The 57,671-nt window shown below is 47.5% G+C and carries 25 protein-coding genes and 5 tRNA genes (1 of these 30 cut by a window edge); 19 read left to right on the top strand and 11 right to left on the bottom strand.

Annotated features, from left to right (window positions below):
• Window positions 1–1,210, bottom strand: the 5' portion of a protein-coding gene (locus tag MED92_RS08610) for a TonB-dependent receptor plug domain-containing protein (RefSeq protein WP_007021140.1). 869 nt of this gene lie to the left of the window's left edge; the window shows 1,210 of its 2,079 coding nt (coding positions 1–1,210); the start codon lies at window positions 1,208–1,210; its stop codon lies off the left edge, out of view.
• Between the two features lie 358 nt (window positions 1,211–1,568).
• Between MED92_RS08610 and MED92_RS08605 the strand changes: the two genes are divergently transcribed.
• Complete coding sequence (locus MED92_RS08605; protein WP_007021139.1) at window positions 1,569–1,844, top strand: hypothetical protein; 276 nt, start codon at window positions 1,569–1,571, stop codon at window positions 1,842–1,844.
• On the opposite strand, the gene MED92_RS18510 is transcribed toward MED92_RS08605, so the two are convergent.
• Together MED92_RS18510 and MED92_RS08595 are read right to left on the bottom strand one after the other, a co-directional pair.
• Window positions 1,841–3,976, bottom strand: a complete 2,136-nt coding sequence (locus MED92_RS18510) for a sensor domain-containing protein (protein WP_007021138.1) — start codon at window positions 3,974–3,976, stop codon at window positions 1,841–1,843. The two genes, MED92_RS08605 and MED92_RS18510, sit on opposite strands and share 4 nt — an antisense overlap.
• 297 nt (window positions 3,977–4,273) lie before the next feature.
• On the bottom strand, window positions 4,274–4,624 hold the full coding sequence (locus MED92_RS08595; RefSeq protein WP_007021137.1) for a DUF3127 domain-containing protein: 351 nt from the start codon (window positions 4,622–4,624) through the stop codon (window positions 4,274–4,276).
• A gap of 585 nt (window positions 4,625–5,209) precedes the next feature.
• On the opposite strand from MED92_RS08595, the gene nhaD reads away from it, so the two are divergent.
• Complete coding sequence (gene nhaD / locus MED92_RS08590; protein WP_007021136.1) at window positions 5,210–7,096, top strand: sodium:proton antiporter NhaD; 1,887 nt, start codon at window positions 5,210–5,212, stop codon at window positions 7,094–7,096.
• Window positions 7,097–7,192: 96 nt separating this feature from the next.
• On the opposite strand, the gene MED92_RS08585 is transcribed toward nhaD, so the two are convergent.
• Window positions 7,193–7,279 (bottom strand) — tRNA-Leu (locus tag MED92_RS08585).
• A 137-nt stretch (window positions 7,280–7,416) separates the two neighbouring features.
• Here MED92_RS08585 and queA point away from each other — a divergent pair.
• The 17 genes from queA (at window position 7,417) to serB (ending at window position 52,845) form a co-directional block, all read left to right on the top strand.
• Window positions 7,417–8,469, top strand: a complete 1,053-nt coding sequence (gene queA / locus MED92_RS08580) for a tRNA preQ1(34) S-adenosylmethionine ribosyltransferase-isomerase QueA (protein WP_007021135.1) — start codon at window positions 7,417–7,419, stop codon at window positions 8,467–8,469.
• Window positions 8,470–8,495: 26 nt separating this feature from the next.
• Window positions 8,496–9,617, top strand: a complete 1,122-nt coding sequence (tgt, locus tag MED92_RS08575; protein WP_007021134.1) for a tRNA guanosine(34) transglycosylase Tgt — start codon at window positions 8,496–8,498, stop codon at window positions 9,615–9,617.
• A 57-nt stretch (window positions 9,618–9,674) separates the two neighbouring features.
• Window positions 9,675–10,007 (top strand): preprotein translocase subunit YajC, encoded by a 333-nt coding sequence (gene yajC, locus MED92_RS08570; protein ID WP_007021133.1) that lies wholly within the window; start codon window positions 9,675–9,677, stop codon window positions 10,005–10,007.
• Window positions 10,008–10,069: 62 nt separating this feature from the next.
• Window positions 10,070–11,923: a protein translocase subunit SecD gene (secD, locus tag MED92_RS08565; RefSeq protein WP_007021132.1), complete on the top strand. Its 1,854-nt coding sequence runs from the start codon at window positions 10,070–10,072 to the stop codon at window positions 11,921–11,923.
• A gap of 10 nt (window positions 11,924–11,933) precedes the next feature.
• The gene (gene secF / locus MED92_RS08560; protein ID WP_007021131.1) at window positions 11,934–12,854 is read left to right on the top strand and encodes a protein translocase subunit SecF; all 921 of its coding nucleotides are present in this window, start codon (window positions 11,934–11,936) and stop codon (window positions 12,852–12,854) included.
• A 111-nt stretch (window positions 12,855–12,965) separates the two neighbouring features.
• Window positions 12,966–15,611, top strand: a complete 2,646-nt coding sequence (rnr, locus tag MED92_RS08555) for a ribonuclease R (RefSeq protein WP_007021130.1) — start codon at window positions 12,966–12,968, stop codon at window positions 15,609–15,611.
• A 287-nt stretch (window positions 15,612–15,898) separates the two neighbouring features.
• Window positions 15,899–17,314, top strand: a complete 1,416-nt coding sequence (locus MED92_RS08550; RefSeq protein ID WP_007021129.1) for a TolC family outer membrane protein — start codon at window positions 15,899–15,901, stop codon at window positions 17,312–17,314.
• Between the two features lie 8 nt (window positions 17,315–17,322).
• Window positions 17,323–18,096, top strand: a complete 774-nt coding sequence (locus MED92_RS08545; protein WP_007021128.1) for a hypothetical protein — start codon at window positions 17,323–17,325, stop codon at window positions 18,094–18,096.
• Complete coding sequence (locus MED92_RS08540) at window positions 18,093–18,974, top strand: hypothetical protein (protein ID WP_007021127.1); 882 nt, start codon at window positions 18,093–18,095, stop codon at window positions 18,972–18,974. Before MED92_RS08545 ends, MED92_RS08540 begins: the two co-directional genes overlap by 4 nt.
• The gene (locus MED92_RS08535; RefSeq protein ID WP_007021126.1) at window positions 18,974–19,888 is read left to right on the top strand and encodes a radical SAM protein; all 915 of its coding nucleotides are present in this window, start codon (window positions 18,974–18,976) and stop codon (window positions 19,886–19,888) included. Before MED92_RS08540 ends, MED92_RS08535 begins: the two co-directional genes overlap by 1 nt.
• Before the next feature lie 82 nt (window positions 19,889–19,970).
• Window positions 19,971–20,744 carry a SapC family protein gene (locus MED92_RS08530; RefSeq protein ID WP_007021125.1) on the top strand — a complete coding sequence of 258 codons (774 nt, stop codon included), beginning with the start codon at window positions 19,971–19,973 and terminating at the stop codon, window positions 20,742–20,744.
• A gap of 133 nt (window positions 20,745–20,877) precedes the next feature.
• Window positions 20,878–44,721: an LEPR-XLL domain-containing protein gene (locus MED92_RS08525; RefSeq protein WP_040661691.1), complete on the top strand. Its 23,844-nt coding sequence runs from the start codon at window positions 20,878–20,880 to the stop codon at window positions 44,719–44,721.
• Between the two features lie 81 nt (window positions 44,722–44,802).
• Entirely contained in the window at window positions 44,803–46,671 is a 1,869-nt protein-coding gene (locus MED92_RS08520) for a GAF domain-containing protein (protein ID WP_007021123.1), read from the top strand.
• An 11-nt stretch (window positions 46,672–46,682) separates the two neighbouring features.
• Window positions 46,683–48,824: an efflux RND transporter periplasmic adaptor subunit gene (locus MED92_RS08515; protein WP_040662467.1), complete on the top strand. Its 2,142-nt coding sequence runs from the start codon at window positions 46,683–46,685 to the stop codon at window positions 48,822–48,824.
• The gene (locus tag MED92_RS08510) at window positions 48,817–50,805 is read left to right on the top strand and encodes a preprotein translocase subunit SecA (protein WP_007021121.1); all 1,989 of its coding nucleotides are present in this window, start codon (window positions 48,817–48,819) and stop codon (window positions 50,803–50,805) included. Before MED92_RS08515 ends, MED92_RS08510 begins: the two co-directional genes overlap by 8 nt.
• 9 nt (window positions 50,806–50,814) lie before the next feature.
• Window positions 50,815–51,558: an efflux RND transporter periplasmic adaptor subunit gene (locus MED92_RS08505; protein WP_007021120.1), complete on the top strand. Its 744-nt coding sequence runs from the start codon at window positions 50,815–50,817 to the stop codon at window positions 51,556–51,558.
• 69 nt (window positions 51,559–51,627) lie between these two features.
• Window positions 51,628–52,845 carry a phosphoserine phosphatase SerB gene (gene serB, locus MED92_RS08500; protein WP_007021119.1) on the top strand — a complete coding sequence of 406 codons (1,218 nt, stop codon included), beginning with the start codon at window positions 51,628–51,630 and terminating at the stop codon, window positions 52,843–52,845.
• Window positions 52,846–52,899: 54 nt separating this feature from the next.
• Here serB and MED92_RS08495 read toward each other — a convergent pair whose 3' ends face one another.
• From MED92_RS08495 to pth, 7 genes are all read right to left on the bottom strand, one after another.
• Window positions 52,900–55,035 (bottom strand): EAL domain-containing protein, encoded by a 2,136-nt coding sequence (locus tag MED92_RS08495; protein WP_007021118.1) that lies wholly within the window; start codon window positions 55,033–55,035, stop codon window positions 52,900–52,902.
• 399 nt (window positions 55,036–55,434) lie between these two features.
• Window positions 55,435–55,509, bottom strand: a tRNA-Gln gene (locus tag MED92_RS08490).
• A 21-nt stretch (window positions 55,510–55,530) separates the two neighbouring features.
• Window positions 55,531–55,607: transfer RNA gene (locus MED92_RS08485), tRNA-Met, on the bottom strand.
• A 56-nt stretch (window positions 55,608–55,663) separates the two neighbouring features.
• Window positions 55,664–55,738 (bottom strand) — tRNA-Gln (locus tag MED92_RS08480).
• 15 nt (window positions 55,739–55,753) lie between these two features.
• A tRNA-Met gene (locus tag MED92_RS08475) sits at window positions 55,754–55,830 on the bottom strand.
• Between the two features lie 129 nt (window positions 55,831–55,959).
• Complete coding sequence (ychF, locus tag MED92_RS08470; RefSeq protein WP_007021117.1) at window positions 55,960–57,051, bottom strand: redox-regulated ATPase YchF; 1,092 nt, start codon at window positions 57,049–57,051, stop codon at window positions 55,960–55,962.
• Between the two features lie 21 nt (window positions 57,052–57,072).
• Complete coding sequence (pth, locus tag MED92_RS08465) at window positions 57,073–57,663, bottom strand: aminoacyl-tRNA hydrolase (protein ID WP_040661688.1); 591 nt, start codon at window positions 57,661–57,663, stop codon at window positions 57,073–57,075.
• Window positions 57,664–57,671: the final 8 nt, after the last annotated feature.

Below are 57,671 nucleotides of genomic sequence, written 5' to 3'. Positions count from 1 at the left end.
GGTCATCGAGTTTATATTCCCAGTTGCCGAATAGACGCCAGCGAGTTTCTTCTTGCCAATCCAAACTTTGGAAAAGGGCTTCGCTTTTGGTTCTTTGGAAACGGGTGCCGATTCCGAAAACTGCGTTCGAATTAGGGGAGAAGTGCTTTGTGGTAAGGAATGAAAGGTCATGAAGGTCCATCTCTCCATGTTCGCTATCTTTAAATATTCCTAAAGGGTTCAAGGCAATAGTTGCCGCCCCGTTGCCTCCAGTAAGAGCATCAAGTTCCGCCTCGGAGTATGTCGGAGAAACGAGGTTTAAATAATTATGATAATAGGTGAGTTTGTACTCTGTTTGAGCATCTGCCACTCTATTCCAGGTTACCATTTGATGGTTTGATGCGTGGGTTCTTCTAAGGAAGTTAGCATCAGATGCTGTAGCCTTATCACCGTCTCCCCTGGATGCATATCCATCGCTATATCCCAACTCAATATCAATATTGTCACTCAAATTTGGAGTAAATGAAGAGTTAAGATTTATATAACGAGTCATCCCATCATCGTTATAACGGGGGATACCATCATTACTCAGATGCCCCCCGGTTACAGCATATTGTGTGGTTTCTCCGCTGCCCGCATGTCTAAAAGAATAATTCCGGGTATTTAAAGAGCCATTGGTGGCTCTAACCTCTGATGTAGGGTCTTTTATGGCAGAGCGAGTCACAATATTAATCGCACCAAGGAAGGCGTTAGATCCCTGAGTTGGAACATTGGAACCACGGACAACTTCTATATAGTCCACGTCGTGGATAGAGATACCGATGGTTTCCCAGGCAACCGTTGCTAATAAAGGGAGATAAACTGAGCGGCCATTAATCATCACTTCCAGTTTATTAGGGAAATCATTGGTCATACCATGATAAGCAACACCGGCTTTATGGGTGTGAACATCATAAACTTGCATACCGGGTACCAGACGCAGCAAGTCCGGGATTTTTAGAGCACCCGAAGCCTTGATCATGTCCTGATCGATGATTGTTATCGAGGCAGGGGCTTCAGTGAGTTTTTGCGAAAGGTTAGTAGCAGAAACAACCTGGGGAATATCAATAAAGATATCCTCTTCAGTAAAGTCGGAAAGTTCATCATCGTTTGCCAGACTGGCGCTTGTAGTAACGCTGATGCCTGTTGCTAAAACGAAGATTTTACACAGAAAGGTCTTATCCCAACGCATATTTTGTTGCTCTATCAATTTACTGAAAAGGCAATCAAATCTTTCGGCCTACATAGATAATAACAGCCGCCATAACGATTGCTTCCAAAATGAATCCGTTATTTTCAAGTATCCAGTCCATGCGGGTCAAAATTCTACTTGAATGGGCTCTCTATAATAGCTTCAAGTCAAACGGGATTGAACCTGCTCGGCCTTTTAAAACAAAAGGTTGTGTAATTAATTGTAGTATTCCTGGCAGTCTTTTTCCTAATAAATAGAATTATTAAAAAATAGATACTACTTTAAGGGTAAACCCTTACTTATTTTATGGCTAGCCCTTTGAGATCTCTGTACTATTAGCGCAAGAAAAGGTTTGGCAATGAATAGGTTTAATATGTGGTCAATCGAGGGACGGGTTATCGTGCATCAATCAGGTTTATCTATTGAGGTAACTGATGGTAGTTTCAATAATCCAATGGACCTTTCTATTAAAGGTGACAAGGGCTTAACCGCTCCAGAGCTTGCGAGCATGATTCGCGAGGGAATTAACTATGCGGTTGAAAATGCCGTTGTCGCCCGAAAAAAATCTACAGTCTCTGCAGAAAAGAAAAGAAACCCTAAAAGACCAATTCTGAAATTAAAGAAGAACGCCTAATCGTTTAGAAACGCTTCAAAATCCTGCTCAGTGAGGGGCTTACTCAATAGATAGCCCTGAGCAAAATTGCAGCCTTTTCTGATCAGGTAATCCAACTGCTCCTGTTCTTCAACGCCCTCCGCTATGACTTCTACATCCAGTGCATGAGCCATCGCAATCGTCGCGTTAATCAGTGCTGGGGCAGATTTATCCAGAGCAAAATCTTGCATAAAGCTCCGATCGATTTTTAGGGTTTGGAACTTATATTCACGGAGGTAGTTTAGTGATGAGTAGCCGGTACCAAAGTCATCCATGGAGATCTGAATACCTGAATCAGATAGCTCCTGAAAGGCTTCCTGAACTTTGATCTGATTGCCTAATAGAACCCCTTCGGTAATTTCCAGACTTAAAGCATTACCCTCCAGCCTATGGCTGGCCAGCAGTTCTTTGATCTTAACTATCAGCTTTGGGTCTTTAAACTGTAAGGGGGATAGGTTAACGGCGATGGTGAACTCGTTGCTATAGGTGGTCGACCATTTCCTGGCAGCTTTAAGGGATTGTTCAAGTACGAAATAACCAATAGGTACGATCAGGCCTGTTTGTTCGGCGATCGGGATAAACTCTTCAGGTGAGATATTGCCTAGTACCGGGTTGTGCCAGCGGAGCAAGGCTTCAGCTCCTGCAATGCGGTTGTTCTTGAGATCCAATACAGGTTGGTATCTGAGGCTAAATTCGTTTCGACCTAGCGCACTGTGCATCTGCTCTTCAATTTGCAGTCGCCTCTGTACGCCTGCATTCATATCTTCTGTGAAAAAGTGATAGGCGTTTCTTCCCTGATTTTTAGAGTGGTACATGGCGGAGTCTGCATTACGTAAAAGCACGTTGGGCTCTTCACCATCATCAGGATAAATTGAGATGCCGATGCTGGTTGTAAGCAACAGCTCTCTGCTCTCTACTTTGAAAACATCCCTGAAATTATCTAAGAGTTTCTCTGCAATTGGCCTGACATCCAGAGCTTCATCCAGGTTGTTGATAATGACAATAAACTCATCGCCTCCTAACCTACCGATGGTATCGCTACTGCGGATAACCGACTTGAGCCGCTGTGAGGCCTGGATGAGAAGTTTGTCGCCCAGCGCATGCCCTAAAGTATCATTAACCTTCTTGAAATCGTCCAAATCAATAAACAGAACCGCAAGCTTTTTCCGGGTTCGCCTAGCTTCTTTGGTAAGCAGGTTGAGGCGGTCAAGCGCCAAAAAACGGTTTGGAAGGTCTGTCAGACTATCGAAGTGAGCTTGGTGGAGAATCTTCTTTTCCTGCTCTTTTTGCTCAGTAATATCCTGAAGGGTTTCGATCGCGCCTATCGTATTGCCCTGATGGTCAAGTAAAGGCGCTGCAGTAAAGTAGAGCCAGCGACCATCATGCATTTTTGGGAAGAAATCCTGTGCTTCGAAAGCCCCAGGGATGAGTTCAGAGGGTTTGAACTTTTTGCCGTAATGCTGTTCTATATCGTCGTTCAAAGCGCCTTGTAAAACCAGGTTTGCCATGACCGGGCGTGGGTGGTCATAAAAGCCCCTCCAGGTATCTTTGGTACCGATTGCTTCAATGGCAGGAATACCGGTTAATACTTCGCAGGCCTTATTCCAGTGAGTGATGACATGTCTGGAGTCGATAACAAAGCTAGCAATGGGGTTACCAACGATGATCTGGGCCAGTTGCTGCTGGGTTTCCTGAAAGGCCTTTTTTGCCTCATGTAACTCAGTGATATTTTTCCCGGTACCTCGGTAGCCTTTGAATTGACCGCTCTCGTCATAGATAGGGGAACCACTGACTGCAAAGCGCTGTACTTTACCGTCTCTACCGTAGTTGTCATATTGGAAATCAAAGAAGGGGGCATGCCGTTCGCAACAGGCTTTATGTTCCTTCATTGCTGCAAAAGATGAAGGACAGATAGGCATCTCCCAACGGCATCTGCCAATGAAGTCAGATTGTTGGCGATTGATGCGATTAAGCCCTGTTCCGGAAAAAGCTACGAATCGGAACTTCCGGTCCTGCTCCCAAAACCAATCAGAAGATAGTTCTGCGAAATCACTCAATCTTTCTATCTCGATCTCCAGTTCAGAGATCTTTTGTTCATACTGTTCGGGTGTCATCTGTTTCGCATTACCACTTATGAGCAGTCAGGTTCCAACTGCTAAGGGGATGGATGCCTGACGATTTGTGACAGATTATGCTGTAAATAAGTATGGCTGATAATGGAACTTTAGGTGAGAGATTCGAGAAATGGGCGGTAGTGATTGAGTTAACCTGGGGAATTGAATGACCAGTAAATACGAATGGAATATTGGTAAGTGTGTGCTTACTCAGCCCTTGGATTAAAACTGTGGGCTGAGCTTTAATCTGACACTTGCAGAGGATGCTAAGCGAAAGCGTGCCGCGTAATAAGAGAGCTAGAACGGGATGTCATCATCGAAGTCAGCAGGTTGCGGGTTCTCAGAATAATAAGCTTGATCGGGTGCTGATTCCTGAGATGAGCTTACGGCTTCAATTTTCCAACCAACAAGATTGTTGAAGTAACGGCCGTTGTATTCGCGTCCGCGGATGTCGAATGTCACAGTCACTTCCTGGCCGATCTGTAGCGGGTCTAGCAGGCTAATCCTGTCTTGTACAAATTCCAGGTTGATATCCTGAGGATATTTGCCTTCCTCAACTGTTACCACCATCTCACGCTTGGTGAAACCGCTATTAAATGTCTGAGTTTCTTGAATAAGTTTAATTTTGCCGGTCAGCTCGTAAGCCATGGGTGTTTATCCCTGCATGCTTTGTTCTTGAATAGGCCTGTATTAGAGCAGAAATTGAAAAAGAATGCTCCGGTCTAATAAGGACTTAATCTATGTTTGCAAAGTTTCAAATGGAGGGGGAATGAATCTGGTGTGTTTCAAACTCATTGATTGATTCAGGTATGTGTCCCTTTTTGGCACTGAACTACGTAAAAACGGGCATTTGTGAGTCAATCTCAAGCGAATGCCTCAGATCCCTTTCCTTTTTACCGGACTCCTTTACTCAATAGGTGGTACTTTATTGCTCTAAAGATCAGTATTTACTTTTGTCGTAAAGCGTTACCCTAGGCCCGCTCAAAAATGTGTGCATTGCAGCATTTTTAGCATAGGCATGAATACGCGCCATGCTAGTAGCTGGTTGGACTTAACGTTGGTCTACTCGAATTTGGTCATTTTTTGACGCTCTTTCTCGTGACGATGGGTCAAGCCCTGCAAGTTGCTAGGCAGAAATTGCATAAGAATTGTCAATTCTTATGTGATTTCGGCGGGTATTTTGAAACCCGTAACCTGATCCAGACACAACAATTTTAAAATCGGATTCTGACCATGAACCTGTCGATGTTTTTTCCACCGATCAGCAGCGCAAGCTTACGCTTTATGTTGGCTGTTGCTCTCTTACTGCTTCCTCTTACTGCTTTTGCGGAAACAGGCGGAGCGGCCGCTAACGTTCCGGAATTGAGCGCCTCTTTCTATGGCTATCTGAGTATCGCCATCTTTATTTTGGCTTACTCATTGGTTCCGCTGGAAAACAATATTCATTTGCTTAAAAGTAAGCCGGTTCTGGTGGCTGCGGGCCTGATTTGGATTCTAGTAGCGCTAGCATTTAAGGAAATTGGTGCCACAGAACAGGCGCACCATGCGATTAAACACGCGATTATCGAATACGCAGAGTTATTCCTGTTCCTGCTAGTAGCGATGACCTACATTAACGCACTGGAAGATCGTAATGTATTCCAAGCGCTGCGTGCTTACCTAGTATCCCGTGGTTACTCTTTGCGTAAGGTTTTCTGGGTTACAGGTGCACTTTCCTTTGTTATCTCTCCAATTGCCGACAACCTAACTACAGCACTTCTGATGGGTGCAGTTGTAATGGCTGTAGGTGGTTCGAATATCCGTTTTGTGTCGATTGCTTGTATCAACGTAGTTGTTGCGGCAAACGCTGGTGGTGCGTTCTCGCCATTCGGCGATATCACTACACTGATGGTTTGGCAGAAGGGTAAAGTAGAGTTCCTGGAGTTCCTGCCGCTGTTTATCCCATCGCTAGTTAACTGGTTAGTACCAGCCGTTATCATGAACTTCGCAATTCCTAATGAGATCCCGGAAGCGTCTCAGGAAAAGTCTTTCATGAAACGCGGGGCCAAAGTGATGATGGTGCTATTCCTGGTGACTATCGTGACTGCAGTAAGCTTCCACAGCTTCCTACACCTGCCACCTGCGGCTGGCATGATGTTTGGTCTGGGTTACCTAGGTATGTACTCGTTCTACCTGAAGAAGGTTGAGGGCCGTACGATTATGGCTGACTCAATCTTTGGTGGTCGTAGCGATGCACATCAGAACCCATTGAGTGTTCTACAGGCATATGGCAAGGACATTGGTGAGCATCTCAATGATCAGCCTTATCCGGCATTTATGATCGATAAAGAGAAGAGCGTTACCCACTGGAATACCGCTCTGGAAGAGCTAACGGGTATCAAAGCTGAAGAAGTGATCGGCACTAAAGATCACTGGAAAGGCTTCTATAAAGATCAGCGTCCAACCCTGGCTGATGCTGTCCTAGAAGACGAATCAGGTGCAGGCGTACGTCAGCATTATCAAAACAAGTATCGTGACAACCCAATGGGTGGCAAATCTTACGATGCGGCTAGCTACTTCGATAATATCGGTAGTTCCGGTGCATACCTAATGTTCAGTGCTGCACCTGTTGTTGATGAAAGCGGTGAAACAGTCGGTGCTGTAGAACTGTTTGAAGATATGACTGAGAAGCGTGAAGAGGTTAAGGAATTCGACGTGATGGAGCGTGTATCACGTGCCGAATGGGATACTTTACTGTTTTTCTACGGCGTAATCTTGTGTGTAGCTGGCTTGAGCCAGTTTGGTTACATGGCGATTGTTTCTGAACTTATGTACAACGACCTTGGTCCAACTTGGGCGAACGGTCTGGTAGGTGTGCTATCTGCGATTGTAGATAACATTCCGGTGATGTTCGCGGTATTAACCATGGACCCAGCGATGTCGCTAGGCCAGTGGCAGCTTGTAACCCTAACCGCGGGTGTGGGCGGTAGTATGCTTGCCATCGGTTCCGCTGCAGGTGTGGCACTGCTAGGTACTGCGCGTGGCGTATATACCTTTGCATCTCACCTGAAATGGACACCTGCGATTGCACTAGGTTATGTGGCAAGTATCGGCGTACACTTACTGATTAACGGTGTTTGATATATTTCAGTGACTAGTAGCTAGAACGCTTCGCTGCTAGTGGCTAGATAAAAGAAAAGGCCCGCTCAATGAGCGGGCCTTTTCTTTAGAATTCGATGGTACCAGCGGCCGGACTCGAACCGGCACGCCCGTGAAGGCAAGGGATTTTGAATCCCTCATGTCTACCAATTTCATCACGCTGGCACATTTGAGGGGCGTATTATAGAAATCTGTAAGATTTCGTCAATCTAAAGCGTGTAAAAACTGAAAAAAAAACTACTTTCCGGTACAATGCGCGCCCTTTGATAAGCATCTGAACAATAACCTGAGAGCTTTTTTGAATGCAGGTAAAAGATTTCCACTTTGATCTTCCTGAGGAATTGATCGCGAGTTTCCCGCTTGAGGAGCGAAGCGCCAGCCGTTTATTGTCGGTTGATGGTGAAAGCGGTGTCCTAAAGCATGGCTGCTTTACCGATGTTCTGGATCTGATTCAGCCAGGCGATCTGATGATCTTTAATGACACGCGGGTGATCCCTGCACGTCTGTTTGGTCAGAAAGAATCTGGCGGTAAGGTCGAAGTCTTAGTTGAACGTATGCTCGATGAGAAACGGGCCCTCGCGCATGTGCGCTCCAGTCGCTCTCCAAAAGAGGGTAGCAAGCTGCTGCTTGAGGGTGGCATTGAAGCGGAGATGGTTGGGCGTCATGAGAATCTCTTCGAACTGCGTTTTCATATTGAGGGCAATCTGGTTGATGCGCTTGAAACGCATGGTCATATGCCGCTACCGCCTTATATGAAGCGGGAAGATCAGAGCTCTGATCGTGAGCGTTATCAGACGGTCTATAACAAAAAGCCCGGTGCGGTTGCTGCACCGACGGCGGGTTTGCATTTCGATGATGCATTATTAGCGAAACTTGACGAGAAGGGTGTTCAGCGAGCGTTTGTAACCCTGCACGTGGGCGCGGGAACCTTCCAGCCGGTCAAGGTCGATAATATTGATGAGCATGTTATGCATTCTGAATATATCGAAGTCAGTGAAGAGGTTTGTGAGCTGATTAAGCAAACCCGTGCCAATGGCAAGCGGGTGATAGCGGTCGGTACGACCAGTGTTCGTAGCCTGGAAAGTGCAAGTCAGAAAGGGGAGATCGCGCCTTTCTTTGGTGATAGTGATATTTTTATCTTTCCTGGGTACGAGTTTAAGTCTGTTGACGCCATGATCACAAACTTCCATCTGCCGGAATCAACCCTATTAATGTTGGTGAGCGCGTTTTCCGGCTATGAAAATATGATGACTGCGTATCGTGAGGCGGTAGAGCAGAAGTATCGATTCTTTAGTTATGGTGATGCGATGTATTTAACGCGCAAAGCAGATCCGCAATCATTGCTGCAAGAGTAGAGGTATTCATGAGCAGAGAATGTTTTATGCAGTTTGAAAAGATTGCAACCGATGGAAAAGCGCGTAGAGCACGTTTGACCTTTCCTCGTGGTACGGTAGAAACACCTGCATTCATGCCGGTGGGAACCTACGGTACGGTTAAAGGGATGACTCCGCGGGATATCGAAGCCACCGGCGCTCAGATTATTTTGGGCAATACGTTTCATCTGATGCTGCGTCCGGGAACAGAAATTGTAAAGCAGCATGGTGATCTGCATGATTTTATGCAGTGGAAAGGACCTATTCTGACCGACTCTGGTGGTTTTCAGGTTTTTAGTCTGGGCAAAATGCGCAAGATTACTGAAGACGGAGTAACCTTCCAGTCTCCAGTCAATGGCAGCAAAGTGTTTATGGGGCCTGAAGAGTCGATGCAGGTTCAGCGTGAACTTGGCTCCGATATTGTGATGATCTTCGACGAATGTACTCCTTATCCAGCGACGGAGACTGAGGCCGCAGAATCAATGCGTCTATCTATGCGTTGGGCGAAACGGTCCAAAGATGCGCATGGTGATAATCCATCTGCGCTATTCGGTATCGTGCAGGGTGGTATGTATCCACATCTTCGCGATGAATCGATGGCGGGTCTGGAAGAGATCGGTTTTGATGGATATGCCATCGGTGGTTTATCTGTAGGTGAGCCTAAAGATGAGATGGTTAAGGTGTTAGATCATCTGGCCCATAAAATGCCGGCGGAAAAGCCACGTTATCTGATGGGTGTTGGTAAGCCTGAAGATATTGTCGAAGCGGTGCGCCGCGGTGTTGATATGTTCGACTGTGTGATGCCAACCCGTAATGCCAGGAATGGTTTTTTGTTTACTACAGAAGGGGTTGTCAAAATCCGTAATGCGGTGAACAAAACGGATACTCGTCCACTGGATGAGAACTGTGATTGCTACACCTGTCAGAACTTTAGCCGTTCTTATCTGCACCATCTGGATAAGTGTAAAGAGATTCTGGGGGCGCAACTGAATACCATCCATAACCTGCATTATTATCAGGTTCTGATGGCTGGATTGCGTCAGGCAATCGAACAGGGTAAATTGAGCGACTTTGTGGATGAATTTTATCGAAAACGCGGCCTTGAAACCCCGCCACTCGACTCCATATAGTCTGTAACTGTTATTAATAACGAAAAGAATTTTATTTATTTTTTCAGGAGTAGCTAAATGAGCTTCTTTATCTCCCCAGCTTATGCTGAAGGTGCTGCCGGTGCCCCAATGGATTCTGGCATGTTCAATATTCTGTTTTTGGTTGGTTTCGGTCTGATTTTCTACTTCTTCATGTGGCGTCCACAGGCGAAACGCGCTAAAGAACATAAAGAGTTGCTGGGTGGCCTGACTAAAGGTGATGAAGTGATCACCGCTGGTGGTATTCTGGGTAAAGTGGTTAACCTGAACGAAGATTACGTTGTTCTTGAGGTTAGCGAAGGTACAGAGCTGACTTTCCAGAAAACTCACGTTTCTGCTGCTCTGCCAAAAGGCACAATCAAGAGCATCTAAGCTAAATCAAAAGCGCCACTTTTCTTAGTGGCGCTTCTTTATCTGTCAGGGAAAAGGGCGCCATGCTCAATCGATACCCCCTCTGGAAAAATCTACTCATTCTAATTGTGTTACTGCTAGGTGGCTTGTATGCGGCACCTAACTTGTATCCCGATGACTATGCTATTCAGTTGACCGGCTCGCGCGATGTTTACAAGGTCGATCAGCCGTTAATGGACAAAGTGGCTACCGCGCTGGAGCGTGATGGTATATCTGCGAAGTCTCTCGAACTGGATGAAAAGGCTGGCCTGATCCGTTTCCCAGATGGTGAAACTCAGCTTAAAGCGAAAACTGTTATTAGCCGTGTGGTTGGCGACGATTATGTCGTTGCACTAAACCTGGCGCCTACGACACCGGATTGGCTTACTTCAATTGGTGCCGGTCCGATGAAACTGGGTCTGGACCTGCGTGGTGGAGTGCACTTCCTGCTGGAAGTTGATCTGCCAAAAGCAGTTAGCCAGAAGCTGGAAAATTACGCGTCCGAGATTAAAGGTCGTCTTCGTGAAGAAAAACTTCGTTACCGCAAGCTGGAAACCATGGAAGATGGTTCGTTGGCGGTGAAGTTTCCGAAGCAGGAAGTGCGCGATCAGGCGGTTTCCCTTCTGCGTGGCGAATATCAGGAATTTCTGCTTTCTGCGGAAGATCGTGATGGGGCCTTCTATGCGGTCATCACTCTGACCGAGCAAGCGGTTCGTGATATTGAAACCTACGCGATCAAACAGAACCTGACGACACTGCGAAACCGTGTTAATGAACTGGGTGTTGCTGAACCATTGGTACAGCGCCAGGGGCGTAACCGTATCGTCGTTCAGTTGCCGGGTATTCAGGATACGGCTGCTGCGAAGAAAATTATCGGTAAAACGGCGACTCTGGAATTCCGTCTGGAAGCACGCCCTGGAGCCAGTAGCGCACGTACGGAAGTGTATGAATTCCGTAGTGAGTTAGGCCGTAAAGCAACCCTTGAAAAAGACGTAATTATCAAGGGTGACAACGTTTCTAATGCGCAGGCTTCTTTTGATGAAAATGGCCAGCCGCAGGTAAATATCACACTGGATTCCAAAGGTGGTGAGCTGATGGCTCGTACCACTAAGGATGCTGTGCAGCGTCGTATGGCGGTGCTCTTTGTTGAAGACAAAGAGCGCACCGTTCATAAGACGGTTGATGGTGAACCTGTCGTAGAGAAAGTTCGTTACACGGAGAAGAAGATTATCTCCTTGGCGACGATTCAGTCTGTTCTGGGTTCTCAGTTCCGTATTACCGGACTGGATGGTGCAGGTGAGTCTTCAGAGCTGGCACTGTTGCTACGTGCCGGTGCACTGGCTGCGCCAATCTACTTCGTAGAAGAGCGTACAGTCGGTCCAAGCCTTGGCGCGCAGAACATTGAAACGGGTGTGACGTCGGTGCAGATCGGCTTAGCGCTGGTACTGCTGTTCATGATCTTGTACTACCGTGTATTTGGTCTACTGGCTAATGTTGCTCTATCGCTGAACCTGATGCTTCTGGTAGCCGTGATGTCGATGCTATCAGCAACCCTAACCCTTCCGGGTATTGCCGGTATTGTACTGACTGTCGGTATGGCGGTGGATGCAAACGTTCTGATCTTCTCGAGAATTAAAGAGGAGCTGAAGAACGGCTTACCACCTCAATCCGCAATCCATGCCGGTTTTAAAGGTGCAACCACGACCATCTTTGATGCCAACATCACCACGTTGCTGGCCGCTGTGATTCTGTTTGCGATGGGTACGGGCCCTGTTAAAGGTTTTGCTGTGACCCTGTCGGTAGGTATTTTGACGTCTATGTTCACAGCGATTCTGGTTACTCGAGCGCTGGTTAACCTGACTTACGGTGGCCGTCAGGTCACTAAGCTGTCAATCTGAGGAAGCTGTGATGTCTACGCAAAAGATTTATAACTTCATGGGCTTCCGTAAAATTGCAGCGATCTGTTCTGTGGTTTTACTGGTGGTCTCTCTGGGTTCTCTGGTTGTTAATGGGCTCAAGTTTGGTCTTGATTTCACGGGCGGAAGTTTGGTTGAAATTGGCTATGAGCAGCCAGCTGATCTGAATAAGATCCGTGGTCAGCTTAAAGGTGCAGGCTACGATGATGCTGTCGTACAAACCTTTGGCTCGCCGACCGATATTTTGATCCGTCTGGGTCAGGATCATGACCCAAAACTGGGTGATAAGGTCCTATCTGCACTGCAGGAAGGTGAAACTCAGCAACTGAATCTGCGCCGTAACGAGTTTGTGGGTGCGCAGGTGGGTGAAGAGCTGCGTGAGCAGGGTGGTATGGGCATGCTTTTAGCATTGTTCATGATCATGGTTTATGTCGCTTTCCGTTTCCAGATCAAATTCTCGTTGGGTGCTGTTGCTGCTTTGGCACATGACGTACTCATTGTGCTGGGGTTCTTCTCTCTACTGCAAATAGACTTTGACCTGACTGTTCTGGCTGCAATTCTTGCGGTAATAGGTTACTCGTTGAACGATACGATCGTTGTGTCGGATCGAATTCGTGAGAACTTCCGTAAGATGCGTAAAGGAACGGCAATCGAAATTATGAATGCCTCGCTTACGCAGACACTGGGCCGTACTTTGGTAACCTCGTTGACGACATTGCTCGTATTGGTAGCTTTGGCCGTCTTTGGCGGTGAGATGATTCATGGCTTCGCGATTGCGCTGTTGGTGGGTGTGCTGGTAGGTACATACTCCTCCATTTATGTATCCGCGAATGTGCTGGTGGCAATGAATATCAGTAAAGAAGACCTGATGCCGCCGGAAGAGAAAGAGCAAGAGGTCGATGATCGACCTTAATTGGTAATTTCTAAAGCCGGCATTAGCCGGCTTTTTTATTGCTCCTTTGTACGCAGATGCGTGATATGCTGTTATTTATAAAGTGCTTTTCTTTATCCCTTTGAGACCTCTATGAGTAAAGACTGGATTAAAAACGACCCGGAAGCGGCTGCTGAAGCGGAGAAATACTCCAACCCTGTGCCTAGTCGAGAATATATTTTGCAGTTCATACAGAGCTGGGGAGCGCCGATTGGCCATGCGCAGCTATGCGAGGAGATGCAGGTCTGGGATCCTGAAAGTCGTGATGCCGTTTTCTTCCGATTGAAGGCTATGTGCCGCGATGGTCAGTTGATGAGCAACCGACGCAATGAGTTTGCATTGCTTGATCGAATGTCGCTGATTAAAGGTCGTGTGATTGGTCATCGTGATGGGTTTGGATTTGTTAAACCAGAAGAGGGTGGTGATGATCTCAAGCTAAGTCCGCGTCAGATGCGTCAGGTATTTGATGGTGACAAGGTTTTGGTTCAGGAGATCAGTGTTGATTTCAAAGGGCGTCGTGAAGGCAAAATTGTCGAGATCCTGGAACGGAATACGCAAAAGCTGGTCGGCCGCTTCAGTGGTCAGGAAGGGTTCGGTTATCTACGCCCGGAGAATCAGCGTATCACCCAGGAGATCATGGTTGTGCCTGACCCTGAGAATCCTCAGGATTATAAAGATGGTCAGCTGGTTGTTGCAGAGCTGGTTTCTCAGCCCAGTAAGAGGGAGCTGCCGCAGGCTCGGGTTGTTGAAGTGCTGGGTGATCATATGGCACCGGGTATGGAAATTACGGTTGCGATCCATAACTATGACATCCCCCATGAATGGCCGGATGAAGTTCGTCAGGAAGTGGGTGAGTTAGCTGCCGAAGTTGAAGAAAATGCTAAGCAGAATCGTGTTGATCTTCGAGATCTTCCGTTGGTTACCATCGATGGTGAAGATGCGAAGGACTTTGATGATGCGGTTTATGCCGAGCGGAAAAAGTCAGGCGGTTGGCGACTTTGGGTCGCCATTGCCGATGTCTCCTGGTACGTTCGGCCAGGATCAGAGTTAGATAACGAAGCATTTAAGCGATCTAATTCTACTTATTTTCCCGAGTTTGTCGTGCCAATGCTTCCAGAGCTGCTCTCTAACGGGCTTTGCTCATTGAATCCGCATGTCGATCGCCTGGCGATGGTTTGTGAGATGACCATCAGTGAGTCAGGCAACCTGTCTGGGTATAAGTTCTATGAAGCGGTGATTCAGTCCCATGCACGTCTGACCTACACGAAAGTGGGTAAGATGCTGATGCAGCCGGATGAGGAAGATGGCCAGGCGTTAAGGGCGGAGTATGCCTCGGTGCTCCCTCATCTGGAAGATTTGTACAGTCTGTACTTCGCGCTTCGTAAAGCGCGTGATATCCGTGGAGCAATCGATTTTGAAACCACTGAAACCCGAATGGTTTTCGGTGAAGATCGCAAAATTGACCAAATCATCCCGGTCTATCGTAATGACGCTCACAAGTTAATTGAAGAGTGTATGTTGTGTGCCAACGTAGCAACGGCACGCTTTCTTGAGAAGCTAAAAATACCGGCAATCTATCGTGTACATGAAGGCCCTAAAGAGCAGAAACTGGAAAATCTGCGCGCGTATCTGGGCGAGCTAGGGTTGAACTTGGGCGGGGCTGAAAAGCCAGAGCCCAAGCATTATCAGCAACTGGCGGAATGGATCGATGAGCGTCCTGATAAGCATCTGATCCAGACGATGATGCTGCGTTCAATGCAGCAGGCGGTCTACAGCCCGGATAATCAGGGGCACTTTGGTCTGGCATATCCTGCTTACACGCATTTTACTTCGCCGATTCGTCGCTACCCTGATTTGCTGGTGCATCGCCTGATTCGTGCGGCGATACATTCGCAAAATAAAGATCGGTCATTGCTAAGGCCTGATGATTTTCAGATTGATCCAGATTTCACCTGCAAGTACAGCATCGAGCAGCTGCTGCAACTGGGCGAACATTGCTCGATGACCGAGCGTCGCTCCGATGAGGCAACCCGAGATGTCGTTGCCTGGCTGAAATGCGAATATATGCAGGATCATGTAGGCGATGAATACGAAGGCGTGATCTCTGCGGTGACGGGCTTTGGCGTCTTTGTTGAACTGGATCAGCTTTTTGTTGAAGGGCTGGTGCATATCACGGCGTTGCCGGGTGATTATTATGTATTTGACCAGGCTAAACAGCGCTTGGTGGGCGAGCGTACCCGGAAGAACTTCAGGTTAGGTGATCGTCTCACGGTTAAAGTGGTTCGTGTCGATCTAGATGAACGTAAGATAGATTTTGAGCTGGTCGAGCAGAAAAAAGGCGTTAAGAAAAAATCGACACGTGAATTGTTGGCAGAAGGAAAGCTGGGTACCACTGAAACTAAAGATGGTAAGCTGCCTGGTGCCAGACATGAATGGGGTCATAAGCCGGCTAAGAAAGATAGTAAGGTTAAAGCGCGCAGAGGGTCTAAGCGCGAAGCACTTCTTCGTTCTAAGAAAACTAAAGATCACAGTGCGGATGCTCAAGTTAAAAAGCGCGTGGTTAAAGGGAAGGGGAGTGGGCCTAAACGCAATGATCTCTCCCAGGCTGAGCAGGAGTTGATGGAGTTTAGCGGAAGCGGTTCTGGGAAAAGTAATAAATCTAAGAAGCGCAAGGTGACAGCTAAGCCAAAACTCAAAGGGAAAAAGAAGGGCTTAAAGGTTAAAAAGCCGAAGCGCTAGCGCCTTGATTATCTAAAACATGAAAGCCAGTCTATTTCAGATAGTCTGGCTTTTTTATTGAATGAAGATTGCCGTTGGACAGCCTTAATTATTCACTCGTTATTCAGTTTTTATTGGAAATAAATTCAAACAGCTGTTTTTTTGTTAACCAGTAAAGGCTATCCTTCGCATATTTTCTAGACTAAATTGTAGTGAGTATTTTTCTTTATACGCTGCAATACTGAATAATAATTACATAGTGCGCCTGGGGTCTGGGTGCATGTTTAAGAAACTTAAAGGTGCTTCTTATGCAAAAGGGTGTTAAGGGAATTTTTGCTGGGCTGGTCCTCACCGGTGGGGTATACAGCGGCTCAGCGGGAGCTGAAGATTTAATTGAAATCTATCAGCTGGCTCTTAAGAATGATCCGACCTACCAGGCGGGCTTTCACGAACACGAAGCATCTAAAGAGATATACAGCCAGGCGAAAGCTGTGCTGTTACCTACCATCAAGTTTGATTTTTCTGAAACCGAGACAACACAAGATATTATCAGCTCAGATAATGCGGTTTTCTCGAGCGGTAGTACTTCTTATCCAACTACTGAGATGACCTTGTCGTTAACGCAATCAGTTTATAGCTTCAGTAACTGGGCATATTTCAAGCAGGCTAAAGAAGATGTTAAGCGTGTTGCCGCAGAGTTGGAGGATGTGCGTCAGGATTTGATGATGCGTACCGCCGAGAACTATTTTGCTGCTTTACGTGAATATGATAATTACACGGCTGTTCAGTCCGAAGTGGCTTCTCTGGAGAAACATTACGAATTGGTAAGCCAGCAGCGTCAGGATGGTTTGGCGCGTGTGACCGATGAGCTGGATGCGCAAGCACGCTTTATGCAGGCTAAAGCGCGAGAAGTAGAAATTCGTAATACCCTGAAAGATGCGCTACAGGGGCTTAAAGAGATGACAGGGCAGTTACCACAAACATTAGCTCCTTTGGGCATTGAGTTGGAATTGATTGATCCTAACCCCGCGATGCCGGAGGAATGGGTTGAAAAGAGCCGAAATAACAACCCGATGGTAATCGCTAAGCGTTATGCATCGTCTGTGGCTTATCAGGAAGTAAGAAGGCAAAAAGGCGGGCATTACCCTACGTTGGATTTTGTTTTGACACAAAATACCCGTGAAACTCAAGGGTCGCTTTTTGGTGGTGGATCTGAAGTTGAAACCCAGGACATGATGCTCAAATTGACAGTGCCTATTTATGCTGGCGGAGCGGTGTCGTCAAAAGTGCGTGAAGCGGTTGAATTGCATAATAAAGCTAAAGACGAATTGGAGATCGAGTGGCGAGCGACTGAGCGTGAAACTTATGCTGCATTTGATGGGGTAGTGGGTTCAATTGCTAAGGTCGAGGCATTGCAGCGCTCTGTCGATGCTTATGAATTAGGTGTCGATGCGAAGCGAACCGCTTATGAATCAGGGCTTACCTCCAGTTTGAGTGTGCTTGATGCTGAGCGAGATCTGTTCTTTGCAAGGACCGACTTTTCAAGTGCTCGCTATGATTATCTGGTGAACATGCTACGTCTTAAGCGCGCTGTGGGTATGCTGAAAGAGGAAGATCTGAGCGCAATTAATCGCAGTCTGGCTGATGACGAACAGACTTTCGATATTACGGCGAGAGTAATGGATAGCCGTACCTACCGACGTACTGAGCAAGCGATTCGATAGTCTGAGCCGTGCAAGCTGATGTTTTGCTGCAGCAAGCGTTTCAGGCGCTTGCTGTTCCTTATGGTTTTGAGTATTCCTGTAAGCTCACCAAGGGTGCGCTCAACTGTGACCGCTTCTTGCTGACTCAGCATAAAAGCGCGTTTTTCCAAAAGGCCGATAATTTTCTACTGTCCCAGTTAGCGCTGCTTAAACTACCACATCAGGCTCAGAAATGGTTTCTGGAACAGATTGAAAACGCTGAGCTTATCCACTTGGGTTATGAGGCTGAAGGTTGCAGACCGCGTTGTAAGCTGTACCTGGAATATCCATTAGTACTCGATAGCCCGGTTCCTACAGATGCTGGCAGATTATTACATCGGGCGGTTAAATGGCTGCCGGGGGATGAGCAGTTTGTCGTTACCGATTATTGGTTGTTGGAATTAAATCCTGCCCGTTTAAATCAGTTTGTATCCGATGCGCTCAATGGTTCTGAACTCTCGATAGAGATAAACCGGCTAGTGGATAAGTTGTGTTCTGAGCAAGTGCCTATGGTCTTGAAAGTCGTTGAGCCTGATACCGGGCGATATTCATTTGACCTCAACTTGTATGATTATGATCTAAAGCTTTCAGATGTTATGGAGCTTATGGATTACGTATTTGACTATTTTGCGATTGCTGATGAGCAACGAAAAGCGTTCTTGGATCGTAACAAGGATAAGACATTAGGACATATTGCCGCCGGTGTTAGTCGTCAGGGGGAGTTCTTTTTAACCCTTTACTTTGGTGTTGAGGAGAGGAAATGAATCCAGCTTTATTACCCTATCTGGAATATCAGCAATCGGGTGATCCGCTTTTAGATTATTGCCTATGGCCCTACGAACCGGAGTCTGAGCTTTCGGGCAAGCAGAGATCAATCAATCTCCTGCTAGCTAGTTTTGATGCAGCTGATTTGGGCGAGGAAGCCATTGCACTCATTCATGCTATTCGTGATCTGATGGGGCGTGACAGAACGGTATGGGGGGTTAAGCAGGTTGATGGCGCTCTGAGTTGGGAATTTTATTTCTATGATTATGAGCGATTAGAGCGAAGAAACTCCATAAAGCGCCTGCTGACGGGTATGCCTGAGCGTTTAAGTTCTAATTTGAACTACTCTGAAGATAGCCCCTACTTCATGTTTTCCATAGATTTAACGGCGGACCAATTTTCAAAAGGTCGTGCAAAGTTAGATGAAGTTAATATCTATGTCGGGAATGATGGGAGCAATGTCTCGTCGGGGCTTTGTTATTCTCTGACGTCATCAGGCTTATCATTAAGCAATCTCTATTATTTTTATGATACTCGGGCGGAGAGAGAAGATATTCGTGCCAAGATTGCCAGTTCAGCGCATCTTGATCTGCGGAAACTGCGTTTTGAGCGTATTTTGATCCCGGAGTTGGCGGACTGTCAGACGACGGTTGTAGCCAACAAAAAATCCAATGAAGGAATTTACTTCTCTAGGATTAAAGTCGATCAGTTGATCTGGTTTTTGGAGCATATGGGCTATCCGGCTTCTATACTGAGTTATGCGAATGAGGCGCGGAGTGAGCTTAATCATCTGCTTTATGATGTAGGTCTCGATTACCGGATGCTTTCAGATGGCAGTATCGATATTTTAAAGACAAGTTACTACGGTATTTTTTGATGTCTCCTTTTGAAGACAGGTTTGATCATAGTGCTTATGTGTCGATGACCATGGAGTTTCGATGCAACCTGCGCTGCGTGCACTGCATGATAGAAGGGACCATGGATCATCTGCAACCTCAGAGCCGGGATCAATTTAATGAGTTGATGAGTTTCAATCGCGAGCAGAAGCAATGGCGTGGATTGATTCTGACCGGTTCTGAGATAACGTTACTAAGAGATCTTCCTGAATTGATCACAGCGGCTAAGCAATCGGGCTTTGAGCATGTGCGGATACAAAGCCATGGTATGCATCTTGGCAAAATGGATTATTGCGAAAAGCTCATCAGTGCTGGGGTTGATGAGTTTTTTATTAGTGTTGCTGCTGCCGACGCAGAATCCCATGATGCGATTACTCAGGTTCCAGGCTCATTTGAAAAGACTCTGAGGGGCTTGGAAAATATTGAACAATGGCAGCACACCATCAGCATTACTAATACGGTGGTCACTAAAAACAGTTATAAGCAGTTGCCCGATGTTGTTCGCAGCTTGTCTCATTTGAAACAGTTGGCTCAGATGGAGTTTTGGTTTTACTGGCCTATGTCTGAGAAAGATGAAAAAGATCTTTTAGTCCCTCATCTGGATATGTTGCCCTATTTGCAGGAGGCTGTTGCCCTTGCCAAGGCGTTAGGACGGCGAGTGGAAATCAAGAATTTCCCCCACTGTTTGTTGGGAGATATGAAGGGGGATCTGGTGAATGGTCAGCCGCAGCTCTTTATCGATCCGGTTTTCTGGAGTGAATTTGAGAAAAATGGATTCTATCAATGTAAGCATCGACAGACCTGTCAGTCGGCGGAATGCCTGGGTTTGAATAGCGCCTATATTGACAAGTTCGGATGGGAAGAAGAAATACTTGTACCTCAGTACAATGGTTAAGTTGCAGTACAGGTATATTCTTAACTAAGATGTGTACTTGGGACTGCAAAAAACATTAGAAATTGCTAAGGAAATAACGACCGTGACAACACAGTTACTGATTTACGGAGATGTTCAGCCAATCAATAAACAGCGTCATGCAGATTGGTCAGTTAAAGCGGGTGGGCAGTATGGATTTGCTCAGGCTGTAAACTCTGTTCCTTTAATGGCAGTTGAGTTCCCCAATGCAGCAGAAGAGTATTGTGTTGTATTTGCAGGCGAAGGTGAAAATCTTCTTCCTGTAGTGCTCATGGGGGTTCGTGAGCAGGAAAATCTCTATGTAAATGATGATGGAGAGTGGAAGGCGAAATATATCCCCGCTTTCATTCGTCGTTACCCGTTTGTTTTTTCCAGTGCTGATGACGGTGCAACACTGACCTTATGTATCGATGAAGGTTTTGACGGTTGTAACCAGGACGGCCGTGGAGAAAAACTGTTTGATGCTGATGGAGAGCAAACTCAGTATCTGAATTCTGTACTGGATTTCCTGAAAGAGTATCAGGTTCATTACCAGCGGACTAAAGCATTCGCTAAAAAGTTGCAGGAACTGGATCTTCTTGAGCCAATGGGCGCGCAATTTACAACGCCGGCTGGAGAGAAACGCACAGTTACAGGTTTCCAGGCAATCAACAGAGAAAAGCTGAAAGGCCTGGCTCCAGAAGTTTTTGCGGAACTCGCGAAAACGGATGAGCTGGAGCTGATATATGTCCATCTTCAGTCGATGCGTAACTTCACCAAAATGCTTGAGAAGGTATCTGGTAGTTCGGAAAGCGCAGTTGAAGCATCAGAAGAGACATCTGAAGAAGTAACACATTAAAATAATTAGAGGGTAGCTGGGCTACCCTTTTGATTTTAAAGAATTAATTTAAACCGGAGCGGTGTGGCAGCATCAATCCGGTTTTTCGGCATTTAAAGAATGGTCTTCGGCAGGACCGATTGAGGGTAGAAACATGGCGATTAAATGGAATGATCTAGGGAAGAGTCGGCTTTGGAATGCTGTGAACCGGGCCAATATTGGCGTGCCGACTGAGGGGGCTCAGAGGCCGAGTAGTGCCCGCAATGCTCTCCGTAATGATCGTTTCAGGCTAGAGTCCCTTGAACCTCGCCTGCTTCTCTCTGCCGACCCTGTTTTCGCCGCAGCTGCCAATGCGGATTTGACTGTACGACTACTTCAGGAAGATGACGTTACCCTCGTCCAGATCCTGGATAATACTGCCGATTCTGAAGACTCTGCCGTGCTTCAGGAATACACGCTGATCGATGATACAGGTTCTACGGTTCTAAACAGTTTAACCATCAATGGTGTGGATGGTTCCGATGAATCTTTAACTCTTGAAAACAGTATTCTGGATGATACTACCGGATTGCTGATCAACTTTGATGGTGGTACCGGTGGTAGTGACGGCGATACCGTTACTGGTACGAGTGCAGATACTGCATGGAACCTGACAGGCTCCGGCAGTGGTAATGCAGGTAGTTTATCTTTTAGCGGTGTCGATAACATTGCCGGCGGTGAGGGCAGTGACACTGTTGTTAACGCTGCGGGTACTTCCTCATGGTCTTTAACTGATACTTATTCTGGGTCGGTCCAGGGCGTTAGCTTCACCGGAGTCGAGAACCTAAGCGGTACAGCTGGCGATACGCTGGATTACTCTGCGTATGGCATTGGGGTTACCGTTGATCTCTCTGCTGGCGTTGCTACTGGTTTTGCTTCCGTAACCGGTTTCGATCACGTAACAGGTTCAGCACACGACGATATCATAGCGGGCAACAGCAACAGTAATACGCTCGCTGGTGGAGGCGGTACGGATACGTTGGTTGTAACACGTGATGCCGACATCACCCTTTCAGATTCGGAGGTTCGCTTTGGATCTGAAGCGGTAGGTTCAGGTGAAGATACGATTTCTGGTTTTGAAGCTGCCGAGCTGACAGGTGGTGATTCTGGAAATGTCATTAATGCTTCTTTGTTCACTGGAACGGGTGGCGTGACCATCGATGGTGGTGCCGGTGATGATACGCTTACCGGCACAGCCAATGCGGATAGCATTAAAGGTGGGTTGGGTAGTGATACGATTGATGGTCTTGGTGGCTCGGATACGGTGGTTGTCAGCCGAGACGTCAATATCGAACTGACAGATACGAAGATTATTATCGATTCTGTTGATGAAGACACGCTAAGTAATATCGAAACCGCCAGCCTTACTGGTGGTGATTCTGCGAATACTATTACTGCGGCAACCTTCAGCAAAGGTGGTGTCACCATCGATGGTGGATCTGGAGCCGACAACATTACCGGTTCAGCTCAAGCTGATCTTATTACGGGTGGGCTGGGTGCCGATATCATCGATGGCCTCGGTGGTACAGATACACTGGTTGAAAGCAGCAACGGCCATTTTGCATTAGTCGGGGCCGCAGCCAGTTCCGCACTGACTTCCAGTAAAAATGAAACGGCACTTGTTACGCTCACAGGTGTAACTGGGGGTACCTTTACCCTGACCTTTGATGGGCAAACAACCGCTGCGCTTGCGCATAATGCATCAGTTGCAGAAATTAAAGCGGCTCTGCGTAACCTATCGAATATTGGTGAACGTGACATCGCGGTCTCTTTAGGGGATATGGATGTATCCACTGATCCTGTGGATGGTACAACCCAATGGACTATTACTTTTACCGGTGATCTTGCTAATAGTGATGTGGCGGATCTCACTCTGGATGACACCAGTCTGGTGGGTGGAACCGCATCATTGGCAATTTCTCAGTATTTTGCTGAAGACGATACCATCACTAATGTTGAGCAAGCAGAACTGACTACGGGGCAAGGTGCCAATATTATGGACGCTTCCGGATTCTCTGGTTCTGTTACATTAGACGCGGGTTCGGGCGACGATATTCTGCGTGGTGGTTCGGCAGCGGATATTCTTAAAGGCGGTTCTGGTAGCGATATTCTTTCCGGCGGTGCTGGTGAAGATAATATTGATGGCGGAACAGGCAATGATATTTTGTCGGAATCCGGTGATCGTAACTTTTATCTTACCTCTGCATCGCTTCTGAATGCGTCAAATGCTGCAACCAGTACTGAAGACGATACATTATCTGGTATCGAAGGTGCAGAGCTGACCGGTGGTGCGGGTGCCAATACGATTGATGCGTCAGGTTTTAGTAATGTTGATGCGACGACTCAGCTCTACTACCTAAACAATGGTTTCGGTGTAGGAACCGGCGTAGGAAACGATCTGTTGATCAAGCTGGGTACTACATCCATTGAAATTGATCTGAGTACTGCTAATACCATTCAGGATGTACTGGATCAAATTACCGCTGCTGATGCTTCTCTAACCGCTGTGCTGGATGGTATCGCGATCAAAGTTACCAGCAGCGGTGATGCGATTACTGAAATCAGCTCACTGAATGACACATCAACGGCTAAAGATCTGGGGCTGACTTTCTCAGGTAGTAGTGCGTCGGTGACAGGTGAAACACTGGGCACCGGTTCGGTTATCCTTTCAGGTGGAGCGGGTGCCGATACCATTACAGGCTCGGGTGGCGCAGATCAGATTTCCGGTGGTCTAGGTGCCGATGTGATCGATGGTAATGGTGGTCAGGACCATCTCATTGAGACGTTCGACCTGAATATGACTTTGAGCGATGCAGCACCTGCTGGTGCTCATGATGCGGAACTGGTTATCGGCGCTGATGCAGCGGATGAATTAACCAGTATTGAACAAATTACCCTAACGGGGGGCGCAAGCGATAATACGCTGGATGCCTCCGGTTATACGCTTTCCAGCGTAACGCTGGCTACTGGTGGTGGTAAAGATACCCTGAAGGGGGGCGATAAAGATGACATCTTTATCATCGATCCAACCGGATTAATTGCGGGCACGGATAAAGTCACTATCGATGTCGGTGGCGGCAGCGCAAACGAAGTGAAGGTTCTGGACTCGGATGGGTTGGTTACTCAGGCAGACTTTGGTTGGGTAACCTTCAGCGGTGCTAATGCAGGTACGCAAACGCTTTCTTCGAACAGTAAATTGACCGTTAGCGAAGATATTTCGCTGGACGGCACCAGCATTAAACTGCTGGCAGATACCATAGAGATCAAAGGTTACACCATCGATACCACCTCTAATGTGGCGGGTGGGGTGTCCGGGGATATTATTCTCGAAGGTATTAACATCACCATCGATGAAGGCGCACAGCTGATCGCTAAAAACAATACCTCTTCATCCGGTAATATTTCTATTTTAGCGTTGGATGACCGCCAGGACTGGACCTCTGGTTTTGCCAATATCGATTTTATTGAAGCGACCGTAACCATTGGTGAAAACCTTTCCGGTACAGGCGAGAAAACGATCCTTAAAGGTGCCGATGTCACCATCTATGCGCGTGCTGATGCACAGCACTACCTCAAAGACACCGATCAGTGGGATTTCTCTCTATCTGACTATGTTGCCTTTGGTGCAGAATCCCTTATCGGCGCAACAGAAAACTTTGCAGCCTTTGTCGCGGTTTCTTATGCGAAAGGTAATGCCAAAGTTAAGATCGGTAAAGAAACTGAAGTAGAAGCGGAAGACTTTGTTGCCGATGCGACTTCCGTTGTTAATGTTAGTGCGTCTCCGATTGGCTGGGCCTTTGCAGGTGCTGCAGGTGTTATTGATAACACGGCAAAAGTTGAAGTCGAAGGTAAGATAACCACGACTGATGATCTGATCATTCGCTCTACGGCAGACAGCACGACAGATGTGCTGGCTGACCCGACGGCTGCAGGCACCATCGCGGTGGCTGTGGGTATCAGTGTCCTGGATTCCGAATCGACAGCGCATGTTAAAGATACCGCGATCCTGAGTGTTGGCGGTGATCTGACGGTTGATGCTAACTCTGTTGAGCGAAACCGTACTATGGCCAGGGCGATCTCTGGCAACGATGGTGCATTGGGTGTAGCACTGGCATTCAGTTATGAAACCAGCGATACCAATGCCTATCTTGATGGTACGGTTAGCCAGTCTGATACCGTCTCTGTCACCGCTGAGATGGAAAAAGCCGCTATTGAATCTACCAATATGGTGGTTGTTCCTACCATCGTAAATGGTGTGCAGGCGGTGTCCGCGAATGGCTCTGAGTCCAAAGGTAACCTGCTGGAAGATACCGAAGCGACGGCGAAAGAGAAAATGACCGCTGGGGTTGATAAGCTCACAGGTGGTTTGATCACGAAGGTATCGAATGCGGTTGCTGGCGTATTTACTTCAGATCCTCCGGCCGATCCTTGGAAGTTTGATGCTAGCTTTAGTACAGCGGTGGTCATCGATAGAAACCGTGCAGATGCTCGTATTGGCGATGGTACTAACGGTGATGTGACCTCTACAGGCGATATTACGGTTCAGGCGAAAGTTGAGTCTCGCCCGGATGTAACGGCTACTTCAAGCGCGGCTGATGAAAATGCCAGCGATCCATCTAAGGGGCCACAGGCTAACAAGGGCGGCTCGGTTGCGATTGCTGTTGGCGTTTTTGAAAACGATGCAGATGCTTTTATCAATTCCAATGCAAAAGTCGATACAGCAGGTACGCTGACAGTCGATTCGCAGGCGCTTAACAAAATTGACCCGCTGGGATTGTGGGGCGCAAACCTTATTGCTCCGCTTATCGATAGCAACAGTATCGAGGCGGATTACAACACCACCGAAGATTATGCTCAGCCGATTAAATTAAAAGGCGTTGTTGAAGTTAAACAGGGCCACACCGCGGGTGGTAATGTTGGTTCTTTCTACGAATACACCGGCGATTTTGTCGAGAACTATGATCTCTCTACCACGGACTTCAGTTCCGGGAATTGGAAAGAGATCAACCCGGTTGCGGACAAGGCAACAAACTTCCTGGGTCAGCTGACAACCTATCTGGATGATAACCTGGGTCTGGATAATAACCTGATCGATTCCTGGACGGTTGCAACGGCAGAAGGACAGAAACTGTCTATTGCCGGTGCCGGAACCGCCATGTTTATCGAGCAGGATTCCGATGCACGTATTAAATCCGGTGCGGAAATCAACCAGCGCTTGAAGAGTTCTGGTACGCCTGGTGATGTAGTTGTCACTGCTGCCAGTGTGAATCATTTGGCGGCGCTGGGCGGTAACTTCAAAACCCCTGGCATCGCTTCCGGGAATACCACGGGCTCAGGTGCTGATAAGCAACGTACCTGGAAACCTTCTTGGGAAAGTGGTGGTGCAGGTTCCTCATCTGCTGATGGTGGTAGTGCAGCTGGTCTGACCGTTCTTTATCATGGGTTTACCGGTAATTCGACGGCAAAAATTGAAGATGGTGTTCTGCTGGATGCGGATGCTTTAAAAGTTAGCGCTGATAACCAGACCGTTGGTGTAACGCTGGGTGCATCTGGCGGACAGTCCGATAATATTGCCTTTAATGGGGCTGTTATCTTCAGCTCTATTGTTAATGAAACAGTGGCTCAGGTATCTGAAGGTGCCACGATCAATGTGGGCAGTGGTGACATTGGCGGCAGTGGTCCGTCCATGCAGGTTAAAGCCAATGATGATGCTTACCTGATTACCGTGGCCGGTGGTATCGCAAGCTCTGAACATGTAGGCGTCGGTGCGGCAGTATCAGGTAACTTTATTGATCGTCAAACGGAAGCGCTGATCGGCGCGCGCTCAGGTGAGGCAGTAGCCGCTTCACTAGGCTCCGTGACTGTGGGTGGTGACCTGTCGTTGGAAGCGACTCACGGTGGTTTTGTAGGCTCGCTGGCAATCTCTGGTGCTAAAACATCGAGTAGTAATACGCCGGAGAATGCCGGTTCTGGTATGAACCAGAACACTTCCGATGGTTCCAGCAGTAGTACTGATGATCCAGGTAAGCTGCCAAACAATCAGAAGAATTACGATAACGTGATCGCTGAGCTTAAGGCTCGCTTTGGTGAGTCCAGCGGCAGTGGCTCTTCGGGTAGCGGGTCAACTGCCAGTGAGAATGCGGGCAAGTCTGGATACGGTATCTCTGGCTCGGTGACCATCAACTATGTAAACGATGATGTCTGGGCTTATATCGATTCCAGTGGTGATGTGACGGCTTCTTCCGGCACGATCACGATTAAGTCTGAAGATACAACAGCGATAGGCTCTTTGGCGGGTTCTGCTGCTATCTCTTCGGCAAGCGCGGGTAAATCTGCTACAGGTATCGCAGGCGCGATCGGTATTAATCTGGTCGGCGGTAAGAGTGCGGCGTATATCGATAACGCTGGTGTCATTACGACTTCCCGTCTGGATATGGATGCAAGCCGCACAGGCTGGGTTGTATCTATCAATGTAGGTGTTGCCGGTGCGACGGGACAGCAGGGAACTGCCGTAGGTGGCTCGGTTGCTGTGACACGGATAACTTATTCCACAGAAACAAGCATAACCAATACTCCAACTGTGGTGGTCAATGGTTTGCTATCTATGCATGCGGATGATTCCAGTAACCTGATTTTGGTTGCGGGTGCTGGTGGCTTTGGTGGTAAATCCGGTGCGGGTGTTTCTGTCGCATTCTCCGAAATTGAGAACTCAGTTACCTCTAAGATTGATAACGTGGGTAGTTTGAAATACACCGGTGGCTTGGATGTGAATGCCAAAGCTGATGGTTTACTGGTGGCGGTTACTGGCACGGTAGGGGTATCTACAAGCAGTACAGGTGGTTTAAGTCTGGCCGGCACCTTGTCGATCAATATGGTTGATACGGATGTTGATGCGGCAGTATTGAATACCACTACTACATCTGACTCGGCTGGAAATGTAACCATTTCGGCCCTGGATGACTCTTCTATCTTCTCTTTCGCAGGTGGTTTCGCTGCAGGTGGCAAAGCAGGTCTCGGTGCTGCGCTTGCCCTGAACTTTATGACCAACACGGTTAAAGCGCGTGTTGAAGGATCTACCCTGCGCACAGATGGCAATGTGACTGTAAAAGCGTTGGAAAGTAGCTCGCTTATTGGCATTTCTCTGGGTGGCGCGGGTACAAATAAGCTGGCTATTGGTGCAGCGGTATCGGCGAATCAGACCGCGAATACGGTAAGTGCAACGGTTTCCAACAGCACAATTGAAGGCCGGGGCAATAACACCTCTACATCTGTCATTGCTCAGGATTCCTCAACCAGTGTAGGGATTGCAGGTGCCGGAGCTGGTGCAGGTAAAGTGGCCCTGGGTGCTAGCATCGGGGTGAATTTGATCGGCAATACGATCACTTCTGAGGTAGATAATTCGCTGATCCGAATGACTGGATCAGGTTCAAATATTAATGTCACTGCCACGGCTGAAGAAACCCTGGTAAGTGTCGCTATTGGTGGTGCGGGTGCCGGGAAGTTTGCGTTAGGTGGTTCCGTATCAGTCAATGAGATAACCAACACCGTTGAAGCTAAAGTTACCAATAGTAAAGATAGCTCTGCAACATCCACACCAAATAAAGGCCTTCATGCGACCGGTGACATCTCAGTCGCAGCGTCTGATAGCACAACAATGGTTGTTGTTTCTGGTGCCGGTGCAGGTGCAGGTACCGCGGCTATTGGAGCGGCCGTATCAACGACCGATGTCGGTAATACCATCAAAGCTTATGTCGATGGCTCAACGGTTAATTCCTCAGCCGGCAATGTTTCTGTCACTGCCGGTTTTGCACCGCCAACTACTGCCGCTGATCTGGCCAGTCTGGGTGTAGATACCGCAGATCTGCCGTCTGAAACCGATACTAGCGCGCAGATTATCAATGTCACGGTGGCGGGTGCGGGAGCAAATACCTTTGCTGCAGGTGCCGCTATATCGTTGAACTGGTTGCATAACAATGTTCAGGCTTATATCAGCGGTGGTGCTGATGTAGATGCGACGGGTGATATTAAAGTTAATGCCCGTGATGATGCGGAAATGACGACAGTGGCCGTTGGAGCAGCGGGTGCAGGTACTACAGCAATCGGCGCTGCATTAGCTTATAACTACATCGGTGGCACTCCTTCTGATCCAAGTCGTACCATCGATAGCAGCCGTTTGTCTGATGATGCCGGTGAGGTCCTGGCGTATATCGATAACTCGCAAGTCGATTCTTCTGCTGCGGGTGTCGAAGTGGCTGCTCATGCTGATGCCAGCATTATTAATGTCACTATCGGTGCAGCGGGTGCAGGAACAGTTGCTGTAGCGGGTTCTGTTTCCATCAACTTTATGCGCAATATTGTTGATGCTTCCATTAAAGGTGGTGCCGATGTCACAGCCTCGACAGATGTAGACGTTAGCGCGACAGTGACTCCGATTATGATCATTGTTGCTGGTGGCGGGTCTGGAGCAGGTACGGCAGCGGGTTCTATCGCTTCCGCGACTAATGATATGCGCAGTAGTATTAGTGCCAGCATTGAAGGCTCAGGTACGACAGCTACCGCGCAAACAGGTAGCGTAAATGTTGCAGCGGAAGTTCTGAATACAAATCAGTTGCCAACCATCGGTGATGGCAGTTCCGCAACTCAAGCGGATACTTATGCAGCGAATGCTGCAGACCCTACTGAAAACCCTGATCCGATTCTTGATGCACAGATCTGGAGTTTTGCGGTTAGCGGCGCTGGAGCCGGAACAGCAGCTGGAGCTGGTGCGTTAAGCCTGAACTGGATTCGCAATGAGGTAGAAGCGTTTATCGCTGATAATGCGACGGTTACAGCGAACTCGGGCGGTGTCAGCTTGCGTGCCTCCGATCAGGCAACTCTGAATTCACTAGCCGCTGGTATGAGTGGTGCAGGTACTGCCGCTGTGGGTGCCGCGGTTGCATATAACTACATTGGTGGCGATCCGGATGACCCCGCATCAACCCGTAAGAACTTCGCAAAAGTTTACATCGATAATGCGACGGTAAATACCGGAACTTTGGCGATGAATGCAATCGCCAATGCCAACATCAACTCTTTGAGTGTGGGCCTCTCAGGTGCAGGTACGTTTGCAGGATCGGGTGCACTGTCCCTGAACTGGATCAAGAAAAATGTCGAGGCGACAATTACTAATGGCGCTCAGGTAACGACGACAGGCAGCGTAACGGTTCGTGCAACTGATACCTCAACTATTCGTTCTGCTGCGGTAGTGATAGCCGGTTCCGGTACTGCTGCTGTTGGAGGTGCTGTTGCCTATAACGAAATTGCTAACAACATTTCTGCTGGCGTATCCGGTTCTGGTACGACGGTTTCTATTACGTCCGGTAATAGCAATGACATAGTGATTGAATCACTGTCTGACTCAACAGTGAAAACATTGGTTGCCAGCGTTGCAGGTTCCGGAGCCGCAAGTGTGGCTGGATCTGCCGGTGCTAATCTATTAGAAAACCAGGTCAATGCTTTCATTGATACTGCCACTGTGACTACGGATGGTAGCATCTCCGTTTATGCCGAATCGAAAGATACATCAGAAGGCATTGTTGGCTCCATCGGTGCATCCGGTACTGCGGGTATTGGTGGTGCGGTTACCGTTAATCAGTTAGATAACGGCACTTATGCTTATATTGATAATGCGACGGTTGTTGCTAAAGGTCTTGGCAATGGGGTTGAGGTTAAACCTACCGCGAATGCAGGCTCAACAGACACCGTTAATGGCGTATCTGTTCGTTCCAATGTCGCGACTAACCTTGAGTCATACGCAGGTGCCGGCGGCGTTTCAGGCACGGTTGGTCTGGCCGCTAACGTGCTGGTCAACAGGGTAGCGAATACATCTGAAGCACGGGTTAAGAATTCAACGATCAATAATTCTACCGATCGAGGCAAGCACCTTAAGGTCAATGCGCATCAGCAAACCGATTTTGTGAGCGGTGGTGGTGCAGCGGGCGTAGGCCTTGCTGGTGGTGGCGCGGCTGCTACTGTTGATACTAACTTTATTACCAATACGACACGTGCCTATGTCGATGGTAGCAATAACAGCAAAGATATTTATGCGGCTGATGGCATTAGTGTCAACGCGACCTCTGATGAAAATCTGAGCACAGTGGCTGTCAGTGTTGGTGGTGGTTTATATGTAGGTGCATCGGGTACAGCTTCAGCCTTTAAGTCTTCCTCTTTAACTGAGGCCTATGTTAGTGACGCCGACCTGATCTCTGACGGTGCTATTACCATCAGCGCAGACTCTGATGTTGATATGAGCTTTGTTGATACTTCGATTGCGTTGGGTGCCGCTGGCGCGGGTGCATCGGTTTCAGTAGCACTGTTTGATGGCACGACTAAAGCTTATACAACGCAATCTTCAACGCTCACGACAACAGGCAGTGTTTCAGTATTAGCAACATCTAAAGAAACCTCTGATGCCTTTATCGGAGCGGGTGCTGGCGGCTTAGGATCTCTTGCTGCTTCCGTAGGTGTTCTAAGTAGTACCTCTCATACCTCGGCCGCTCTTGGAGCGTCAACAACGGTCAATGCATCTGCAGTAACGGTGGATGCTGAAAATACGATCAATGTGAATAAAGAGGCTGCCAGTCTGGTCGGTTCCGCCTCAGTTGGTGGTGGCGGAGCGGGTGCGTCCGTGGATGTTATTACGATCAATAACACCGTTGATGCCCATATTGGGGATAACTCTGTTATCACCACCGCGGGTGCTGTTCGGGTGGATGCTAAATCTACTCGTAATGTTGAATCTAACGTAGTTGGCTTTGCCGGCGGAGCCGGTTTAGCAATCAGTGGCGCGGTCTCTTATATTTCTATTGGCTCTGCTCCAGATTCAGAAAACAATGGCGAGCTGGATTCATCTCAGGACAATATTACTGATGCCTTTGGAAACGGAACTGTTTCTGGTTTGAGTGGCGACAGTAATGATTCATCAGCTCAACGTGCTCAGGCTAAAGCGGATAGCACAACATACTCGACAGATATTAAAACCAGCGTCAGCAATGGTTATAGCACCCAGGCTTACATTGGAGACAATGTAACTATTCAGGGCGATGCGGCATCTGTCACCGTGAAGGCGGATGAAACAGTAAACCTTGATGTCTTGGCTGGTGGTTTAGCGGCCAGTGGCGGTGTCAGTGTGGGTGGTACTGTCTCTATCGCAACGATGGATGCGGATACCAAAGCCTATATTGGTAATGGCGGCACGATCTCTACGACAGGTGATGTAACTGTTGATGCCGATTACACCAGTAATGTAACGACTAAGGTGTATGGCGGTTCTGCCGGCGTCGTCGGTTTAGGTGCCCAGGTAGCCATTGTTAAGGACAGCAGTAATCAGAGTGCCTACGTTGAAAATGGTACCTCTGATAGTAACGGCGCTAAGTTCGTTAAAGCTGATGACATCATCATCGATGCTAAAGCTGATCGAAATATTGATATCGATATTGTAGGCGTTTCCGTGGGCACGGCGGCTGCCGGTGCTGCAGTGGGTGATGTCAGTGTTTCCGGTAGCACCACGGCTCTGATGGGTAACTATGCTCAGGTCGGCCAGTCTACAGGTAACGTTGACAGCCTGACGGTCAATGCTGCGTCTGAGTTGGACGTTGATCTGGATGTCACAGCAGTTGCTGCTGGCTTAGGCGCTGGCTCAGGTAATGATGCAAATATATCGTTCACACCAATTGTTCGTGCGGCTATAGGCGCAGGAGCCGATGTTACTGTTGCCGAGGGTGTAACAGTGAATGCGGTTGTAACACCAGAGATCGAAACCGATATGCTGGGTGTATCGGCGGGTGGCTTGACCGTAGGTGTCTCGCTGACCGATGTTGATGTGACACCTATCGTGAGTGCTTCTTTGGGTTCTGCGGATGCCTCTTCAGGTAATGTCAGCATCACCGCAAATACCTTAAATGTTACTGCCTCTACGGCTGTTAAATCTGGCGGCGATGGCATTAAAGCGGAATCTACAGGCTCTTCTGGTTCCCTTGTCGGTGTCAATGCGACACTGAGTGAATTGACCACATCCAGCAATGTACAGAGTGTGATTGGTAATAACTCCACTTTGAATGTTGCGGGTGTTACCACAATTACCGCTACAACCAATACCCGTCAGAATGCGGAATCTAACAGCAATACCGGTGGTATTGTTGCAGCGGGTGCAAGTGTTGCTAAAGCTAACTCAAATACGACGACCAATGCTTATGTTGGCAGCGGTGTTACGGTTAATGCGGGCAGCCTGAATCTTGCTTCCACGGCGACGGATGATAACTTCGCATATTCAAATGCAGGTAGTGGTGGTGTCCTGGCTGGGGCGGGTGCGCAGACTCAAACCAATAACTTCAGCACGACCACTGCAACGATTGGTAATAATGCTTCTATCACTCTGGGTGCCACTTCAGGTACTGGTGAGCTGGATATTAAGGCTGAGCATATTGCCAAATTTAACTCTGAAATTGATGCCGTGGCAGGTGGTGTATTGTCCGGTGCGGGTGCCGAGACTGACCACTATGTAACCGCTGATGTATCAACGACAGTCGGTAATAACGCGACGATCGTTGCAAAAGATATCGATGCTGATGCGCTGAACCGTGTACGTAAAGATTGGCTGTCCTCGGGAGCAAACATCAACGGTACGACGGGTGGTGTTGCCAGCGGTGCCGGTGCCGACAGTGATACAACGCTGGATATGAATACCCAGGTTAATATCAATGACGGTGCTCAATTAACCGTTACCAATACCGATATTACTCAGGGCATTGATCTACATGCTCTGAACGATGTCATTGCCAAAGAGAAAGTTGTTCTCAAATCAGGTGGTGCGCTGGCAGGGGCCGGTGCGGGCAATAGTATTACAGAAACTGAGTTCCTTGCAGATGTAACAATAGGAACAGGTGCTGCATTGAATAGTACGGGTGAAGTCAATATTTCTGCCCGTGGTAAAGGTGAAGTTGAAGCGACCATCAGTGTTGATACCTATGGTGCGGCTACGGTAGCAGCGGCCAATGCCCGAGCTACACTGTCTCCAGAGAATTACGTCACAATTGGTACCAATGCGGATATCAATGCGGATGGTGATGTGAACCTTTCTGTAGGTACGGACACTGAATTTAACCGCGATGATTATAAAGTCCATGCTGTAGCCGATAGTTTTGCCGGTAGCGTTATTCCAATTGATGACATCAATGCTACCGCTACTTTGTTCCAGAACAACATTATCACTGTTAACAGTGGTGCTGATGTTAAGTCAGCCCGTCAGATGAACCTGCATGCTGAACGTTTCGGCTTTGCTGATATGTTTGCAAAAGCAAAAGCGGTTAACTGGGCATCTGAATTGGGTGGCACTGAAGCCTTTGATGGTGATGTGGATAGTGGCGCGACAGGTAATGTAATCGTTAACGGTAATCTGGAAACAGGTACTAAACGAAATCAATCAATAGAATTCAATGCGCTGGGCAACGACGGTACTGTTTCTGACTACACGGCGACTGATGGTGTCACCTTCTCTGACGGTTCTGGCCTGATCAGTTCATCGTTGTTTACTGCGCTTGATGAAGCAGAGAGACAGTTAGAAGTCTTTAATGACGGTGATCCAAATAACGACACTGATCTGGAAGCTTTCTATAAAGGCGAAATCAACCGTATTGAGCAGGAACTTTTAGCTAAAGGCTTATTGGAAGAAGTTGAGATTAACGGGGTTCCACAGGGGATTTACGTTCGTAACGAAGTCACTGTTCCAATTATTACCGTACACGATATCCATGCTGAAGCCGGTCGTATCGATGTTCGTGCAGACTCGCTGAGCACGAACGGCACGATTACCGCGCCAGGTGATGCATCGGTAAATATCATTAACCATACGACTGCGTCACTTAACATTAATGATATTACGATTCCGCAGGAAAATGGCGGCCTATACCTGAATGGTGAACTTCAGGGTGCTGAAGCGAATGTTGATGATCCATCCATCGTGATTGTTAATGATGCCGATATCGCCTTGTTGAAACTTCAAGGTGGCAACAACGCAAACCTGACGTGGCCATCTATTTCCATTTACGGTGATATTACGAACCGCTCAGGTAGTCTGACTATAAAGAGTCTGGCGGGTACACCATTACCAGGTACAGCTGAAGCTGATGAAACTCTGGGTGAAGGTGATATCAATGTGTACGCGGATCTGGATGTTAAAGATCTGATCCAGAAAACCAAAGGCTCGCTGGTTGTTGATCTGCCACCTGGATCTACCTATTCCGTGGGTGGTTCTGAATATGCTAAATGGAATGCGGAGATTGGTAATAATGGTCTGCAAGAAGGGACCGATACCAATGCTAACAACGAGATTTATCGCTCGATTAACACTCCGAATATATACGCAGACCGTATCTCCATCGATGCTGAGTTCATCAATGTAAACGGTAAAATTCAGAGTGGCCGGGAAGTATATGAGCTGGTCATCAGTGCCGCGGTTGAAGATGAAATTAACGGCATTAAACAATCTGGCAGAGGTGGTTATGTCAAACTGAGTGCATCTACTGAAGATTTCTCGGTTTATTACGATGTTGCCAATGATCGCATTCTGGTGGGTGAGCTACGTGTTAGCGGTGGTTATGTCAGCCTCACAGGCCACATTCTGAACACTAATCAAAACTCAAATATCGAAGTATTAGGCGGATACGGTGAGATTAAAGTCACCAATAACACCAGCCTGGATATTGCGTTGCAAGGTCTGGATGCCTCCACTCGAGGCGCTGGTATCTTAATTATCAACGATAAGGCGAAAGGTACTTCAGCAGATCCATTTACTACGATCTATGAGAAAACAGCTGCAGGCGTGAGGATTATTTCTGAATCCGGTACCACAACTGGCAGTAATAATATGACCTATCAGCCTGACACTGGCGGTTGGCGCTACGCATGGTCCGTTGGTCAGGAAAGCTTTGAACGTATCTACCGAACTATTGGTACTTCATCCTGGTTGGGTATTGATGCATTCGCAAAAGACCCAGATACCGTAACCTTCGTGGGTACGCCTGAGAAAGTGGGTACACCAGTGCTGCAGGGCCAGGGCGCGTACTTCTATAAGGACAGTACGAATATCAGTGATCCTTATATTTACGACTCAGATAAGATCACGCTGACCTCAGAAACCAGCCTGGTGAAAAAATGGACCACCAGTACCTGGTACGGTAAGAAAACTTACTACAGTAAGTTTGTTAAAGAGGACAAAGTTCAGGATATCTCGACCCATTCCATCAAGGCTGATTACGGCATCTCGATCAACTTCACCGGTAAAGAGACGGGTAAGGTTCAGGTGTTCTCGCAGTATGGCGGTGATGTTGAGATCTTGGGCAATATTAGTAACGAGACTGGTCTGACACAGATCGTGACCAATGGCTCAATTACTACGTCGCAGAACAGCACCGTAGGCGGACAGACGCTTACTCTGAGCGCAGCTAGTATCGGTGGCGGAGCAATACTCAATGACGATGGTACGGTAAGTACTGAGCTTAATGAGTTAACGGCGCTACGTACAAATCTGACCAATAATGCCACTTCAAGCTTAAGCGCATACACATCGGGTGGCCGAATTAACATTGCCGAGTTGGATGGTTCACTGAACATCAATGAGATTATCTCAGCGTCGGCTTACGATAAATTAAACGATACCGGTGGTCAGGTATTCCTGAGCTCTAAAGGCGGTATCGCTTCTGTCGGGTCGGGCTTAATTCAGGCAGGTATTATTAATATCGCTACAGAAGGTGCTGTGGGTAGCTCAGCCGCCGCTGTGAACCTGGATTCCGGTCGTGAGGTTAAAGATTACGTCACCGTTTCCGCGAATGGTGATATTAACCTGACAGAAAAAGACAATGGATTGCGTCTGCGTGAAGCCACCAGTACTGCGGGTGATGTGACTATTACGATCACCGCCGGGTCTCTGGTCGATGCTAATGATAGTGCCGTTCGTGATGAACGTACTTATGCTGAGTTGAGCACTGGGCTTTGGGAAGATCTGGGCCTGATCAAAGGCTCAGCCGCTGCCAATGCCAAGATTCAGGAAACGCTAGATGCATTTGCGAATAGCCGGGAACAGGAATATCAGGCTTACTGGGATATCCGCAATAACCAGTTTGCAGGTGCCTATGATGCTTCACAACAGGCCACGCTGAGTACCGAAGAAACAACGTTCTATACAGAATATTATACTGAACTAGGCACATCTAATGGTTTGTCCGGTGCGGCACTGACCAGCTATGTTGATGATGCCCTGCAAACATTAGCAAACAAACGTACAGCGGAATATCACACACTCCATACTAGCTATGGGGCGGATCCATATGATGCTGGTTTCACATACACGCTCACAACCGCTGAGGAAACTGCTTTAACTGACAGTATTCGACTGTGGGAAGAAGATGAGTTACTGAACCTTATCAGTGCCGGTTTGCTTAAACCTGTAACTGATACGCAGGCAACGATTGAAGACGAAAACATCACCGCTGCGGGCACTGTAACCGTGAATGTCTTGTCGGGTAGTGTTGGTGAAGCAACGGGTACGACTTTCATTGATGCGGATGGTGATTACACCGATGATGAGCGGGTTGCTTTGGCTGCGGCTGAGCGTCCTGATGTCTTCTTCATGAGCGGTGAGAAGAGCGAAAACGTCGTTGTCACCTTTGTCGATGGTGGGGCGTCAGCTGATACCATGACACGCGCTTCCGGCTCCTGGGTTACCGATGGTTTTGTTGCCGGTATGCAAATTCGTGTTGATGGCAACTCTGCAAATGCAAGTGAAGAAGGCTCCTTCTTTGAAATTGCATCCGTTACAGATACCGTTATCACCTTAGTCTCAACAGATACGCTATCTTCAGAAGTGGGAATGACAGTCACTGTTTCTGCAATTCTGAATAATCCGACCGCAACGACCTTTATTCGTACCGATGCAGGTGCTTGGGCGGATGATGGCCTGATTAAAGGCAGTTATGTACTAGAAAATGGCACTTATTATCTGATCAGCCGTATCAGTGGCAAAGTGATTGATGCTGAGGAAGTTGATGCTTCCAGCCTAGGAAGCGCAACCACCACAGATATTACGGCCACCGGAAAAACCACGGCGGCGGTTCAGACGATCGGTATTGACCAACGTGAAGATATTGATATCGATGCACTGGAAGAAATTAGCTTCAGTGCGACGGGCAATATCTATATCGGTTCTGAAAAAGATATTCGCGTTAAGTCTGTAGCCGCTGGCGATGCGGTTCGCATTAAGAGTGCGAAATCGCTAATCAATGAAGCGGATGCCGGAGTTGCGGCCGTAACTGGTGGCAACCTCGTACTTGAAGCGGCTGATGGCACGATTGGTAGTAGTACAGACAAATTCTTGATCGACCTTCAGGCTGATGCACTGCTGACGGCTCGAGCAAGTGGCGATATCTATGTCGTTGAGAAGGACGGCAATATCAATGTCGCGACAATCTACTCTCAGAGCGGCCTGGTTTACCTTGATGCACAAGCAGGTTCAATTGTTGATGGCCTGAATCACGAATATGAAAATATCCGTGCCGCTAACATCACGTTGTTTGCTCTAGCAGGTGGTATAGGTGAGACGGGTGATTATCTGGATATTGACCTAACCAGCGGCAATATCAATGCTAATACCCGAGATAGTATTCGCTTATCAGAAACCCTGCAGGATATGAATGTTGACCATATCGAATCAACGGCAGGCGATGTTGATCTGCGTGCGCATATGTCGATTGTGGATGCAGTAGATGATCTGGCGTCTGAGGTGGCGGATGTTATTGGTGGCAGTATTATCCTTACTTCACAATTCAACACGGTAGGTGAAGTGGGCAACGATCTGCAGATCGATACGGGATCTCAGACCGGAGATAATCTGACTATCAGCAGTTTTGCTAACAGTTATGTTATCGAAATGGTGGGTGACCTTTACCTGAACGAAGTTGCTGCAGGCGCAGCGGCGACTGCCTTTATAGCAGCGCCTGTTGGCAGAATCCTGAATGATAATCAGACGGGCGATAACGTAGTCTCCGGTAAAGCTTACCTGTTTGCCGCGCAGGATATTGGTGAGAGTGATAATGCCCTTGCGACACGGGTAGGTAATATCGAAGGTCAGTCTACAACCGGTAGTACCTGGATTGTTAATACGGGGGCGATGGCTGTAGGTGGCGTTGTTGATGGCTCAGACCCGGGGATGCAGGCGGGTGGTAGCGTTAACCTAACAACCAACAGCCCGTTAACGGTTGCTGAGAATATTACCGCGAACGGCAATATTATCCTCACATCGAATGATAACTCTGCTGGGGATGATCTTACTGTCAACGCTAATATCACTGTGACTTCTCAGACGGGTTCTATCACAGTGAATGCGGGTGATGATTTCATTCATAATGATGGAGCGAAGCTGGATGCAGCGACAACGATTGTGATTAACGGCGATGCATCGAGTTCAGATGCTGAGGGCAGCACAATCCAGGTTGATGGCGATCTTGTGGCGGGTACGTCAATCACCGTGCGTGGTAATGCTGATGACGACACGATCAATGTTACAGGGAATGTCACAGCGCCTACCATTCTGATCGATGGTGAAGCAGGTGAAGACGTTATTCTTCTGGATCTTGATGATGACTCTTTATTGACCGGCGATACGCGTATTGAAGGTGGTGCTGATAATGATCAGATCACGATCAATGAGCTTCACAGCCGTAGTGATAAATTAGTTCTGGATGGCGAAGCCGGTACGGATCGTTACACGATTAACCGGACGGCGAATGATGCAGACTACATTATCGATGTAGAAGATACCGGCGCTCGTGACAGTGGTGCTGATACGCTAACGATTAATGGTACAGCGGATGCTGACGCATTCTTACTACGCGCTAACTTTGTGGCAGCATTGCATGGCGATATGGATGCGGGCTTCAGCAACAATGTCGAACGAATTAATTACAATGAAAACATCAATGCGCGCCTGACCATTAATGGTCATGCCGGTAATGATGGCTTCTACAGTGATGACAATAGCAGTATTACTACACTGGATGGTGGGGCAGGTGATGATACCTTCCAGATTGGCCAGCTGTATGGTGCCGATCGTCAGGCGCCTTTTGTTGCAGTCGGCGATGAGATCGAAACCACTGAGACAACACTCGGCTTCCTGAGTAATGGTAATAGTCTGCCTATGATCGTGTACGGTGGTGATGGTGAAGATCAGATCACGGTATACAGCAATAAGGCCTTGACCAAACTTTACGGTGAAAATGACGATGACTCTTTTGTAGTTCGAGCGTTCCTGAAGAAAGGAACAACCGAAACAGCAGGTGGTGGTGAAACTGAACTGTTTGGTGGTGACGGTGCCGATAATATCCAGTACAGCATTAACGCACCATTGAAAATTGATGGTGGTGCGGGCAATGATACGCTTGTCGTGCTGGGTACCGAAGCCGACGATAACTTCATGATCACTGAAGATGGTATCTTTGGCGCAGGTCTGAATATCGGTTTTGAGGGCATCGAGTTTGCTGAAGTTGATGGTCTGGAAGGCGATGACAACTTCTACATACTCAGCACAAGCGAAGATGTGGTCACAACGATTATCGGCGGTTTGGGTAGTGATACCTTTAGCGTAGCGGGTGATGTGACCGAAGACATTGTCTCTTATTCGGTTGAAGGCCGCAGTGGCTTCATTAATCACAGTGTCTGGAGTGATGATCCTCGTTTCAATGGTATCTTCGTTGACGGGGTGTCTCTCAATGTGGCAGATGATGAAACTGGCAAGATCCAGGTTGATTCTGTAGATGGTAGTTTGGTCGTTGATGAAAACGGTCTGCTTTCCGATTTCTACGAAGTATCCTTGGCTGCAGCGAAACCAACCGCGGCGACTATCGCTTATGTGACAGTATCTGCAGCGCGTGCATCCAGCAGTGATAAAGAGCTGCCAACGGTGGGTGGCGGAGATCCTGCGGATAGCATTCTGGTTTCTACGGATAATATAAACTTCTATGAATCTCTGGTTCTGAATTTCGATTCTGAAGCGGCTGGTGGTTCGGTTGATGACTGGTTACGTAAACAGAAAATCTACGTTAAAGCGGTTGATGATGGCGCGATTGAAGGCGAACGCACCGTTGTTATTAACCACAGTGTACTAAGTGATAACCCAGACTTTAATGAACTGGATATCAATAACGTAGAAGTGACTGTGTATGACAATGATCAGGCGGATCTGATCATTACTCCATCGGATGTAGATACCCGTGTGGTAGAAGGTGCTGCCAGCGGTGACTCGTTCACTGTAGCCCTGACTCAGCAGCCTGCAGATGGAGAAACAGTAACTGTAGTACTCGCAGAGAAGAATGCTGCCGGCGAGATCGGTTTCAACAAAACTGTACTTACCTTTGATAAAGACAACTGGAACAGTGCTCAGACAGTGACAGTTACAGCTGTTGATGATGCTGATGTTGAGAACCTGTTCCGCACGGCCGTAACATTTACCACGTCAAGTGACCAGGGTGGTTCAGGGTTTAATACTGTGACTACCGAAGAGCTAGACGTGAACGTGGTCGATAACGATACCGGTACGGTCATCGTTACGCCGACAAACGGTTCAACGATTGTCAGTAATGGCGAAACAGATAATTACAGCCTGGTGTTGAGCACTGAACCTACCGATCCTGTCACCGTCAATGTTCTGACTGATGGTCAGACTTTAGTTAGCAGTACAGATCCTCGTTTCAATGCGGCGGATGGCACGGTGACCTTCACTGCGGCTGATTGGGATTCCCCTGTAGAAGTCGTTGTTGCTGTTAATCCGGCTTACATCCCTGATGCGTCGAATCAGCCGGTACAGAATCCTCCATTGCAACCGCATACGCTTGATCAGATTCGCGGTAAGTTGGTGATCGAGGGATCGGTTCCTCCAGGTAAAGAGCGTGCGCTGGCTAAAGCGGTGATGCTGCCAACTGAAACTGATGAAGAGCTTCCAACCGTTGACATTACTACGGATGAAGCCGCGCAAACCGATACTCTGTATCTGTTTAATGATGGCAGTCGCTCTGCGGATACCGGCTTCCTGACAGATTCCACGATTACCGGGCTTGGCATGGGTACTGACGGCGTCCACTACAATGATGTGGAAGTTGTTGAAGTACTCAATGGTCAGGGTAATGACAACTTTACTGTTCAGAGTACAGCTGAGGGTGTTATCACGGTGATCCACGGTGGTGGCGGTAGCGATACCATCACGGTTACTGGTGGGGGCGGAGCAAGCTCTCCTCTGATTCTGTTAGGTGATTCTGTTCAGGATGGTTCTACCTATACATCGACATCCGATGTTAAGACAGATAAAGCCCGTGAGTTTGATACGCCAAACAACTACAACGATACGATCAATGCTTCTGGCGCTTCGGGATCAGTTGTGATCTATGGTGGTCAGGGTAACGATACCCTGACAGGTAGTAACTACGGTGATCATATTGCTGGTGGTTCCGGTAATGATGAGATTTACGGCCTGGGTGGTGATGACCATATCTATGGTGATGCCGGCTTTAATCTGGATCTGACAAAACGCTTGAGTTTGTCTACTCAGGTTCTCAGTGTCGTGAACACTGCTGATGCGGTCAATGATAACCCTGAGACTTCGGATGCCCTGACCGTTGGTGTAGATACTATCGATGGTGGTTCAGGCAATGACATCATCTTTGGTGACAAAGGTGTAATAGATCAGGTCACGGATACCAATCGTATCCTAACGACTGGTGCGGTAGTCAGCGTCACGACAACCAATCGTGATGAAGTGGCTAATGACATCCTCAAAGGTGGAGCTGATGATGACATCATTATGGGTGGCCATGGTCAGGATGATATCGAAGGTGGTAGTGGTGCAGATATTCTCATTGGTGATCATGCGGTTGTTGACTATAACGACGGTGATACCGACATCACGACTCTGGATTCGATTACCACTGTAGAGCTGGTGAATGGAGATAACGATACCATTAAAGGTAATGAGGGCGACGACCTCATTATGGGCGGTATTGGCGCCGATAACTTGTTCGGTGGCAATGGCGATGCCGGAGCTGCAATCGTTGTCAGTGACGATGACATTATCTTTGGTGATCACGCTACGGCATTGCTGGCAAATAACCGCTTTGTTCGCTTGCTGACTAAAGAGCAAACCGAAGGTCAGGCAGATCTGATCAAGGGTAATGAAGGGTCTGATCGTATCTTTGGTGGTGCCGGTGCCGATGACATCTTTGGTGATGCTGGCGGTGACTGGATCATGGGTGATTTCGGTGAAATGAAACTCTATAGCAACGGTAATGTGGAAACCTTCTTCAGTGTTGATGAAGCAGGAGACGCGACCGCAGCGGATATCATTGATGGTGGTGAGGGTCATAACCGTGTAATTGCCGGCCTAGGCGAAGACAATATCACTACAGGTTCTGGTGATGATCACATTATTGGTGACAACGGTGTGCTGAACTACGGCACTGATGAGGTTATAACTGAAGCCTACACGGTCGAGCACGAGCTAGGTGACGACGATACGATCGAATCCGGCTCCGGTGATGACATTGTGCTGGGTGGTAAAGGGAATGACACAATTAGCGTTAGCGCCGGTAATGATAGTGTTATTGGTGATAACGGTCGTATTACCTTCAACTTGGGTATTCGTGACACCTTAGAGAGCACTGATACAACCAACGATACTGGTGGTGATGACAATATTTCACTGGGCTCCGGTGATGATCAAGCAATCGCAGGTGTAGGTAACGACACGGTTACAAATGAATCTGGCGAAACCATTATCATTGGTGATGATGGCTTCATTCAGAATGATGAATCTGGGCGTTATCTAAATGCTTACACCGATGACTTTACATTGGGCGGTGACGACAATCTGACTGGTGGCGATGATCGCGATATCATCTTCGGTGGGTTCGGCAAAGATGAACTGGATGGTGGTGCTGGTGATGACCTGATGACCGGTGACTCCGGTATGGTTACGCGTAATCCATCTACGATTGTTCTGGAATCGAAGGACCTGGAAGAGATCAATGATCTGGATGGTGATGACGATATCCTGAGAGGCGGTGAAGGCCTCGACCGCATGATTGGTGGTGCGGGTGGTGATCTGTTCTACGGTAGTTTCTCTGAAGATGTCATGGTGGGTGAGTATGCTCGCTACACATTTGCAGCTGATGCCGAAACATCGGGTGAGCAAGCAACATTCGTTATTACACTGGCTCAAGGTGGTTTGGACCTGATTCGTTCCTCGCAGATCGGCCTTTACAAGAGTATTGCGCAACAGATCTTTGATCAGTCTGCACTGGGTGAGGTTGCCCGTAGTCGTACGGCTGTTTCCACTGAACTTACCGATGATGCTTTGGCCGCTCTGGGGCGTCTGGTCGATCTCCAGAACCTCAGTGGAACTGCAGCACCGGGTGTTGATGTTGTCATTCAGTTTGATCCGACAGCTGCTGGTGATGAAACTGAAGAGGCTGAGCAGGTCGAAGGAGCTGTGCCAGCGGAAGGAGAAACCAACGCTGAGCAGCAAGAGTGTATACCTGTTGAGGGTGAGGTCGTTGAAGGCGCTGAGGGTGAAGAACAGCCTCAGGAGTGTGTCGCACCGGAGGCAAATACTGAGAATGATGCTGATGCTGAGTCAGCAGATACTCAGGAGGCTAGTCCAGCTGAAGGTGAATCTTCGGATAAAACTGAAGATAAAGATGAGTCTGCAAACATTGCCGATAACCTGGAAGCCGCTTTGGCTGGTTTCAGTGGTTGGGCAGTGATGAAAGCGAATAAAACAGGCAAGCAAAAAGCCAATTCTAAAGTGTCTGATGAATCACTAAACCAGATTAAAGCTAGAAATAGAAAATCTGCTTATATGAGCTGGGAAGATATTCAGAAGTAATTAGGATAGACTTTTACTTAGGGGCCGCTGCGGCTATCTGCATGCGGCCCTTTTCGTTTTCATGTACAGGCCTTAAAAGCCATGGATAATTCGTTAGACATCAGTTCCACCCCAACTGCCAGTACGGCCGCAACTGCAGAATCCTCTGTGGAAGTGCTTAACTATTCTCATCAAGGCAGTAACTATTATCAGGACTGGCTTGGCCAACAGTGTGAACTAATTAATGAGGCTCGATCTGCCTTATTACTTGCGCTGATAGAAGAAGATGAAAGTGCTTTTCACCCTATGGCCTTATGGCCCCAAACCCCTGAGTTTCTCGATGAACTGAATGGTCTGGCGGAAGAAATTATTGCCAGTCGTACCGCACTGGTCACTGCTTTAGCAACGGAAACCTCAGGAAAAGAACTGTTTGCTATAGGTTATCCTGTTCTTTCTGAAGCTGAGCTTATTGCTGTAGCTGCTATTGTTGTTGAAATATCTTCCGAACAACAATTAAAACGGGCGATGCAGTTGCTTGAAGTGGGTAGTGCAGGTCTCGAAGTACTCAAGCTCCGACTCGAAAAACAGCAACAACAAGCACGGGATGGCTGCTTAGAAAAAAGCATCGACTTTTTAGCCAGTGTTCAGTCAGAACCTGACTATGCTAGCTCAGCAATGCGTTTAGTCACTGAATTAGCTGTGTTGTTGAACTGTGACAGAGTGTCGCTGGGTAAGTACCAAAAAGGCCATTCTAAAGTTCTTCACCTTTCCCATAGCACCCAGTTTGGTAAGCGGATGAATCTTATCCGTTGTATCGAAGAGGTGATGGATGAAGCAATTGATCAACAGCAAGCGGTTGTTTATCCGAACCCAGATCTGGATAGCAGCTCCGTCGTTATTGCTCACGCCAGGCTGTCGCAGCAACAGGGTGATGCGGTGGTATTGAGTATTCCTCTGTATGTAAATACTGAGGTAGTGGGTGCTCTGACGTTTGAACGTAATCCTGACCTGCCTTTTACTGAACAGGAGATTGCGTTATGTGAGAGTATTGCAGCGCTTGTTATACCTGCTTTGGAGGATAAGCGACTTAACGATCGTGCGCTATTACTGAAAGCCTGGGACTCAGGAAAGACCCAGTTATCCCGACTATTTGGTGCAGGTTTTCTAGGGCGTAAGCTGTTGTTTATTGGTACAGCTCTGCTCATCATCTTTTTCTCTGTTGCACAGGGAACCTATCGATTATCCGCTGATGCCAAGTTGGATAGTTATATTCAGAGGGTGATTGCGGCCCCATATGATGGCTACATTCACTCTGCTATTTATCGTGCAGGTGACCTGGTTAAGAAAGATCAGCTGTTAGTTCAACTGGATGACCGTGATCTCCATCTCGAAAAGCTAAAGTGGTTGAGCGAAAAGGCAAAGCTTAATCGTCAGTATCAAGAGGCTCTGGCTTTTCATGATCGGGCTAAATTAAATATTATTAATGCACAGAAAGCCCAGATTGAAGCGCAGCTCGAGCTGGTTGACAGTCAGCTTTCCCGTGCCAAGCTGCTAGCTCCTTTTGAAGGCCGGATAGTAAGTGGTGATCTGAGTCAGAGGTTAGGTGGTGCCGTTAAGAAAGGTGAGGTTTTATTCGAAGTTTCCCCCTTACATTTTTATCGTATCAACCTGTCTATTAAAGAGAGCCGAATCGCAGATGTATCCGTCGGGCAGGAAGGCGTACTTCACCTTTCTGCACTGCCTGAAACACCATTCGACTTTGTTGTGACAAAAATTACACCACTAACTGAAGCGCGTGATGGCGCCACTTTTTTTGTTGTAGAAGCTTCTTTGCAGGGCCAGTCGCTACAACTGCAACCTGGCATGGAAGGCGTTGGTAAGATTCATATTGATGAGCGTAATTTGCTGTCTATCTGGACTCGGGAAATGCAGGAATGGTTGCGTCTTAAAATCTGGTCCTGGTGGGGTTAGCAGGGGGCGCTGTGTCTGTTTCTCTGTTTAGTGCATCCTGGTATCGCGTAGCTGATTTGAAAATTCGTCTGCGTAAGCATGCTCACATCCATCGTCATCAGTATCGAGGAAAAACCTGGTATGTGCTGCAGGACCATGTGACCGGACAGTTTCAGCGTTTTTCCCCTGAAGCGTATCAAATTATTGGCTTGATGGATGGAAGGCGTTCACTACAACAGGTATGGGATGTTTCATGCAAGCGTCTCGGTGATGGTATGCCGACACAGGATGAGGTTATCCAGCTTGTTGCCCAGCTAAATCGGGCCAATGTAATTCAGTCCGATATATTGCCAGACATCGAAGAACTTCAAATCAGGCGCAGAGAACAGGCGCAAAGAAAACTGGTCCAGCAGTTGAAATCTCCTCTGAGTGTGCGAATTCCGATGATGGACCCGGAGGGCTTTCTTTCCTCAACCATGTGGTTGGTCAGACCCTTCTATTCATGGTTCGGAATGCTCCTTTGGGCGTTTATTATTTTTGTTGGCTTGTCCCTGTCAGTCGTACACTGGGAAGCACTGACTGAAAATATAAGTGATAGAGTGCTTGCCCTGGAAAACCTGTTACTCATAGCGCTTGTTTACCCCTTCGTGAAAGTTATACATGAGCTTGGTCATGCATATGCGGTGAAACGATGGGGTGGAGAGGTTCATGAAGTTGGCATTATGCTACTGGTTCTTTTCCCCGTACCTTATGTAGATGCCAGCGCCGCAAGCGCTTTTAGAAATAAGTATCAGCGTATGTTGGTGGGAGCCATCGGTATTATGGTTGAGCTCATGGTCGCTGCCATTGCGATGGTCGTCTGGACATTGGCTGAACCTGGCATTGTTCGGGCTATAGCTTTCAACACTATGCTGATCGGTGGTTTTTCGACACTGCTTTTTAATGGGAATCCTCTGTTGAGGTTTGATGCTTATTATGTGCTCTCGGACTTTCTGGAGATTCCCAATCTGGCTTCCAGAGGCAATCGCCAGGTTGCTTATCTGACAAAAAAATACTTATATGGAGTTCGCAATCTGACTGCGCCAGCAGGGTCGAGAGGTGAAGGAGCCTGGTTAGCTTTTTATGCTTCAGCTGCCTATATCTATCGACTCTTTGTAATGGTGGCGATAGCCTTGTTTGTAGCAAGTCAGTACTTTGTTATTGGTAGTTTGCTAGCCGTATGGTCAATTTGGGCGACCCTGTTTATGCCGATTCTAAAAACAATTACCAAACCTGCAACTGACCCGGAACTGCGTGCTAAGCGTGTTCGGGTTATTACGATATCATCGATTTTGATTGGCGCTATCGCTGGGCTGATCTTTTTATTCCCTGTGCCTTATAAGACTCAGACTGAAGGAGTGCTTTGGGTTCCTCAGGATTCGTATGTGAGATCTCAGGTTTCAGGGTTTGTTGAATCCCTCGAGGTTTCTTCGGGCAAGCAGGTGATTGAAGGGCAGCTACTCTTAAAATTCTCCGCACCCGATCTGGAAGCGAAGGTTCAGGTTTTACAAGCTCAGATCGCTGAAGCTGAAATCCGGCTTGAAGCGAGTTTACGCGATCGATCTGCCAGTGAAATATTGCGAGAAGAGTTGCAGTTTATTCAGCGCGAATACCAGCGGGCTCAGGAGCGCCTCAAAGGGATCAATTTATACAGTTCTGCGTCGGGCGAGTTTATTGTGCCTGATGCACATAGAATTCTGGGCCGTTATGTTAACCGAGGGGAATTGATTGGGTATGTGGTCGATTATAATCAGTTGTCGTTGGTAGCCATGGTGTCGGAGGATGAAATTGACCAGGTTCGCAACCAGAACCGGTCGGTTGAATTACGTTTTTCGTCTTCCCCTAATGATGTTTATAAAGGTGAAATTGTTCGGGCATTACCCGCTACAACTCAGCAGCTACCGAGTTTGGTGCTTAGCACTGAGGGCGGAGGGCGAATCGCTTTAGATCCAAATAATGAGGATGGACTGAAGAGCTTCCGCAGTCATTTTAGGATCGATCTCTCTGTGCCTGATGCACCTAAGCAAAGATATGATGAAAGGGTTTATGTACTCATAGAACATGACCCCGAGCCTTTGGCTTACCGCTGGTACCGTTCAATCCGCAGAGTCTTCTTGAGACAGTTTGATGTATAAACGTCCTCAACGTCTTCCTCAATCTGTTCTCGAGCGTCCTCAGTTAAATCTGCATAAGCAGGGGCGTATGGAGCGTTGGTCACATCGGCTGGCGGCTTTTCTCTCTCGACCTTTTCGTTCCTCTCTATCTAGTTACAAACGTTTTCTCCGACCTATCCACAGGGAGTCGATCAGGCTCGAATCATTAACGGAAGCAGAAATCGATTCGTATATTGCTGAACTGCGTTCTGAATTATTTAAGCAAGGCATTACCAATAGATTGCTAGTGAGAAGCTTTGCACTGGTCAGAGAAGTGGCAGGGCGTACGCTGGGAATGAAACACTTTGACAGCCAGTTACTCGGCGGCCTTGCCATGTTTCATGGCAATATCGCGGAAATGCATACCGGGGAAGGTAAAACGCTTACTGCAACACTGTCTGCTGCTACCGCTGCGTTTGCCGGTGTACCAGTGCATGTTGTGACGGTCAATGATTACCTGACTGCGCGTGACGCCGAAGAGATGGCTCCCGTTTATGAACGGCTTGGATTAAGTGTAGGTGTAATTGTGCACGGGCTTTCCCCACAAGAGCGCCGGGAAATTTACGCAAAAGACGTGGTCTACTGTACTAATAAAGAGCTGGTATTCGACTATTTAAAGGACAGTATTGTACTTGAGGATAAACAGCATAAATTGCATCTTCATGCCGAACGCCTAAAAGGTAATCAGCAGATACTGGAAGGGCTGATGTTACGAGGTCTGCATTTCGCTATCGTTGATGAAGCGGATAGCGTCTTATTGGATGAGGCGAGAACACCGCTGATCATTTCAGGGCCTGAAATTGAACAGGAAGAGCAAAGAGAAGTTTATCAGCAGGCAATGGATATTGCGCAAGAACTTGAAGCAGAAACACATTACCTGGTCAATCAACGTGAGCGAAGGATCGAATATACTGAAGATGGAGAAGCTCGTGTACTCCAACTGACGGATGGGCTAGGGCCCTTTTGGGTTGGAAGGGTTCGCTGCCTGGAACTAGTGTTTCAAGCTTTAACGGCGCTACATCTATTTATACGTGATAAGCACTATCTGATCAAAGATGACAAAGTCATGATTGTTGATGAGCATACCGGCCGCGTCATGGAAGATCGAACCTGGGAAAGGGGCTTGCATCAGCTTATCGAGATTAAGGAACGGTGTGAGCTGAGTAACCCCCGTGAAACGTTGGCCCGAATCAGTTTTCAGAACTTTTTCCGCTTTTACCATCATCTGGGTGGGATGACCGGTACAGCCAAAGAGGTCATGCCTGAGCTTTGGCAGGTTTATGGATTACCCGTTGTAAATATACCAACTAATAAACCTAGCCGACGTAAAAAACTGGGTGTGAGCATCTCACCTACCGAACATGAAAAGTGGCAGAAAGTAGCCGAGGGTGTAAGGCACCTTCATTCTCAGGGGCGGCCGGTGTTGGTGGGTACTCACTCTGTCGCTGCATCAGAGCATCTCAGTGAACGCTTGCTAAAATTAGGGATTGAACATCAGCTATTGAATGCAAAGCAGGACCAGTCAGAAGCTGATATTGTGGCCCGTGCTGGAGAGCCGGGTTGTGTTACCATCGCCACCAATATGGCGGGACGTGGTACTGATATTAAACTGAGTGTTGATGTGGAGGCCTCGGGAGGATTGCATGTTATTCTTACGGAGCTTCACGAAGCTTCTCGGATTGATCGTCAGCTCGAAGGGCGTTGTGCTCGCCAGGGTGATCAGGGCAGTTTTGAAGTGATACTTTCGCTTGAGGATACTATTTTATCTGAAGCCTTTTCAGATCTTTTAAAGCGTTTTTTTGCTTGGCCTGTACCTTCAGCACTAAGGACCCGATTATTATCAATTCTTATGAGGCGGGCCCAGAAGCAGTTAGAGGCTGATCATGCTCGTATGCGTGCTGAGTTACTCAAGCAAGATGAGCGGCAGAGAGAGATACTTTCATTTACCAGTAGTAAAATTTAGGCGTTCTATATGAGATTTTTATTTACCTTTCTAGTTACTTTGATCGCTACCAGTGCAACCGCCTATGCTGAGACGGAATTCTTAAATGAAGGGCAGCTAAGTTGTTTGCTTGAGCCCAGCAAGGAGATTGAGCTGAGCAGTGAGGTCGCTGGAGTTATCAGTAAGCTAAGTCTTGGACGAGGCGATCAGGTAAAAAAGGGACAGGTGGTTATGTCGCTAAGTTCTAAAGTAGAGCGAGCTGCGCTGGCAACCTCTAGAGCGCGTGTAGAATTTGCTAAACGTAAAGTTAAGCGTAATGAAGTACTGTATAAAAAAGGCTTACTTTCAGACCACGAACGGGATGAGATGTTAACTGAGCAGCGTTTAGCCGAACTGACGGCGAGTGAAGCCTATGTTCGCCTTAAGCAGCGGGAGACGAAGAGCCCTATATCAGGTGTTGTTGTTGAACGTTTTCTAGATCCTGGTGAACTGGTAGACGATGAGCCTTTTATCAAGATTGTTTCACTGGATCCGTTGCAGGCTGAAGTGGTTATGCGCGCTCAGTACTATGGTCAAGTTGAGAAGGGTATGGGGGTGACGCTCTTCCCTGAAGGTCGATTTAATAAACCTTATGAAGGTAAGGTCCATCGGGTTGATCCTTTGATTGATGCGGCCAGTGGAACCTTTGCTATTCGGGTTGAGGTACCGAACAAAGATCAGCAATTACCTGCCGGGTTAAAATGTCGTATTGAATTCGCACCTGTATCTGAATGATTAAATAGGCCCTGTAATCTGCCTTTGCTATAATCGCGCACAATTATAGATTCTCTTGGAAAGCGTCCAATGAACGAGATTATTCTGCTCAACATATCCGGTGAAGATAAACCGGGTGTAACTTCTGCTATTACATCAATTCTTGCCGAGTATGAGATCAATATTCTGGATATCGGTCAGGCAGTTATCCACAATACGCTGTCTTTGGGTATTCTTATTGAAGTTCCAAAGGCCGCTGAATCGTCACCTCTGTTGCGTGATATCCTTTTCAAAGCTCATGAGCTGAATATGCACATTCGTTTCCAGCCTGTAGAGGAGGGAGATTATGAGCAATGGGTGACAGGTCAGGGCAAATCTCGCCATATTATTACCCTGTTATCTCGAAAACTGAGTTCGGGACACATTGCTCGCGTGACCGATATTGCTGCCAGCCATGGGTTGAATATTGATAATATCAATCGTCTATCGGGGCGTATTAGTCTTAATGAAAAATCAGATCAGACCAAAGCTTGTGTAGAATTTTCTGTGCGTGGTGCGCCTTCTGATGCTGAAAAGCTAAAAGCTGAGTTCCTAAAGGCTGCCAGCGATCTTGATGTAGATATTGCATTCCAGAAGGATGATATCTACCGCCGTAACCGCCGCCTTGTTGTGTTTGATATGGACTCAACGCTTATTGAAGCGGAAGTGATCGATGAGCTGGCTAAAGAAGCAGGCGTTGGTGAACAAGTCTCTGAGATTACTGAAGCGGCAATGCGCGGTGAAATTGATTTTAATGAGAGCTTCCGTCGTCGTATGGCGCTGTTGAAAGGCCTGGATGTATCGGTACTGGATTCAATTGCTGAACGCCTGCCAATGACCGAAGGTGCTGAAGAGCTGGTATCGAATCTTAAAGCACTGGGTTTTAAAACAGCGATACTTTCAGGTGGTTTCAATTACTTTGCTTCGCATCTGCAGAAGAAGCTAGGCTTCGATTATGTTTACGCTAATGATCTGGATATCGATGAAAACGGCAAGGTAACCGGTGAAGTGAAAGGCACGGTTGTTAATGGCGAGCGTAAAGCTGAGTTGTTACGTGAAATCGCTGCGAAAGAGGGCGTGTGCCTTGAGCAGACGATTGCTGTCGGTGATGGAGCAAACGACCTTCCTATGCTTTCAATAGCTGGTTTGGGTATCGCCTTCCGAGCTAAACCTCTGGTACGTGAAAGTGCAGAGCAGGCTATTTCTACATTGGGTCTGGACGGTATTTTATATCTGATTGGTTTCAGAGACAGGGATACACTGAACTAATAAAAAGAGCCGCTTTATGCGGCTCTTTTTATTTCTAAGCTGGAAAACACAGGATTACTCGGCGAAGAAATCGTAGTCCATTTTCTCCCTGGGTGGCTGTAAATAATAGCCTTGCACATAGTCGATACCTGCTTTCCATAGGTGAGCCATTGTTTTAGTTTGCTCAACCATTGGTGCAATAGTGACCTTGTTCAAGCTCTTGAGCTGCGCAGCCATGCTCATGAACTGTTCATCTTGTTCTGGGTCTTTACCAAGATCTGAGATAAAAGATCCATCCAGTTTGACAAAATCTGAGTGGATACTGGTCAGCATATTGTCATAGTTAGGGACGCTCCCAAAGTGTTTTACACAGACTCTGCAATGAATCTTGTTGAGCTTTTCAGCGAAGATTTGAGCTTGTCTTGGCGATATAGAAATATCAGATTCGCTAATCTGAAATACAAGGCGATCAGCAGGGATATTGTTCTTCCGCAATACCCCAGATAGCCAGGTTAATAGTTTTTTATCGCCCAGAGCGTGGGCTGAAACATTAATAAAGAGTACGTTCTTATGTTCTTGATTCAGTGAGCGTTTTAGGTGTTTTAAACCTTGCTCAATTACCCAACGATCAACTTTAATTGCTGTTTCTGAATCACCTATAGCGCTCATGAACTCGTTTGGTGAAAGCTCACCTTGTTCGTCATTTTTAAGTCGCAGTAAGGCTTCATAATGATGTGCAGTCTGATCTTCTGCAGTGAGGTTTACGATAGGCTGGAAGAGCAGTTTAAATTCGTTGTTCTCTATCGAATTACGAATGCATTCAAACTCGTCATCTTCACATTCGTTACTCAATGATTCTGGAATATGTAGTAATACACCGTCACCTTGCGGAGACTCTTCACGTAGGTTGGCAATGGCTGTCGTCGCTCTCTGTAACAGCTCAGTTGGAGGTGGCGTGTTATCGTTGATAACAGCGATGCCTATAGAGCAGGTTGACTGTACTTCTACCCCCGCAGCTGAGGAACGGTTCTTGGCTATTACTTTACAGAGGTTTTCTGAAAAGGATTGTGCAGTTTGAATATTAGGGTCTTTAAAGACGATAACAAAGGCATTTTCAGTTGGATGTGTTAGCAGGTGAGCTTTGTTTACTTTCTTCTGCAGCAGAGCCGAAACGTCCCTGATAAGCTGGTCCGATCCTTCATGGCCAAATTTGGCCTTAATCTGATCCAGCTGGTCCAGTTCGATGTAGATTAAACTGCAGTCATGCCCGCCGCGAAGGGCCTTTTGAGTGATCTGTTCTAGCTGTTTCTGTAAATGGTCTTTATTGAACAGCCCCGAAACAAAATCCAGATCTTCGCTTAATAGGTGGCTAACATTATGTTCATCAACTCGGAAAATAGCTCTTACACCCAATGCGTCTTTGATTTCTATTGGTGCTAATTCCAAGTTTGCAGCAAATTCGGAACGGTCAGAGCGTTGTGCGGTTAGCTGAACCAGTAAGTCATTACTTTCTTGTCTTTCAATTAGCTGAAGTTGTTCAATGAATTCATGGCGGTCTTCGTAAGTAAAAAACTCTGCCAGGTTTTTTCCTAGCGCCTTATCTTTATTTTCTATACCAAACAGTTCACAAAAGCTCTCGTTTACATAGGACAGCTTACCGTCATGGCAACAACCTATCGCATTTCTTGAGCTATCCATTAGTTGCTGGCTTCGCTTGGTCTCTTCCGCTAGCGACGCTTCAGCTTTGCGTAATCTTCGGCGGTAATCCAGATGATCAAGTTCGCGGCGAATGCTGATCAATACAAGCTCTTTCTCATCTAAAGGGACTACGGCCTGAAGATGGTTTTTTAATCCTTGGAGTAAAAGTTGGCTGTCAGAGCTTGGGATAATCTGGATAACGGGAATGTCTTTGTCTAAACGCTTAAGGTGGCTTACAGCGTGTTTTGAGGTGAATTTATCCCGATCTATGGTGCAGAGGATTAAATCCCATGAGCGCTCGCTCAATGCGTCCAGAAACTCCTGTTCAGAGTTGACCTGTTTGCCCCTGGGGGATATTCGTGATGTACGTAGAAGCGTAATCAGTGGTGCCGTTTCTTCGGCCGTGAGGCCTAGAAATAATAGCTGGACATTTTTTCTCAGGCGCTGCCGTTTCTGACCATTGCCATACTTTTCGAGTAGAGCGTTTCCATCAATTTCTAATACTTCGGGCATGCGAGAAGCGCTCCTGAAATCTAATTCCTTGAAAGCCAGAGAAAGTAACTGCTTAAGATATAACCGAAAATTCTAACTGGTTTCTTATGCTGTGTCAGCGTAGTCGTCAGAGTTTAAGTATAGGAAAAATTGTAGTCTTCTGCTTTGATCTGAGTGAGATAACTATCTAATAGGAAATTAATGAGTGGTTGCTTCGGAAGGCCGCAGCGAAAGAGGTGGTTTTAAGTGGCTGGGGTAGGAGGATTGATCCTTGCGTCGCGTTGCGACTCAAGTTCCCTTAGGGCTGCGCAGCTTCGCTGCTAGTCGTTAATTGCTGCGCAATTAATCGAACCTCTGAAGTTCTAATCCTACAGCGAACTAAGTGAAGATCGGCGGAATAGGTAATAAAGGCTTTTTAAGTGGCTGGGGTAGGAGGATTCGAACCTCCGCATACTGGAATCAGAATCCAGTGCCTTACCGCTTGGCGATACCCCAACAGAAGAAATAAGATAAGCATGGTGGCAATAGCGGGACTCGAACCTGCGACCCTCGCATTATGAATGCGATGCTCTAACCAACTGAGCTATATTGCCACTCAGATTAGCTCGAAGAGCTAATGCTTAATAGTGTTCTCTTCGAGTGAAGAGAATGGCTGGGGTAGGAGGATTCGAACCTCCGCATGACGAGATCAAAACCCGTTGCCTTACCGCTTGGCGATACCCCAGCAGAGTCTGAAACATGGTGGCAATAGCGGGACTCGAACCTGCGACCCTCGCATTATGAATGCGATGCTCTAACCAACTGAGCTATATTGCCTTTGCTTCAGAGGCGCGCATTATTCGCTTTTTCTTGAATGCTGTCAATAGGTTGAAAGCGGAAAAGTTACTATTTTTTGAATAAAAAAAACCGGCCAAGAAAGCCGGTTATTTTATATACAGGAAATGCTTACACATTGAAGCGGAAGTGAACAACATCGCCATCCTGAACGATGTAATCTTTACCTTCCAGTCTCCAGCGTCCCGCATCTTTCGCGCCGTTTTCACCATTGTGTTCAACAAAGTCGTCATAGCTCACAACTTCAGCACGAATAAAGCCTTTCTCGAAGTCAGTGTGAATAACGCCTGCGGCTTGAGGAGCTGTTGCGCCGACTTTTACCGTCCATGCGCGAACTTCCTGAACTCCTGCTGTGAAGTAAGTTTGTAGGCCTAGAAGTTCGTAGCCCGCACGAATAACACGATCGAGGCCTGGTTCTTCCATACCCAGATCCGCAAGAAACTCATCGCGCTCTTCATCGTCTAGTTCGGAGATTTCAGCTTCCAGTTTGTTGCAGACAACCACAACCCCAGCGTTCTCGGAGGCAGCAAGTTCTTTTACCTGATCCAGGTGCGGGTTATCTTCAAAACCATCTTCATCGACGTTTGCGATATACATGGTCGGCTTAACAGTAAGTAGATGGAAACCTTTAACGATTTTCATTTCGTCGTCATTGAGGCCCATGCCGCGAACAGGCTTACCTTCTTCCAGGTATGGAATCAGGCGCTCAAGCATCGCTTTCTGCGCTACGGCTTCTTTATCACCACCCTTTGCTAACTTCTGGATTCGCTGAAGCTGCTTCTCTGCAGAATCTAAATCCGCCAGGGCAAGCTCAAGGTTGATCGTTTCGATATCGGATAGAGGGTCAATCTTGTTTGCCACGTGTATGACGTTATCATCTTCGAAGCAGCGAACTACGTGAGCAATGGCATCTGTTTCGCGGATATTGGCCAGGAATTTGTTGCCCAGACCTTCACCTTTGGAAGCGCCAGCTACAAGGCCCGCAATATCAACGAATTCCATCGCTGTTGGGACCACGCGTTCAGGGCTTACAATCGCTGCTAGGTTATCCAGGCGTGGATCAGGCATAGCGACGGTGCCTGCGTTAGGTTCAATCGTACAGAAAGGGAAGTTTTCTGCTGCAATACCATTTTTGGTCAACGCATTGAAAAGAGTGGACTTGCCAACGTTTGGCAGGCCAACAATACCGCATTTAAAGCCCATGATCGGTTCCTGTGAGTTAATCTAGCTAGCTGAAAAACTATGTAACTGGTTCATTGCTTTGCCCCAGTCACCGGAAATAGCGAGCTCAAGATAGCGTTCTGCCTCATCCAGAGCGGCCATTGTGGCGTCTCGCTCTTTATTGGGGGCTTTCTTGAGTACAAAGCCGCTTACCTGGCTGCTGTGGCCGGGATGGCCAATACCTAAACGCAAGCGGTAAAAATTCTTGTTGTTACCCAGTTTACTGATGATATCGCGTAAACCGTTGTGTCCACCATGGCCACCGCCTTGTTTGAACTTGGCAATGCCGGGAGGAAGATCGAGCTCATCGTGAGCGACGAGAATCTCTTGAGGTGGAATTTTGTAGAAGTTTGCCAGCGCCGCGACTGCCTGGCCGCTCAGATTCATAAAAGTGGTCGGTACCAGAAGATGGATGGTCTGGCCGCCAATCTGAGCTCTTGAATACAGCCCGTGATACTTCTTTTCAGGCTTTAGGGGGGCGAGATGTCGAGCAGCAAGCTGCTCGACAAACTCGGCACCGGCATTGTGACGAGTTTGTGCATATTTATCACCCGGGTTACCGAGTCCGACAATAAGCTGGATCTTGTCTTTCATGCCAGTGC

Source organism: Neptuniibacter caesariensis, assembly GCF_000153345.1.
Lineage (GTDB): Bacteria > Pseudomonadota > Gammaproteobacteria > Pseudomonadales > Balneatricaceae > Neptuniibacter > Neptuniibacter caesariensis.
This window is presented reverse-complemented; position numbering and strand designations above follow the sequence as displayed.

Coding starts and splice junctions, on each gene's coding strand:
- MED92_RS08550 (WP_007021129.1), top strand. CDS start 15,899: ATGCAAAAGGGTGTTAAGGGAATTTTTGCTGGGCTGGTCCTCACCGGT.
- MED92_RS08595 (WP_007021137.1), bottom strand. CDS start 4,624: ATGGCTTACGAGCTGACCGGCAAAATTAAACTTATTCAAGAAACTCAG.
- ychF (WP_007021117.1), bottom strand. CDS start 57,051: ATGGGCTTTAAATGCGGTATTGTTGGCCTGCCAAACGTTGGCAAGTCC.
- rnr (WP_007021130.1), top strand. CDS start 12,966: ATGAGTAAAGACTGGATTAAAAACGACCCGGAAGCGGCTGCTGAAGCG.
- MED92_RS08605 (WP_007021139.1), top strand. CDS start 1,569: ATGAATAGGTTTAATATGTGGTCAATCGAGGGACGGGTTATCGTGCAT.
- pth (WP_040661688.1), bottom strand. CDS start 57,663: ATGAAAGACAAGATCCAGCTTATTGTCGGACTCGGTAACCCGGGTGAT.
- MED92_RS08540 (WP_007021127.1), top strand. CDS start 18,093: ATGAATCCAGCTTTATTACCCTATCTGGAATATCAGCAATCGGGTGAT.
- secF (WP_007021131.1), top strand. CDS start 11,934: ATGTCTACGCAAAAGATTTATAACTTCATGGGCTTCCGTAAAATTGCA.
- secD (WP_007021132.1), top strand. CDS start 10,070: ATGCTCAATCGATACCCCCTCTGGAAAAATCTACTCATTCTAATTGTG.
- MED92_RS08525 (WP_040661691.1), top strand. CDS start 20,878: ATGGCGATTAAATGGAATGATCTAGGGAAGAGTCGGCTTTGGAATGCT.
- MED92_RS08520 (WP_007021123.1), top strand. CDS start 44,803: ATGGATAATTCGTTAGACATCAGTTCCACCCCAACTGCCAGTACGGCC.
- yajC (WP_007021133.1), top strand. CDS start 9,675: ATGAGCTTCTTTATCTCCCCAGCTTATGCTGAAGGTGCTGCCGGTGCC.
- MED92_RS08535 (WP_007021126.1), top strand. CDS start 18,974: ATGTCTCCTTTTGAAGACAGGTTTGATCATAGTGCTTATGTGTCGATG.
- queA (WP_007021135.1), top strand. CDS start 7,417: ATGCAGGTAAAAGATTTCCACTTTGATCTTCCTGAGGAATTGATCGCG.
- tgt (WP_007021134.1), top strand. CDS start 8,496: ATGCAGTTTGAAAAGATTGCAACCGATGGAAAAGCGCGTAGAGCACGT.
- MED92_RS18510 (WP_007021138.1), bottom strand. CDS start 3,976: ATGACACCCGAACAGTATGAACAAAAGATCTCTGAACTGGAGATCGAG.
- serB (WP_007021119.1), top strand. CDS start 51,628: ATGAACGAGATTATTCTGCTCAACATATCCGGTGAAGATAAACCGGGT.
- MED92_RS08505 (WP_007021120.1), top strand. CDS start 50,815: ATGAGATTTTTATTTACCTTTCTAGTTACTTTGATCGCTACCAGTGCA.
- nhaD (WP_007021136.1), top strand. CDS start 5,210: ATGAACCTGTCGATGTTTTTTCCACCGATCAGCAGCGCAAGCTTACGC.
- MED92_RS08495 (WP_007021118.1), bottom strand. CDS start 55,035: ATGCCCGAAGTATTAGAAATTGATGGAAACGCTCTACTCGAAAAGTAT.
- MED92_RS08510 (WP_007021121.1), top strand. CDS start 48,817: ATGTATAAACGTCCTCAACGTCTTCCTCAATCTGTTCTCGAGCGTCCT.